Source organism: Paenibacillus sp. G2S3 (assembly GCF_030123105.1).
GTDB lineage: Bacteria > Bacillota > Bacilli > Paenibacillales > Paenibacillaceae > Paenibacillus_AQ.
The window spans coordinates 1,730,142-1,787,812 of the sequence record NZ_CP126095.1; the positions used below are offsets into that span (position 1 = coordinate 1,730,142).

At 43.9% G+C, this 57,671-nt stretch carries 40 protein-coding genes and 3 pseudogenes (2 of these 43 cut by a window edge); 36 read left to right on the top strand and 7 right to left on the bottom strand.

Annotated features, from left to right (window positions below; all coding sequences use genetic code 11):
• On the bottom strand, positions 1 to 913 hold the 5' portion of the coding sequence (locus tag QNH28_RS07610) for an amidase (protein WP_283910840.1). 584 nt of this gene lie to the left of the window's left edge; the window shows 913 of its 1,497 coding nt (coding positions 1-913); its start codon is at positions 911 to 913; its stop codon lies off the left edge, out of view.
• Between the two features lie 216 nt (positions 914 to 1,129).
• On the opposite strand from QNH28_RS07610, the gene QNH28_RS07615 reads away from it, so the two are divergent.
• A complete protein-coding gene (locus tag QNH28_RS07615; RefSeq protein WP_283910841.1) occupies positions 1,130 to 1,597 on the top strand; it encodes a MarR family winged helix-turn-helix transcriptional regulator in 468 nt (155 codons plus the stop codon).
• 73 nt (positions 1,598 to 1,670) lie between these two features.
• On the opposite strand, the gene QNH28_RS07620 is transcribed toward QNH28_RS07615, so the two are convergent.
• A complete protein-coding gene (locus QNH28_RS07620; protein WP_283912080.1) occupies positions 1,671 to 3,302 on the bottom strand; it encodes an MDR family MFS transporter in 1,632 nt (543 codons plus the stop codon).
• A 217-nt stretch (positions 3,303 to 3,519) separates the two neighbouring features.
• Here QNH28_RS07620 and QNH28_RS07625 point away from each other — a divergent pair, with 217 nt between their 5' ends.
• The 7 genes from QNH28_RS07625 (at position 3,520) to QNH28_RS07655 (ending at position 12,382) form a co-directional block, all read left to right on the top strand.
• Entirely contained in the window at positions 3,520 to 4,041 is a 522-nt protein-coding gene (locus tag QNH28_RS07625; protein WP_283910842.1) for a MarR family winged helix-turn-helix transcriptional regulator, read from the top strand.
• A 183-nt stretch (positions 4,042 to 4,224) separates the two neighbouring features.
• Positions 4,225 to 4,956: a metallophosphoesterase family protein gene (locus tag QNH28_RS07630; protein WP_349655060.1), complete on the top strand. Its 732-nt coding sequence runs from the start codon at positions 4,225 to 4,227 to the stop codon at positions 4,954 to 4,956.
• Between the two features lie 193 nt (positions 4,957 to 5,149).
• A complete protein-coding gene (locus QNH28_RS07635) occupies positions 5,150 to 6,187 on the top strand; it encodes a helix-turn-helix domain-containing protein (protein WP_283910844.1) in 1,038 nt (345 codons plus the stop codon).
• A 3-nt stretch (positions 6,188 to 6,190) separates the two neighbouring features.
• Positions 6,191 to 7,453, top strand: a complete 1,263-nt coding sequence (locus QNH28_RS07640) for an FAD-dependent oxidoreductase (protein ID WP_283910845.1) — start codon at positions 6,191 to 6,193, stop codon at positions 7,451 to 7,453.
• Between the two features lie 440 nt (positions 7,454 to 7,893).
• On the top strand, positions 7,894 to 8,811 hold the full coding sequence (locus QNH28_RS07645; protein ID WP_042186069.1) for a DUF5692 family protein: 918 nt from the start codon (positions 7,894 to 7,896) through the stop codon (positions 8,809 to 8,811).
• A 1,484-nt stretch (positions 8,812 to 10,295) separates the two neighbouring features.
• Positions 10,296 to 10,643 (top strand): DUF3221 domain-containing protein, encoded by a 348-nt coding sequence (locus tag QNH28_RS07650; RefSeq protein ID WP_283910846.1) that lies wholly within the window; start codon positions 10,296 to 10,298, stop codon positions 10,641 to 10,643.
• 353 nt (positions 10,644 to 10,996) lie between these two features.
• The gene (locus QNH28_RS07655) at positions 10,997 to 12,382 is read left to right on the top strand and encodes an MATE family efflux transporter (protein WP_283910847.1); all 1,386 of its coding nucleotides are present in this window, start codon (positions 10,997 to 10,999) and stop codon (positions 12,380 to 12,382) included.
• Positions 12,383 to 12,566: 184 nt separating this feature from the next.
• Here the strand turns inward: QNH28_RS07655 and QNH28_RS07660 are convergent, their stop codons facing one another.
• Positions 12,567 to 13,508: a CPBP family intramembrane glutamic endopeptidase gene (locus QNH28_RS07660; RefSeq protein WP_283910848.1), complete on the bottom strand. Its 942-nt coding sequence runs from the start codon at positions 13,506 to 13,508 to the stop codon at positions 12,567 to 12,569.
• A 564-nt stretch (positions 13,509 to 14,072) separates the two neighbouring features.
• On the opposite strand from QNH28_RS07660, the gene alaS reads away from it, so the two are divergent.
• The 13 genes from alaS (at position 14,073) to QNH28_RS07725 (ending at position 29,585) form a co-directional block, all read left to right on the top strand.
• Positions 14,073 to 16,706, top strand: coding sequence for an alanine--tRNA ligase (alaS, locus tag QNH28_RS07665; RefSeq protein WP_283910849.1), 2,634 nt, complete (start codon positions 14,073 to 14,075; stop codon positions 16,704 to 16,706).
• A gap of 315 nt (positions 16,707 to 17,021) precedes the next feature.
• Positions 17,022 to 17,297 carry an IreB family regulatory phosphoprotein gene (locus QNH28_RS07670; protein WP_042125473.1) on the top strand — a complete coding sequence of 92 codons (276 nt, stop codon included), beginning with the start codon at positions 17,022 to 17,024 and terminating at the stop codon, positions 17,295 to 17,297.
• Positions 17,294 to 17,713, top strand: a complete 420-nt coding sequence (gene ruvX / locus QNH28_RS07675; RefSeq protein ID WP_042125475.1) for a Holliday junction resolvase RuvX — start codon at positions 17,294 to 17,296, stop codon at positions 17,711 to 17,713. Before QNH28_RS07670 ends, ruvX begins: the two co-directional genes overlap by 4 nt.
• A 13-nt stretch (positions 17,714 to 17,726) precedes the next feature.
• Complete coding sequence (locus QNH28_RS07680) at positions 17,727 to 18,035, top strand: DUF1292 domain-containing protein (protein WP_038569507.1); 309 nt, start codon at positions 17,727 to 17,729, stop codon at positions 18,033 to 18,035.
• On the top strand, positions 18,028 to 18,336 hold the full coding sequence (locus QNH28_RS07685; protein WP_283910850.1) for a DUF1292 domain-containing protein: 309 nt from the start codon (positions 18,028 to 18,030) through the stop codon (positions 18,334 to 18,336). Before QNH28_RS07680 ends, QNH28_RS07685 begins: the two co-directional genes overlap by 8 nt.
• A gap of 175 nt (positions 18,337 to 18,511) precedes the next feature.
• The gene (gene mltG / locus QNH28_RS07690) at positions 18,512 to 19,558 is read left to right on the top strand and encodes an endolytic transglycosylase MltG (protein WP_283910851.1); all 1,047 of its coding nucleotides are present in this window, start codon (positions 18,512 to 18,514) and stop codon (positions 19,556 to 19,558) included.
• 56 nt (positions 19,559 to 19,614) lie between these two features.
• Complete coding sequence (locus QNH28_RS07695; protein ID WP_283910852.1) at positions 19,615 to 20,547, top strand: peptidase U32 family protein; 933 nt, start codon at positions 19,615 to 19,617, stop codon at positions 20,545 to 20,547.
• 96 nt (positions 20,548 to 20,643) lie between these two features.
• Positions 20,644 to 21,975: a peptidase U32 family protein gene (locus QNH28_RS07700; RefSeq protein WP_283910853.1), complete on the top strand. Its 1,332-nt coding sequence runs from the start codon at positions 20,644 to 20,646 to the stop codon at positions 21,973 to 21,975.
• A 318-nt stretch (positions 21,976 to 22,293) separates the two neighbouring features.
• Positions 22,294 to 24,471 carry a methyl-accepting chemotaxis protein gene (locus QNH28_RS07705; RefSeq protein ID WP_283910854.1) on the top strand — a complete coding sequence of 726 codons (2,178 nt, stop codon included), beginning with the start codon at positions 22,294 to 22,296 and terminating at the stop codon, positions 24,469 to 24,471.
• A 163-nt stretch (positions 24,472 to 24,634) separates the two neighbouring features.
• Positions 24,635 to 26,515: a cache domain-containing sensor histidine kinase gene (locus QNH28_RS07710; protein WP_283910855.1), complete on the top strand. Its 1,881-nt coding sequence runs from the start codon at positions 24,635 to 24,637 to the stop codon at positions 26,513 to 26,515.
• 22 nt (positions 26,516 to 26,537) lie between these two features.
• Positions 26,538 to 27,845: an ABC transporter substrate-binding protein gene (locus QNH28_RS07715; protein WP_283910856.1), complete on the top strand. Its 1,308-nt coding sequence runs from the start codon at positions 26,538 to 26,540 to the stop codon at positions 27,843 to 27,845.
• 45 nt (positions 27,846 to 27,890) lie between these two features.
• Positions 27,891 to 28,955, top strand: coding sequence for a LacI family DNA-binding transcriptional regulator (locus QNH28_RS07720; protein WP_283910857.1), 1,065 nt, complete (start codon positions 27,891 to 27,893; stop codon positions 28,953 to 28,955).
• 60 nt (positions 28,956 to 29,015) lie between these two features.
• Positions 29,016 to 29,585, top strand: coding sequence for a GNAT family N-acetyltransferase (locus tag QNH28_RS07725; protein WP_283910858.1), 570 nt, complete (start codon positions 29,016 to 29,018; stop codon positions 29,583 to 29,585).
• A gap of 53 nt (positions 29,586 to 29,638) precedes the next feature.
• On the opposite strand, the gene QNH28_RS07730 is transcribed toward QNH28_RS07725, so the two are convergent.
• The 4 genes from QNH28_RS07730 to QNH28_RS07745 all read right to left on the bottom strand — a co-directional run bounded on the left by QNH28_RS07730 (position 29,639) and on the right by QNH28_RS07745 (position 34,382).
• Positions 29,639 to 30,541: a manganese catalase family protein gene (locus QNH28_RS07730; RefSeq protein ID WP_283910859.1), complete on the bottom strand. Its 903-nt coding sequence runs from the start codon at positions 30,539 to 30,541 to the stop codon at positions 29,639 to 29,641.
• 481 nt (positions 30,542 to 31,022) lie between these two features.
• Positions 31,023 to 32,195, bottom strand: coding sequence for a glycoside hydrolase family 130 protein (locus tag QNH28_RS07735; RefSeq protein WP_283910860.1), 1,173 nt, complete (start codon positions 32,193 to 32,195; stop codon positions 31,023 to 31,025).
• Positions 32,195 to 33,409 (bottom strand): AGE family epimerase/isomerase, encoded by a 1,215-nt coding sequence (locus QNH28_RS07740; RefSeq protein WP_283910861.1) that lies wholly within the window; start codon positions 33,407 to 33,409, stop codon positions 32,195 to 32,197. Before QNH28_RS07740 ends, QNH28_RS07735 begins: the two co-directional genes overlap by 1 nt.
• A 22-nt stretch (positions 33,410 to 33,431) precedes the next feature.
• Positions 33,432 to 34,382: a glycoside hydrolase family 113 gene (locus tag QNH28_RS07745; RefSeq protein ID WP_283910862.1), complete on the bottom strand. Its 951-nt coding sequence runs from the start codon at positions 34,380 to 34,382 to the stop codon at positions 33,432 to 33,434.
• A gap of 296 nt (positions 34,383 to 34,678) precedes the next feature.
• On the opposite strand from QNH28_RS07745, the gene QNH28_RS07750 reads away from it, so the two are divergent.
• From QNH28_RS07750 to QNH28_RS07820, 15 genes and pseudogenes are all read left to right on the top strand, one after another.
• Positions 34,679 to 35,458, top strand: coding sequence for a response regulator transcription factor (locus QNH28_RS07750; RefSeq protein WP_283910863.1), 780 nt, complete (start codon positions 34,679 to 34,681; stop codon positions 35,456 to 35,458).
• Between the two features lie 319 nt (positions 35,459 to 35,777).
• Positions 35,778 to 37,148: an ABC transporter substrate-binding protein gene (locus QNH28_RS07755; protein WP_283910864.1), complete on the top strand. Its 1,371-nt coding sequence runs from the start codon at positions 35,778 to 35,780 to the stop codon at positions 37,146 to 37,148.
• A 129-nt stretch (positions 37,149 to 37,277) separates the two neighbouring features.
• Positions 37,278 to 38,159, top strand: coding sequence for a carbohydrate ABC transporter permease (locus QNH28_RS07760; protein ID WP_283910865.1), 882 nt, complete (start codon positions 37,278 to 37,280; stop codon positions 38,157 to 38,159).
• Between the two features lie 3 nt (positions 38,160 to 38,162).
• Complete coding sequence (locus tag QNH28_RS07765) at positions 38,163 to 38,996, top strand: carbohydrate ABC transporter permease (RefSeq protein ID WP_283910866.1); 834 nt, start codon at positions 38,163 to 38,165, stop codon at positions 38,994 to 38,996.
• A 76-nt stretch (positions 38,997 to 39,072) separates the two neighbouring features.
• Complete coding sequence (locus QNH28_RS07770) at positions 39,073 to 40,104, top strand: glycoside hydrolase family 130 protein (RefSeq protein ID WP_283910867.1); 1,032 nt, start codon at positions 39,073 to 39,075, stop codon at positions 40,102 to 40,104.
• Positions 40,105 to 40,721: 617 nt separating this feature from the next.
• On the top strand, positions 40,722 to 41,684 hold the full coding sequence (locus QNH28_RS07775) for an acetylxylan esterase (protein WP_283910868.1): 963 nt from the start codon (positions 40,722 to 40,724) through the stop codon (positions 41,682 to 41,684).
• A gap of 48 nt (positions 41,685 to 41,732) precedes the next feature.
• Positions 41,733 to 43,805, top strand: coding sequence for a methyl-accepting chemotaxis protein (locus QNH28_RS07780; protein WP_283910869.1), 2,073 nt, complete (start codon positions 41,733 to 41,735; stop codon positions 43,803 to 43,805).
• A 281-nt stretch (positions 43,806 to 44,086) separates the two neighbouring features.
• Positions 44,087 to 44,674 (top strand): annotated as a pseudogene (locus tag QNH28_RS07785) (S-layer homology domain-containing protein); the annotation flags it as partial.
• Between the two features lie 627 nt (positions 44,675 to 45,301).
• Positions 45,302 to 47,506, top strand: a pseudogene (locus QNH28_RS07790) (glycoside hydrolase family 3 protein); the annotation flags it as partial.
• Between the two features lie 69 nt (positions 47,507 to 47,575).
• Positions 47,576 to 50,284, top strand: a pseudogene (locus tag QNH28_RS07795) (glycoside hydrolase family 3 N-terminal domain-containing protein); the annotation flags it as partial.
• Positions 50,285 to 50,519: 235 nt separating this feature from the next.
• On the top strand, positions 50,520 to 51,476 hold the full coding sequence (locus tag QNH28_RS07800) for a sugar-binding protein (RefSeq protein WP_283910870.1): 957 nt from the start codon (positions 50,520 to 50,522) through the stop codon (positions 51,474 to 51,476).
• Entirely contained in the window at positions 51,473 to 52,933 is a 1,461-nt protein-coding gene (locus QNH28_RS07805; RefSeq protein WP_283910871.1) for a sensor histidine kinase, read from the top strand. The genes QNH28_RS07800 and QNH28_RS07805 overlap by 4 nt, the downstream gene beginning before the upstream one ends.
• Entirely contained in the window at positions 52,926 to 54,485 is a 1,560-nt protein-coding gene (locus tag QNH28_RS07810) for a response regulator (RefSeq protein ID WP_283910872.1), read from the top strand. Before QNH28_RS07805 ends, QNH28_RS07810 begins: the two co-directional genes overlap by 8 nt.
• A gap of 47 nt (positions 54,486 to 54,532) precedes the next feature.
• Positions 54,533 to 55,825: an ABC transporter substrate-binding protein gene (locus QNH28_RS07815; RefSeq protein WP_283910873.1), complete on the top strand. Its 1,293-nt coding sequence runs from the start codon at positions 54,533 to 54,535 to the stop codon at positions 55,823 to 55,825.
• A 514-nt stretch (positions 55,826 to 56,339) separates the two neighbouring features.
• Positions 56,340 to 57,671 carry the 5' portion of a peptidoglycan D,D-transpeptidase FtsI family protein gene (locus tag QNH28_RS07820; RefSeq protein WP_283910874.1) on the top strand. The gene runs 477 nt beyond the window's last position, so 1,332 of the gene's 1,809 nt are visible here — the first part of the coding sequence; it begins with the start codon at positions 56,340 to 56,342; the stop codon falls past the right edge of the window.

A 57,671-nucleotide genomic window follows, 5' to 3' on the forward strand; every position in this document is an offset into this window, starting at 1 on the left:
CATTTACTGGACTCAGCTTTTCTTCAACTTCATACCCTTCGGCTTCGAGCCACTTTACAGTCTTGAGCACAGCAATTACTGCTTCATTCGTTACAGGAGTGCCTACTGGGGATGCTGTTGTGAACGCTATGCGTAGTTTTCGCTGTGTTGGCTTGAATAGATCATCCAGATATACGCCCGGATATAGAGGTGTTTGAAAAGCAGCCTCTGGCTGCACGACCTGTAGTAGATCTAGCATAGCAGCACTATCGCGTACGGATCTTGTTAAGGCAAAATCAATAGAAGCACCTTGCCATTGACGGCCTACACCTGGTCCTACTGGAGTGCGTCCACGGGTTGGCTTCAGCCCGAACAAGCCGGTGAATGAGGCAGGGATGCGGATTGAGCCGCCGCCATCACTAGCTCCCGCTGCCGGAACAATACCAGAAGCTACCGCCGCTGCGGCGCCACCACTCGAACCACCAGGGGAAAATTCGGGATTCCACGGATTACGTGCTGGGCCGTGAAGGACGTTCTCGGTAATATTTTTGAGACCGAATTCTGGTGTATTCGTATGTCCAATTGGAATGAATCCGCCGTTTCTGATTCGTGCTACGTAGTTCGAGTCGCGTTTAGCAATATTGTCTTTCATTAGCAAGGCACCCGAAGTAAGAGGTTCTCCAGCGATAGCTTGGGAGATATCCTTCAGCAGGAAAGGGACGCCAGCAAACGGGCGAGAGCTATCATGAACTGGCATTTCTTCCGCTTCCTTAAGAGCTGCTTCTCTACGAGTGCGTACGACTGCATTAAGGACTGGATTGATTTCATCGAGCCGAGCGAAGGCGGCTTCGACGAGCTCGCAAGGGGAGACTTCACGTGCTTTGACAAGCGAAGCAAGCCCTAGAGCGTCATATGTAGAATAAGAAAAGGACATGATAGATAACCTCTTTCGAATAGGCATGAATTGCCTGTATTTTAGATATAACAATGTATTAGTTATCGTCAGTAAAGGACGGACAAGCCCTTTCTTCTGATCTCATTATACATCTCACTAGTAATGATTTGAAAATGGATCCCTGACATCTATCAATTCTTTTTTATGCCCGATTAGGCTATACTTAGTGTTAAATGGATCTTATGGGGTGTACTGATGAACGAAGATAAATATCAGAATGTGGATGGACTAATGGAAGCCTTCCAGCAATTTGCCAGGATGAACTGGCGTAAAACTACGGTCTGGGGATTGAAGCCAAGTGAGGTTCGTATGTTGGTTTCTTTAAAGCTCGGCAATGAACGGGAAGGGAAGAAGGGCCAGACCGTATCAGATATCAGCAAGTTTCTTAAAGTCACTTCTCCTACGGTTACACAAATGGTCAATAGTCTGATTGCACAGGGATATGTAGTACGTTCTGCCGATGCACAGGATCGCCGAATCAGTGAGATCACGCTTACGGAAAAAGGAGAGCATTTGGCCGAAATGGCCGTGACGAAATCCCGAAATACCTTTAAAGGCATGATTGATTATATGGGCAGAGAAAAGACAGATTCCTTAATGGAGCTGTTAAACGAAGTCTACGATTATTTCGAAGAATTGAACGATCAACCAACCGAATCCTAATCCTTCACATAAAAAAGAGATGCCGCACAGCCTGAGCTGTTTACGGACATCTCTATTGTATATTTATTTGTGATTAATGTGCAGCAGGTACAGACTTTTCAAGCTTTTTGCTTTCGCTTTTTCCCTCTGCAGTTACCTCTGTTTTTTTCTCACCACTTCGTAACGGAATCTCTTTAAGGAAAAGGACAAGCAATGCTGCAATGACTAACAGTGCCGTGCCGCTTAAGAATACAACCGTCAGGGAATCGCTCAGTGCATTTCGCAGCATCTCAATCAATTGATTGAAGAGCGGCTGGATTTGCTCTGGCAGCGTTGCGTGCAGCTCCTTCAGCTTAGGCTGATCTAGCAGCATTTGCGGGTTCGTAAATGCGGAAAACTGTTTTGCCGATTCAGCATCAAGTTTGGATAAATCCGGACCCTTGCCTGAGGACATGGCTGCCTCTAATTTTTTCGTCAATGTGGAGTTCATGATGGTACCCATAATAGCAATACCAATGGTTCCACCTAAATTACGGAACAAAGTATTTGTAGCAGTCGCAACCCCTAGCATGGAAGGAGCTACCGCATTTTGTACGGTTAGAGTAAATACAGGCATCGATAGTCCTAAGCCAATACCGAAGACAATCATGCTGACTACCGCCATAGCGATGTTGCTCATAAAGGCCATTAAGATCATGGCTGCAACCATAAATGGCATACCAATCAGGGCATAACGTTTGTATTTACCTGATTTGGAGATCCATCTTCCCACAAGCGTACTAAGTACAATCATTGCCAGTGACATTGGCATATTAATGAATCCCGAGTTGGTTGGGGAGACACCTTCTACACCTTGGACAAAGAATGGCAGATAGATCATTGCGCCCATCATACCGGCATTCATCAGGAATCCGACAACCATGGAGATGGTTACGATGGAATTTTTAAATAAGGATAATGGCAATACTGGGCTTTTAGCTTTTCGTTCAATCAGAATTAAAATAATTACACCGAGAATAGACGCCCCGAACAAGCTGAGAATCTCTGGGGAACCCCATTCATATTTTGTACCCGCCCATGAAAAGCCGAGCAAGAGTGCAACAATGGTAAGGGAAAGGAAAATAGAGCCTAAGTAGTCAATGGATTCTGAAGTGGAGCGTGCAGTTTTAGGGAACATTCTCCAAATCATAAAGAATGCCACGATACCGAAAGGCAAGAAGATCCAGAAGATCCATTTCCAAGCCATGTGATCCACCATGAAGCCGCCAAGGGTAGGACCAATTACGCTAGAGAATCCAAAGATGGCCATCATAATTCCAGTCCACTTGGCTCTTTCTCTAGGAGCGAACAAATCACCTACTGCGGTTACGGTAGCCGACATTAGAATCCCGCCGCCTAGACCTTGAATCCCGCGATAAGTGATCATTTGAAAAATATTGGTCGACAATCCGGACAGAAAAGCGCCTATAATGAAAATAACGATCCCCGCTAAGAGGAAGGGCTTTCTTCCGTAGATATCGGATAACTTACCGACAAGTACGGTAGCGATTGTAGAGGTGAGCATATAGATGGTGATTACCCAAGTATAATGTTCAATGCCTCCTAACATCGCAATAATTCGGGGCATTGCAGTACCCACAATGGTCTGGTTGATTGCTGCGAAAAACATAGCCGCCATTAAAGCAATCATAATTGTAACTTTTTTCTTTTGCGAAAGATGCTCCAGAGCTGTTCCTCTCCTTTAAGTTCTATATATTGTAGTTTGGGATTTCATGTCTTAATAATTAGGTAGCCAAACTATCATTTATGTATAATACACAAATTCATCATTTAGCACAACTGTTTAATTATTTAATTTTTATGGAAACAGAATGTGATTTGGACTTGATTTTTTGGAAATAGGTAAGTAATCTAATTAGATTGAGTTAAATTGGAGGTGCCCTATGGATACTCAAAATAGTCAAGAGCAGAAGCTAATCATTGCCTTTGAAAATATTAAACGTTTGACCTCTCGTCCGTCCTCGAAGGAAGCCATTTCTTATAGAGAATTTATGATGATGTATGTCATAAACAATTTAATGAAGCGAAAGAAGCTTTCAGACGAAGTAGAAGAGCAGCAGGGTGTCATGATTTCTAGATTAAGTGACCTGCTCCAAATTAGCAGACCTACTGCGACACAAATGGTTAACAGTTTGGAAGAGAAGGGTTATGTGGTGCGAACAACGTCCGATACCGATCGGCGGGTTGTATATATTGGTCTGACGAATAAAGGGGAGCAGATTTATGACTCCCAGATGGCTACTTTTTCAGGTATTCTAAGTGAAGTTACGGAAAAGGTAGGTAAGAAGGAGATCGACCAATTGATTTTTCTGTGTGATCGTTTTCAAGAAGCGGTGCATGAAGTCAGAAGCCGCCAGTTTTTTAATCCATCCGATGAAGATCCGCTCGTTTTGGATTCCGTATAGCGAACATAACCAAAAGATATTTCGGTGCCTTAGGCCGGAACGTCTTTTTTTAATTATAAGAAAGTATAAGTTTCACGATATACTTTATCCTTATAATTCTCGCATAAGCGCTCACCGTCCTTTAAAGGACGCCGAAGGCATTTTAGCTTGCAGCATCCAGAGTAAGGAGGAATTACAATCAGAATATTAGCGATTAGCGACATTCACGGAAGCTATTCCGAATTCAACGCATTGTTAAAAAAGGTGAACTATCGTCCATCCGAGGACAAGCTCATTCTGATGGGAGATTATGTGGATAGAGGTCTCAATAGTAAAGGAATTGTGGATCAAGTTATGGCCCTAAAGCGGGAATGGGACGTCACAGTTCTAAAAGGCAATCATGATAAAATGGCCTATGACGCGCTCACCAGCGAGGATGATAAACTGGATACGCATTGGCTTAACAACGGTGGTTTGTATACGTTGATGAGCTATTGTGAGGCGGATTCTGATTTTTTTAAAGCGGATTTTGGCTGGCATGATTATATGTTGCTGAAGGAAGAAATTAGACAGAAATACAAACATCATTTGGACTTTCTAAGTTCATTGCCACTTTATCATGAGACGGAAGACCATATCTTTGTCCACGCGGGCATTAATCCATTAATAGAGGATTGGAAGCAGCAGGAGCCGTATGATTTTATCTGGATCAGAGAGCCATTTTATACGAATCCTGTAGTTAGCACTGACAAAACGGTTATTTTCGGTCATACCTCGACGATGGATCTACATGATTCGGAAGACATCTGGTTTAGTCCGCAGGGAGATAAGATTGGCGTGGATGGTGGATGCGCCTATGGTCAACGTCTGAACTGCTTGGAGATTTCCGGCGGGGAATACATCACGCATTTTGTTCGGAATGGGGAGAAGCCTTAAGCTGTCTCTCTTTTTTTAAAATATTAGAAAGTATAAGTTTTTCACCTATCCTTTATGTCTAATATTTCTCGCTTAAACGCTTAACGTCCTTATAAGGACGCTGAAGGCGTTTATGCTTGTTTATGAAAATGTAGAATAACACTGCATTAAACACCAACTATGTATAAAATAAAGAGAGTAGGGGGTGTAATAGGTGAATGCAAATAACAAATATCATATCCTCATGCAAGGGACTATCAGCAACAATGTGAGCGCAACCTGTAAGGAGTTTGGCATATCCCGGACGATCTATTATCAGTGGTGTAAAGCTTACCAAGAGCAGGGGATGGATGGACTGGCAGCGAAGGAACGAAAGCCGGTAATGCCTAATAAAGTGGATAAGCGAACGGAAAGATTGATCTTACAATACGTTGCCAAATTCCCTGAAGATGGGCCCAAGCGAATCTTTTATGAACTGCAGGATGAGGGTGTGCAAATAGGGGAGTCAGGTATTTATAATGTGCTGCGTCGAAATGGACTTAGTACGAGAGTGGAACGCGAGGCTTACGCCAAAGAAATTAAAGCAAAGAAGAGGGAAGGCGCACAAGCGGCAAACACCAGAGGGTGTAAAGAGAAACCGAAACCTCTGGACTATAAGATGAAAAATCCGGAAAATGCTCACCCCGGGTATATGTGCCAACAGAGTATTAGCTATATGGGAGTGTTCCCAAGGGTAGGAAAGGTGTATCAATACGTGGTCTACGATGCCTATTCCAGATTAGGCTTAGTCAAGCTATATAATCGGAAGTCCGCCATTCATTTTATCGATTTTATGGATTTGAAGGTCATCCCATTGATGAAGACCTTAGAGTTCCAAATTGATAATCTGGTTACGAACAAGAGTCGTGAATTTACTACGAACTGGGACAGAGGTAAACATAAATACAGCGATTTTTTACATAAGAACAACATTAATCAAGTAGCCATTACTGCAGATCAGACAGAAGTATTTCAGCCCTTACAGCAATTTGTAGCGGTGTTGACGAAAGAATTTTATCAACAGGCTTGGTTGGATGATACGATTGAATCCTTTGAAATTTTAGAAAAGCGCTTACATAAATATTTGAGGATCTATAACTTCAGCAGGGTAATCACAGACGGACCTAATCAAGGTAAAATACCATCGGATGTCGCACTTGAGTATACGGGTCAGCGTGAGACCTTGCCATTATGGTTATTTACAAGGAGATAACAGATGATGACTAATATGAAGCATGAAGACAGGATAGGGATCATCGGTGCAGGGATTTCTGGGGTTACAGCTGCTTACCAACTAGCGAAAAAAGGATATACCCATATCACTCTCCTTGAGAAGTCAGACCGGGTAGGTGGCAAGTGTCATTCAATTGAATATAAAGGGAAAACCTATGAAATGGGGACCCTAATTGGCTTGCCAACTTATAAACATACGATAGAACTCATGAGAGAGTTTGATCTTATGGATAAGGGGCCACTCTTGGAACGGGGATTTTTTGATACAAACGGGCGAAAAACTTCTCAGATTCCTATGGACCAGATTCAGGTGTTTACGCAGGAATTCAAACGGTTGCCGGATATTTTGAAGCATTATAAGTCACTACAAGAACCGGGTTTTCTCCACTTGCCGCCAGATCTATGTCAGCCTTTTTCAGAATGGTGTACGGAGAATGAGCTATCTGTTATTGGGCAGGTGTATATGCATTACTTCAATACCTTTGGTTTTGGGAGTATTCAGGATGTGCCGGCAGCTTATGTGTTGAAATTTCTTACTTATGATAATTTATTATCCTTTATTGAGATCACTCACATGATAACCTGGCCTAAGGGAGTCACTGAACTCATTAGAAGAATGGCCGACCAAGTAGAGGATCTGCGTCTGACTTGTGAAGTGCTACATATGGAGCCGGAGGGAAATGGTCAAGTTCGGGTGGAAACAAACCAGGATATCTTTTATTTTGACAAGGTTATTTACACAGCATCCTTAGAGCATCTGGGTGACATGGTTCACTTATCTTCGGTAGACAGCACATTACTAGAATGTATAACCTATGAACGTTTTCGGGTATATGCCTATAGAGTAAAGGGGTTACCGGAGCTTTCTGGATATATCCCCAGCAATATGAATCCTGAACGTAAGGGACATATGATGGCATGGTACTACAGGTGGGCAGATATGGGAACTACAGACCTAGTTACGGTTTATGTAGCGGAGAATAATGAAATGACAGATCTAGAGATGCGGGAAAAGGTAGAAAATAAACTTCGCGAGCTTGGCGGCGAGAACATCCGTCTGTACATGATGAAGCGCTGGAAGCAGTTCCCCCATGTGGATTCTAATGCGATCCGTGAAGGCTTCTATGAACGGCTTGATCAGATGCAGGGAAGAGATAAGATCTATTATGGTGGAGAAATCATGAATTTTCCTACACTTGAGAATTGTATCGTATATTCGAAATACTTAGTTGAAAGATTTTTTTAAAAATGCGTGAGTAATAAGCCTTGTCCACAAAGAAATTTGTCGGCAAGGTTTTTTTACATTGCAGAAAGCATATATTTGGGACCCCCCGCAAAGTGCCTGAGTAAGCATCGAAGTAAAGCTCCACTTTGTGGGGATATTTTACTTTCGAGTTAGGTTTACAGTGTGTAGTTCTCTAGACATAGTTTCCAATAGATTCCCCTACTTGGTGTAGGTCCTTGGATGAATTCCAGTCCTATTGCTGTGTAAACTCAACTCGAAACGAAACTACGAAAACCCTGATATATCAACGTTTTGAGCGGTTTGATCGTTCGATGTGAGGTGGGATATATTGGACTCAAGACATCACTTACATACAAAATATGCGAATGCTTACGAAGCTAGTTTTGCACGAAGACAATCAGTGATGTTTATGCTCACAAAACTTTTAGGAGGAATGCATTATGTTTTTATTCGAATCGATTCCCTGGTACTCTGCTCTAATGTGGTTAGTGGTACTTGCAGGATTAATGATTTTTAACGAAATAGCTCGAAGAAGCAAGTGGTTCTCAATCATTCTGTTTATCGTTGTCCCTATTGTTCTTACCATAGCGGTGTGGCCGAATACTGCGGGTGAAGGCTCCAGTACTGGAACATGGTTTCACTGGGTAAAAGTATATTCTGCATTGGCAGGATGTATAGGGTTCATGGCTATCCGTTATGTTAAAGGCTGGGACAAAAATAAATATATATTAATGTTCCCTGCTATTATCCTTGCCGTTAACATTCTTGAAGCAGTTATCCGTGATTTTCAAGTGTACAGTTTGCAGGGTATGGTGGATGGCGTAATGATGGTTGGTGGTCCTTGGAATATTATGAACGGGATCGCAGGTATTCTGAACATTATTACGATTTCTGGTTGGATGGGTATTGTTATTAGTAAAGATAAGAGTAAGGATATGTTGTGGCCGGACCAGCTTTGGTTCTGGATCATTGCTTATGACATTTGGAACTTTGCCTATGTATATAACGCAGTTTCTGACCATTCCTTCTATGCAGGCGCAGCCCTCTTAATTTCTTGTACCATTCCAGCATTCTTCTTCAAAAAAGGAGCATGGTTACAGCACCGGGCACAAACCTTGGCGATTTGGATGATGTTTACGATGTCGTTCCCAGCGTTTGTTGGCGATTCAAAGTTCTCCGTACAATCTTCTCACAGCGAAACGGCACTTTGGGTTGTGAGTGCATTATCTTTAGCAGCTAATATTGCAGTGTTTGTCTATCACTTCTATAAAATTACCAAACACAAACGCAATCCGCTTAAAGTGGAAGTGTATACAGATTTAGCGGCTTACAAGACGATTGCCGAGAGTGCAAAATAATAGAAGGCTTAATAGCTTCTTTAAGAATCCGCGCCTAGCGCGGGTTTTTTTATCGAGATTGCGGAGAAATGTGAAACGAATTTATGGGATGGGCCTTGGGATGTATAACAGGCCGAGCGGACCTTATATCCTTCGAAATGCATGTTTTAGTCGAGCTTACAGACAAATGTATGCGAAAAACCGAATACAATGTGCCGACGGTAACGTAAGCGAGCCAAATGTATGCGAAAAACCGAATACAATATGCCGACGGTAACGTAAACGAGCCAAATGTATGCGAAAAACCGAATACAATGTGCCGACGGTAACGTAAGCGAGCCAAATGTATTCGAAAAACCAAATACAATGTGCCGCCAGTAACGTAAACGAGCCAAATGTATGCGAAAAACCGAATACAATGTGCCGACGGTAACGTAAACGAGCCAAATGTATGCGAAAAACCGAATACAATGTGCCGACGGTAACGTAAGCGAGCCAAATGTATGCGAAAAACCGAATACAATGTGCCGACGGTAACGTAAGCGAGCCGAATGTATGTGAAAAATCGAATACAATGTGCCAACGGTAACGTAAGCGAGCCAAATGTATGCGAAAAACCGAATACAATGTGCCGCCAGTAACGTAACCGAGCCGAATGTATGTGAAAAACCGAATACAATGTGCCGCCAGTAACGTAACCGAGCCGAATGTATGTGAAAAACCGAATACAATGTGCCGCCAGTAACGTAAACGAGCCAAATGTATGTGAAAAACCGAATACAATGTGCCGCCAGTAACGTAAACGAGCCAAATGTATGCGAAAAAGCGAATACAATGTGCCAAAGGTAACGTAAGCGAGCCAAATGTATGCGAAAAATCGAATACAATGTGCCAAAGGTAACGTAAGCGAGCCAAATGTATGCGAAAAACCGAATACAATGTGCCGCCAGTAACGTAAACGAGCCAAATGTATGCGAAAAACCGAATACAATGTGCCGACGCTAACGTAAGCGAGCCAGCGCCGTTATCCGCCCCAAGTCACTCGGGAATGGGCTTGTTGTGCAATACGGTCCGTCCCTCGGAACCTCATTATGAAGGTGTATTTGGATACGATTATGGAATTACGGATGTACTCAGCTTGTAACTCTACCACCAAGGAAGCCGTCAGGCGTTTTTCTTGTGTAAATGCAAAGATCGATCATGATATAAATCAGCAAAGTATATTATTTTTTGATACGAAGAGGGCTAAAGCCATAAATTTCTGCAAATCTGCAGTAATGCTTGCTTATAAGAAGCTTTCGAGCCACAAGTAAGAATATTCCTATTCCTACACATTCGCATTTGCAGTTTTTAGATGTAGTGAAGAGGATATCTAAACAAAATGCTGTATTATTGCAGTGGTTTTAAGTGTTATTAAGATATAATTTAGATGAAATATCATACAATAGGTGCGACATCGTTCGAAGCCTTGTCAATCGAAGTTCCAACCTTGAAGGAGAGAGTCTGTGAATCTAAAAGTGAATCTTTTGTTGAAATGGATTTTAAGTTTATGGATTGTGTGTTTGTTGTTGCTCACTGCTTGTAGTTCAGAAGGAGAGAAGTTTATAGGTACAATCCATACAATTGATGCTGATAACAAAAGAATCCTCGTGATCTCACAGCTGCAAAAAGAAGATATACATGAAGATTACAAGAAGCTAATAGAGTCTGGGGAGTATAGTCAGACTATTTGGGTAAGTAAAGTAAATCCTAAAAAGTATAAGATAGGCGAAGAAATAGAAGTCTTATATGTAGGAAGTGATGATTCATTTCCTGCACAAGTTACTGCCAAGAAGATCGATAAATTGAAATGAGACTGAATTAATGGCTCAATCTATTCTCTAATGAAGATCCAAATCCGCAGATTTCTGCCTTTGTCTATTACTTCTATAAAATCATCAAGCATAACGCAATCCGCTTAAAGATTTTTGCCAATACTTTTGATGAACGAATGATTCTATGGTCTGAAGCTACATAATTCTGATGAAGTTTATGTTCTCCAAATATGTGAAGGACAGTTGCTGTTTTTTGACTCCTGATTAAAGACTTAAAAGTGTATCTATAGTAAACTGAATGTAAAGTGCCCACGGCTCAATGGGTATAATTTGTAGAAAAGCTCTTCGGATGAAGAGTTTTTTCCATTTTACAGAAAAGAATGTGATATGTTATGCAGCTTCGCGCTAGTCTACAGACGAAAAGATTGCTGGAGAAATATCTCTCTGGGGAGGGGATGGATTATCGGCAAATTATAGCTTTATTTATTCCAATTCTGATTGACCAGGCTTTCATTATTGGACTTAATCTGGTAAATACCGCAATGATCAGCTCGTCCGGGATGGCGGCGGTCAGTGCAGTGAATATGGTGGATTCGCTGAATATTTTTCTGATCAATGTGTTCGTGGCGGTTGCAACCGGGGGGACAGTGGTTGTCGCGCAGTATAAAGGGAGCGGAAACGACCGGATGGTGTCCCAGGCTACGGCGGCTTCCGTCGCCTCGGTGTCGCTGATCGCTTTGGGAATTGGTCTGCTGCTGATGGGCTTACATACTCCTATATTGAACCTTTTGTTCGGAACCGCCTCACCCGAAGTGCTAGACAATGCCCGCATCTACCTGATCGGTAGCAGCATCTCATATCTGGGCATCGCGGTGGTTCAGGCGGTATGCGGGGCTCTGCGAGGAGTGGGTAAGACACGAGCTTCTTTGATGCTGTCGCTCATCATGAACCTGCTGTATGTTATCCTGAACGTGGTCTTCATTAACCTGTTGCACATGGGTGTGCTGGGGATGACGCTTGCGATTAATATCGCGCGGTATGCAGGTATGGCTTGTGCCCTGGTGTATCTGTTCAAGGTGGATACGGCCCTGCGGGTGCGTATTCGTGACCTATTTAGAATCCCTCTGACCATGCTGCGGAGAATCATGTTCATCGGCGTCCCGTTCGCGGCGGAGCAGATGTTCTTCAACGGGGGTAAACTGCTCACCCAGGTGTTTATTGTCAGCCTAGGCACTTATGCCATTGCGACCAATGCCATTGCCGGCTCGCTGGCTCTGGTGTTTCAAATTCCAGCCAGCGCGCTGTCGCTAACTATTGTAACGGTGGTCGGCCAATGTATCGGGCGAGGGAATGTCTCTGAAGCCAGAAAGTTCATCAAGTCCTTTCTCTGGATCGGGTCTGGCTCTTTGGCGTTGATCGCCTTGATTCTGATGCCGCTATTCCACCCGCTGGTATCAATCTTTTCCCCACCTCCCGAGATCATTGACGATCTGTTTGTGGTGCTGCTGGTGAATTCCATTGCCCAAGTTCCGCTGTGGGCCGTCAGCTTTATTTTGCCGTCCGCGCTGCGGGCAGCGGGAGATTCCCGCTTCACCTCAATTACCTCGATGCTGACGATGTGGCTGTTTCGGGTGATTTTTGGATACATCCTTGGGATCGTACTGGGCTACGGCGTCATGGGTGTCTGGCTGGCAATGAACTGCGAGTGGGCCGTTCGCGGGAGCATTTTTCTGTGGCGCTTCAAGGGCGAAAAGTGGTTTGCGCACAAGCTGATTTAGAATTGTTGATAAGGTTACGTACTGCTTATGCCTGCTGACGGAAACGTAGCTCTTTTATATTAAAAACGTAAAAATACAGCACAGGGCAGCGATTCTCATATTTACTTGAGAATCGCTGCCCTACGTTTTGGTTATCGACTGCTTGCATTAGCTGATTATGATTACGACTGGGTCAGTCACGACTCTAGAAAATTCTCCGAATCCATCTATTCAGCTTGGCGAAACCCTGCGACCTCTCTTCCGAAGTATGGGGGTAGGGTTTTGCTAGTGAAGACTCAAATCCATCGATTTCTGCTCGGGATTCCTTCTTTTTGAAACAAATTAAAAGACAAGTCAGTAACAACACGCAGATTAAAGTTGCTGTATTAGTAAAACTACTATTCCAAAACATAATCTGAACATTCATTAAGGAATGGACGCCAATCACGAAAAATAGATTCTTGGTTAAGACATAGAGTAATGAGAATATGACCCCTAGAATTACTAGTACGATAAAATCATAAACAAAATCCATTCCGACTAATCCTGATAAGATCCGATTTGGGATATGTATAGCGGCAAAGATAGATTGTGAGATAAGCATTGCATAACCAATGCGTGAAGTATTGTTATAGACTTTTTTTAATAAGAGATAGATTTGAACTAGCAGAAAGCCCCGAAACAAAACTTCTTCCAGTAAAGCATTTCCGAAAATCTGACCCAGGAATTCACCAAAGACGACGTTCGGATTCGTAAAGATATCATTATTGAATGTTAAACTTGAGTGAGTCAGTAATGTCATACCTAAATCAACAATGTTTATAGCGAGCCAAAATAATAAAGTACCGAAAAGTCCTGCTAATAATTTATTTTTTGTTAACCCCAAATCCTTAGGTGATAATTTAGCTATTATACATAAGAAAATAACCACTTCTAACACAAGACCGAACAGGTTTGCAGCTAACATTTCGTTGATCCATCCGTTTGTGCTTTTGGCAATAACGCTTAGTGTTCCATTTGCAAAAAGGACAAGGTTAACCGTTAGAGTGAAGAGAATATGAATAAAAATAAGACTGACGATAAAGCGTATTGATGTAGGCTTAACACTAACAATGGTTAGCTCTTCAGTTACTTTATTGCGCAGCATGATTTGTAATCCTCCTTAGGTTTTACCCGAGCATTGCGTATTCTAGAGTGTTATTTATAATACATAATTTTCCAAATACTATCTGAGATTTACTATATTTTTTAAGTGCCCGAGTTCACCATTAGAAAAATCATATATACACTTTATCTTCACACTTCTCCAGATTGACAGATGCAGGGGCACTGGCTATACTTGAAATGTTAAAATGCAAATCGGATAAAACGTTGATGAAAATGAAGTACGCCGGAGGATGGCTTGATCAGAGAACAGGTTCCTTTACGAAAGCATTTCGTAATGGCTGTGAGAACCTTGAAGACAGGCCGGTGGAAAGCTAATTTCGGAGTGTGAGATCACAAACTCACCGGGGGCACCCGTTATCAGCCGCGACAAGGCGATCGCCCTTTAACTTTCCCGTAAATCGGGTCATGGCGATAACCAGGGTGGTACCGCGATATTAATCGTCCCTGAATTATTCAGGGGCGTTTTTTTGTTTTTATTTTTTAGAAAATTTGTACAATCTGGCGCATGAGCCGAATTAAAAAGATGAGACGGGAGCTGTAAACAATGAAAGCAAGTGAAATTCGTTCCAAATGGCTTAAGTTTTTTGAAAGTAAAGGTCACAAGATTGAACCTAGTGCATCCCTAGTACCGCATAACGATCCCTCGCTGTTATGGATCAACGCTGGTATGGCACCATTGAAAGCATACTTCGATGGCCGTGAGATTCCTGAGAACCCGCGCTTGACGAACTCGCAGAAATGTATTCGTACCAATGATATCGAGAATGTAGGGAAGACACGCCGTCACCATACGTTCTTCGAAATGTTAGGTAACTTCTCTATCGGCGATTATTTCAAAGAAGAAGCTATCACATGGGCTTGGGAATTCTTGACTGGCAAGGAATGGATCGGCTTCGATCCAGAACGTATCTCCGTAACTGTGTATGCTGAGGATGAAGAGGCATTCAAGCTGTGGAATGAAAAAGTAGGCTTGCCAGCAGAACGCATCATTAAGCTAGGTGACGAAAACTTCTGGGATATCGGCGAAGGCCCTTGTGGTCCTTGTTCGGAAATCTTTTATGACCGCGGCGAAGCTTACGGCAGCGACATGAGCGATCCTGAAATGTATCCAGGTGGAGAAAACGAACGCTGGCTTGAAGTGTGGAACCTTGTGTTCTCACAATTCAACCATAACAAGGATGGCAGCTATACGCCGCTTCCGAACAAGAACATTGATACCGGTGCTGGACTGGAGCGTTTTGCATCCATTCTTCAAGATGTAGATTCCAACTTCGATACCGACTTGTTCCAACCGATTATTCAAAAAACAGCTGAGCTTGCTGGTGTGACTTATAAAGATAATGTTGAGCAGGATATCGCGCTTAAAGTTATCGCTGACCATGTGCGTACGGTTACTTTTGCTGTAGGTGATGGAGTACTTCCTTCTAATGAAGGCCGCGGTTATATTATCCGCCGTTTGCTACGCCGTGCCGTTCGTTACGGAAAGACCTTGGGTCTGGATCGTCCATTCCTGCATGAGTTGACGGAAACCGTTGGTGAGATTATGGGTGTGTATTATCCATCTGTTGTCGAAAATCGTGAATATATCGCAAAGATCATCCGTACCGAAGAAGAACGTTTCCACGAGACATTGTCTGACGGATTGGCTATCTTGGGCGAGATCAGTGCTAAAGCAAAAGCAGACGGACACAGCACGATTGCTGGAGCTGATGCATTTAAGCTATATGACACTTATGGATTCCCATTTGACCTGACTGAAGATTTCGCAGCAGAGCAAGGATTAACTGTAGACCGTGAAGGTTTTGATGTCGCTATGCAAGAACAGCGTGATCGTGCGAGAGCTGCACGTCATGACGGTGGCAGCATGAAGATTCAAGGTGGCGCATTAGCGGATCTGACGGTTAAAAGTGAATTTGTTGGATATAATGACTCGGTAACAGAGTCGAAAATTATGGCTATTGTTGTGGGTGACGCATTGGTCGATACCGCTGGCGAAGGCGTAGAGTGCCAAGTGATTCTTGAGGCAACTCCGTTCTACGCTGAAAGTGGTGGACAAGTGAGTGACACGGGTGTACTTACTGGTGGTTCTGTTACAGCTAAGGTAAAAGGGTTGTTCAAGGCTCCACATGGTCAACATGTACATTTGGTAACTGTGGAAGCTGGAGAATTGAAAGTAGGCGAATCGGTTCGCGCTGAAGTGGATCGTGCACAGCGTGAAGATATCGTGAAGAACCATACAGCTACACATCTACTGCACAAAGCACTTAAAGAGGTTCTTGGCGGTCATGTGAATCAAGCAGGATCTCTAGTGGAAGGCGCACGTTTACGGTTTGACTTCTCCCATTTCGGAGCGATTACACCGGAAGAACTAAGCGACATCGAGCATCGCGTAAATGCACAAATCTGGCGTGGACTTGATGTAGTCATTGAGAACAAGCCAATTGATGAAGCTAAAGCGATGGGTGCCATGGCACTATTTGGTGAAAAATACGGCAATATTGTCCGTGTCGTTCAAGTCGGCGATTACAGCCTTGAGCTTTGTGGTGGATGCCATGTATCCAACACGTCTCAGATCGGAATTTTCAAGCTGCTTAGCGAAAGTGGTATTGGTTCCGGAGTGCGCCGTATCGAAGCAGTGACTGGACGTTACGCTTATCAGTTCACTGAGAGCCAATTGGATCTGCTCAAGCAATCTGCGGGTCTACTGAAGTCTTCTTTGAACGACGTTCCAAAACGGATTGAAGCATTGCATAACCAAGTGCGTGAGCTTTCGCGTGAGAATGAATCCTTGCAATCTAAGTTGAGCGCAACATTTGCCGCTGAACTAACAAGCAGTGTGAAGACGGTTGGTGCAGGTACACAGCTTCTTGCTGTTGCTGTTCAAGCAGGGAATATGGACGCTCTGCGTTCTACTGCAGATGAATTGAAATCCAAGCTCCCGGATGCTGTACTTGTTCTGGGTGCAGCGATGGACGACAAGGTGAACTTTGTTGTAGCTGTACCACAGGATCTGGTGAAGAAGGGCTTCCACGCTGGTAAGATTGTCAAAGAAGTCGCAGCAGTATGCGGTGGCGGCGGTGGCGGACGTCCAGATATGGCACAAGCTGGTGGTAAAGATGCTTCCAAGCTTGACGAGGCACTGGCTAAAGCAGAAGAGTTTGTGGCTTCCCTAGCATAAATAAAAATAACGAAACTATTTCTTAATTTAAACGTATTACGAAAAAACATAGCGGTACTGAGAGTTTGACATCAGTACCGCTACTCTTTATTAACAGGTGGTTAGATTTTCATGAATTATTGTGCTTGACAATAGCTTAAAAGCCAAAAATATCATTATTTTTGTAGAGGAAATGCCAAAAAAAACGTGATTCCACGCGCAGGATTTCCTCGTTGGGCTATGAATATGTTATGATAAAGGAAGCAAGTGAGCTGCACAGTAGCAACTTTGCGAAGCCGCCCTTATAGGCGATTTTGCAGAAGGAAGGTGTCACAAATGGACTCCATGGACAAAACGGTCAAATTCAATGTGAAGGGCGACGAAAAGGAAGCTTCTCCCCAGGAAATATTGCTCGCTGTATACGATGCACTGGTGGAGAAAGAGTATCATCCGATCAATCAGATCGTAGGGTATCTACTTTCCGGAGACCCGGCTTACATTCCGCGTCATAACAATGCGAGAAGTTTGGTCCGGAGAAAAGAACGTGATGAGCTGATTGAAGAGCTGGTTAGATTCTACCTCGTCAATCACAAGGTGGATAATCCCAGATGAAGAAGAAGTTAGGACTTGATTACGGCGACCGTAGAATCGGTGTAGCCACAAGCGATGTTTTTGGATGGACGGCACAAGCTCTTGAAACGATTGAGCGCCGCGGTACTGGTAATGAGTTCGAACGTATTCGTGAACTTGTTACGGAGCACGAAATTGGAGAGATTGTAGTTGGTCTACCGAAGAATATGAACGGCTCAGTAGGACCCCGGGGCGAAATCTGCATAGAGTTTGCTGACAAGCTGCGGGAGCAATTTGCAATGCCCGTACACCTTTGGGATGAGCGTCTGACGACGGTATCCGCAGAGCGGGTGCTGATTGAAGGGGACGTCAGCCGGAAGAAACGCAAAGGGATTGTGGACAAAATGGCTGCAGCCCTGATTTTGCAAAATTTTTTGGATGCTAACAGTAAAAGGTGAGGGGTGCGAGGATATGACAAACGAACAGATTGGCCAAGAGGAAGAACCGGAAATTATCTATATTCCCGATGAGGAAGGTAATGAAGAGGAATTCGAGGTCATTATGAAGTTTGAGGTTGATGGCTCGGACGCTAAGTACATGATGGTGGTTCCGCTTGATTCCGAGGACGAGGAAACCGATGAGGTTTACGCGTTCCGTTATGTGGAAGAAGGCGATGATCTTCAATTGTTCATGATCGATAATGACGAGGAGTGGGCGATTGTCGAAGAGACTTTCAACACACTGGTTGACGAGTTGGACGGAGGATCTGAGAATGACTGATGTATCCGCTGATCAAGCGGTTTGGACTTCGCGGCTTAAGGAAGCCTATGGAGAAACAGTAGAACTGGAAGATGAGCAGGGCAAGTCTTCCATTTACGATATTATCGCCGAATTTGAAGTCGGTGGTATTGGCTATGCAGTGCTGAAAGGCGCTGGTAAAGACGTGGATTATGAAATCCTGCGTATCGTTGTCTCTCCTAACGGACTTCCGGAACTAGAGAACATCGTGGACGATGAAGAGTGGGAAGACATCTCTGAGCTATATGATGAGATGACTTTTCCAGTGGATGACGCAGAATAAACCTTAAACATGTACGTTACATTTATGATGAGTACGGAAGAGGGCGGAGAATTCCGCGCTCTTTTTGCTTGGAATACGAACAATACGATATAACAAGTAACATGATCATGAAATATGTATTGAAAATTAAGTATTACACTTTTATACTTTATAGTCGGAAAGTGAGGAACCAGACTTGAAATCCGCAATCCGTACTTTGCTTATCGTTATTCTTTTGCTGGTAGCAGCAGGGGGCGGGGGCGCTTGGTACATTTGGAATGGGATGCAGCCGGAGCCTGCAGGACCTGCCGTAACCTTTACGGTAGAGAAAGGCATGGGCAGCGCCGAAATTGCTGATCTGCTCGAACAAAATGGCATTATTCGCAACAGTCTTTTTTTTAAGGGATATTTGAAATGGACCAAAGAAGGTTCCAGCTTCAAAGCTGGTACTTATGTTGCTAGTCCAGGAGACACCTATGACGAGCTCATCGAGAGGTTAAATGCTGGTGATGTTGTTAAGGAAGAGACCATAACTTTTACAATTCCCGAAGGATATACTGCTGAGCAGATTTCCAAGAAGCTTGCTGAAGCGTGGAATCAGGATGCTGCTATTTTTCTCGAAATAATGGATACCGGTGCGGGCTTGAAGGGAATTGATGTTCTAGGTATCCCACAGGATAAGAACCTTCGACATCGTCTTGAAGGGTATTTATTCCCTGAAACGTATGAACTAGCCAAGGATAGTACGCCGCAGGAAGTTGTAGAAGCATTATTGGATCAGTTCCAGAAGAAGCTGGATACGATCCCAAATTGGAAGCAAAAGCTTGAAGCACGTGGAATGACGCTTCATGAGCTGTTGACAGTGGCCTCGTTAGTAGAGCGTGAAGTCGTGGTAGATAGTGAACGCCCGCTAGTTGCTGGCGTTATTTATAACCGCTTAAAGAAAGAGCAGAAGCTGGAGATTGATGCTACAGTTCAATATTTGCTCGACAAACAGAAGGAAAGACTGTTATATAAAGATTTGGAAGTTGACAGTCCTTATAATACGTATAGAAATATTGGGCTTCCTCCGGGACCGATTAGTAATCCAGGGCTGGCTTCTATTCAGGCGGCACTCGAACCTGAGGCTTCTGAATACTACTTCTATGTGACCAAGAAAGATGGCACACAGGGCCACTTGTTCGCTAAGACCTACAAGGAACATTTAGCCAATATCGAAAAAAGCAAGCAAGAATCAAAATAAAATATTAAAATGAAGAGTGGTGCGGTTGAAACAACTGTACAAGTAGGAGGTACAACATGACTAACAAACCGGAATTGCTGGCGACAGCAGCATCCTTAGAGGAAGCTGCTGCTTTGCTGGATGCCGGAGCCGATGCATTGCTGATCGGGGATGACCGTTTCGGCATGCGTCTTGCCGGACATTTCTCTCTGGAGGATACAGCTGCTGTTGTAGAAATGGCACATGCGCGTGGCTGCAAAGTATATGCTGGACTAGGGGGGCTTATGTCCAATCGTCTGCTGGATGAGCTTCCTGCGTATGTTAAGGCTATAGGTGAACTTGGTGTTGATGGTGTTGAATTCGGTGATCCTGCTGTGTTAACCACAGTGAAGAAGGAAGCGCCGGGCATGAATCTGCATTGGAATGCGGAAATGACCTCTACCAATTACGCAACCGCAAATTATTGGGGGCGTAAAGGCGCTACTCGCGTCGTTCTTGCTCGTGAGCTGAATATGGATGAAATGACGGACATGGTTCCGCTTTTAGAGGTAGAGGCACAGGTTCAGGTTCACGGCATGACCAATATATATCATTCCAAGCGTAAGCTTGTAGAAAGCTATATGTCACATCAAGGACGTCCAAGTGAGGGCGGCAGTCTTGGCAAGGAACGTGGTCTATTTTTGATCGAGGCAGAACGAGATGACCAAAAGTTCCCGATCTATGAAGACGAGAACGGTACACATATTATGAGTTCGGAAGATATTTGTATTTTGGAGGATCTTCATATCCTCATGGCTGCAGGCGTACAAAGTTTTAAGATTGAAGGCTTGTTGAAATCAACAGCGTATAATGTGGCGGTTGTTAAGACTTATCGCAAAGCTATTGATCTCTATGTAGCTGATCCAGAAGGTTATTCTTTCCAAGAGGATTGGATGGAAGCTATCAGAACGTTGCAGGATCCAGAACGGGAGCTAAGCTTCGGATTTTTCTATAAAGAGCAAGTATATTAAGTTTAATTTAATGAGAGTTTTTAGTTCCTCGCAAAGACTAGATGCAGTAATCATACGCAGACATCACTTTGTGGGGCGATGGAGGGGAGAACAGGAATGGGAACCATGACTAAGCCGCAACACAAGGGCAAACGTTACCGTCTGGACCAGCCGGAGCTCCTAGCTCCGGCTGGTAATTTGGAGAAATTGAAATTCGCAGTACATTATGGTGCGGATGCTGTTTATATCGGAGGGCAGAAATACGGCTTGCGTTCAGGAGCAGACAATTTCAGCTTTGAGGAAATGCGTGAAGGTGTTGAATTCGCCAAGAAATACGGCGCTAAGGTATTTGTTGCAACGAACATTTATGCTCACAATGAAGATGTCGCAGGGATTGAAGAATATCTGCGTAACTTATATGAAGTTGGCATTGCTGCCATTATCGTAGCTGACCCGGTCATTGTTGATACAGCGCGCCGTTTAGTACCTGGATTAGAGGTGCATTTGAGCACACAGCAGTCTACACTGAACTGGCAAGCGGTATCCTTCTGGAAAGAAGAGGGTCTGCCACGTGTAGTACTCGGACGTGAGACAAGCCTGGAAGAGATCGCTGAGATTAAGAAGCATGTCGACATTGAAATCGAGAGCTTTATCCATGGTGCGATGTGCTCCTCGTACTCCGGTCGATGCGTATTATCCAATCACTTTACAGACCGTGACTCCAACCGCGGAGGCTGCTGTCAGTCTTGCCGCTGGAAATATGATTTGTTCGAGGATGCGCGTCCTGAAGGCACTTGGGTATCTGAAGAAGATCAAGCTGAAGCGCAATCTCCGGCACCATTGCTTCCGGGTGTAACTCAGATTCCACTGCATCAGCAAGGAGATAATCAATTCTCCATGGGATCTAAGGATCTATGCATGCTGGAAAGTATCCCTGAACTCATTGAAGTGGGCATCGATAGCTTCAAGATCGAGGGACGGATGAAGTCGATTCACTATGTAGCTACTGTAGTTAACGCTTATCGTAAAGCCATTGATGCTTACATGGCTGATCCAGAAGGATACGAGTTGAAGCAAGAGTGGCTGGATGAGCTGAACAAGGCGGCGAATCGCCCGCTTAACACAGGGTTCTTCTATGATACTCCGGATCATGAAGATCATATCTATGAGCCTGAAGAAAAAGCGGCTCCTTATGATTTTGCCGGACTTGTACTAGAATACGATGCTGAGAGTGGAATGGCACTCATTCAGCAACGTAATCACTTTAAGCCAGGTCAGGAAGTTGAATTCTTTGGACCGAATGATACATTCTTTAAACAAACTGTAGCTGAATTATGGGACGAAGCAGGTAATCCGCTTGACGCAGCCCGTCATCCACTGCAACGTGTCCGTATGAAGGTAGACCAGCCAGTTGCATACTTTGATATGATGCGTAAGAGAAAATCTTAATAAGATACAGGGATGTTCTTAGCTATAAGAGCATCCCTGTTTTTCTTTTGACAAAGCTAACAATAAGTTATATATATTAGTAACTAACAAATAAATCCAAGAAGGAGGGTAGAATGAAGGGATTTTTTTTGCCTCAAAATACATAGGTTAAAAGTTATAAAAAAAGTATAGTAAAGCTAAGAAAAAAGACCTAATAAACCGATATATAATATAGTTAGCGCTTTCATATGTCCTCTAATATTAGCGGGTAGATGATCAAGATGGGGATCCTGATCAAGATAGTATTAGTGAAAAGCATAAAGAGAGAAGGTTAGAGAGATGAAGAAGAACAATAAAAAATCCGTAAATGTACAGAACAATGAAGCAGGCACAGGAAAGACATCCAAGCTAGATACTAAGAGTATGATGTTGGGTTGGGGAAGCCAAATCAAGAGAGTTAATCCTATCCAATCCGTCGGAGTGAAGTTATTTCTAATATTCCTGTGCTCCACTGTAATGGTAGTCATGTCACTTGGACTTATATCCTATTCCAAGGCGAAAACAACGATAAAGAATAACGTATCCGAAGCCTATCGTCAGACTATTATTCAGACTGCGGAGAAGCTGGATATTACCTTAAAACAGTATGAGAACTTGGCATTACAGCTTTATTTTGATGCGCAGATGCAAACGGACCTGAAGGCTTTGTCTACTGCACAAACAGCTTACGAGAAATTTGAAGCAACAAGTGCAATAAGTAAGAAGTTGTCCAGCCAGACGACAACAGATTCTAATATTATCAGTGTCTCTTTGATTCCAGAGTCTCCTGAGCAGGATATCGTTACAAGTGGTAGTGCTGGCATTACTCTTGACGGAATACGTGAACAAGAATGGTACAAGAAGATTGTAGCCGACACTAAAGAATATAATTCATATTATTCGGACGGTGACAAAGGCGGCGCTAAGAATATTTGGTTCTCCACTTCTATTCAAGGGAATGCAGAAAAGGATATTGCTATGGTTAGATCCCTCAAAAATTTGGGATCAGAAAAAGGATACATAATCATGCTTGTGTTGAAAAACTCACTGCTGGAGGAATCTTTTGCAAGTGTGAAGCTGGGAGATGGCTCCCGCATTCAACTAGTATCTCCTGAAGGTACAGTTGTGGCTTCTTCTAATCCAACAGACGACGGAAAGCCGTCGGAGTTTTCTTTTATCAAAGAGAGTAAGAAAAATAACAATAGTTTAGAAGCTAATGATCCAAACGGAAAAGAAATTCTGGCGGTCTTTAATCCGATGATACGGGCAGATTGGAAGCTCTCTGGTGTAGTTCCTACAGACGAGCTAGTGAAGGAAGCCCGTCCCATTCTGTTGACGACGTTTATTACAGCTGCTGGTGCAGCGCTGCTTGCGATATTGATCGGGATTTGGATGGTTCGTATGATTGCTCGCCCTCTGGCACGATTGAAGAATCTTATGGTTCAAGGTGCAAGTGGAGATTTAAGTGTGCGTACTGAATATGTGTCTAAGGATGAAATTGGCCAGCTATCAGCTTCCTTTAACTTAATGATGGAGCGTATTACTGAGCTCGTATCACAAACTAGAGAAACCGCTCGAGATGTTCTGGAGACCGCTGGTGAGCTTGGAGAAGCTTCACGCAAGACAGCTATCTCGGCGAAGGAAATCGCAGCTGCCACGGAAGAAATCGCTGGAGGAGCAGGCAGTCTAGCACTTGAAGCTGAACGTGGTAATGAGCTTACAGACGTGATCGCTACACAAATGCAGACCGTGATAAGTGCCAATAGTGAAATGGATGAGGCAGCACGTGGGGTAGGAGAAGCTAGTGCTCAAGGTGCCAAGCAATTAACGGATCTATTGGATCAGACAAGCCGTACTGGGGAGAAGACAAGTGCACTTGTCGAACGTGTTAACCATTTGAAAGAAACGGTATTCTCAGTGATTAAGGTGCTGGATGTAATGAAGAGTATCACCCAGCAGACGAATATTTTGTCATTAAATGCGACAATAGAAGCCGCGCGTGCAGGTGAAGCAGGCAAGGGCTTTATGGTGGTAGCAGGTGAAGTGCGACAGCTCGCCGACCAATCGAAGCAGTCTATTGCCCTTGTTGCCGGAATAACCGACAAGATCATAATGGAAATGAACGAAACGGAAGCTGTACTATCTGAAGTGGCACCTCTCTTCAAAGAGCAAATAAGCTCGGTGAAGAGCACGAGTGATATCTTTGTATCCGTAAAAGGACAGATGGATGAGTTCATCACTAGTCTGGAATCGGTGACAACAGCGATCAGCAGTTTGAACCATTCACAGGTTGTATTGTCCGAAGCAATGGGTAACGTAAGTGCTGTAGCCGAGCAATCTTCAGCAACTTCTGAAGAAGTGGCTTCGCTCAGTAATGAACAGCAAAGTGTAAGTGATCAACTTGTTTCTCTGTCAGGCAAGCTGGAAAGTGCTTCAGGACAGTTAAAGGACAAACTGTCATTATTCACTATAAAATAAGAGGGTTCCTCAATAATCCTTTTAGAGTTAGCATAACCAAACCGCTCCTTCGTTATGAAGAAGCGGTTTTGTTATTGTGTAAAGAAGAACTTCCCCGTATAATAATTTTGTTAGGTAATTAATAATAACAAGTTAGGTAAAAAGAATTAAGGAGAAGGACCATATGAAAGGTAAACGTATCTTTGGCTGGTGGTCCGTTATCGGGGACATGAGCATGGAACGCAAGCTGCTCCTCGTCTTTTTGATTATTATTACCCTTCCGCTCACCTTCATTAGTGTGTTTACTTATAAAAGTTATTCAGAATCTATTCAGGGCAACACCATTGCTTATTCTGAGAAGCTAATCGATCAAATGATGGATGGGGTAGATGATTATATTGAAGATATGAAGCGTATTTCATCTATGCCAGCCTATGTGGATGATATTAAACAAAATTTAATTCGTTCAAACCGCTACTATGAGCAGAAAGAGATCATGGGTGGCAAAGAAGGTAGTGCCGCATTGTCGCCTGGAGATTTTGATCTGCTGCTGTCCATTCAGCGGGGAATAGAGGGCAATATTTCATTTATTAACAATATTAAGCGGGGCGCCAACACGGTTTATATTTTTGACGCGCATGGGAATGGTTATTATTCTACCAAGGATGGTGGAGTACGGCTTGACCTCGATCAAAGTTATAAGTACTGGAGTCAGCAGACAAAGGATTCTAGCGGAGAGGCACTATTGTTTGGTACCCAGTCGTTTACGAGTAATTTGCAGAGCACTCGCTATGTTTTTACCGTTGTTCGCAAAATCGTGGATGGTTTGTTGAATCCGATTGGACTGATCGCGGTAGAAGCGAATATTAGCAATCTGGAGAATCGAGTTACAGAGCTGGATAAAGTAACACATGGCAAATCTCTAATCGTTGATGAAAATGGGATGGTCGTGTACAACAGCGAGAAGAAGCTTCTTGCCACAGATATTTCTAATTCAGACTTGTTCAAAAGGGTCGGTGGGATATCCGGAAGTTTCTATGACATGGTTAATGGAAAAGAATATTTGAATATATACTCAAGCTCTAACAAGACCAATTGGAAGGCCATTATCTCCATTCCTGTGGATGTACTGATGCGGGATGTGAAGGTGACCCGGAATGCAACGCTCGCTGCAACATTAAGTATCATTGTGTTGGCGTTAATTATCTCCATTATTCTTTCCTTTGCACTCACTAAATCACTTTCTCAGATGATTCACCTGATGAAAAAGGTTCAGGGCGGCGATTTAGATGTGATGTTTAGGGTTAGACGACGTGACGAGATTGGTCTGCTCGGGCATCAGTTCAATCGTATGTTGGCTCGGATCAGGCAATTAATTCAGGATATTTACCGAATCGAAGAACAGAAGAAGGAAGCGGAGCTTCATGCTTTGCAGAGTCAGATTAATCCTCATTTTATCTATAATACGCTGGAGTCGATCCGAATGACGGCTGAGCTTAACGATGATATTGAAGCTGCGGATATGATCTCAATTTTGGGTAAACTGCTACGGTATAGTACAAGTGATTTAAGCGGTAAAACGACCATGAAGCAAGAACTTGGATATGTGAGCAATTATGTTGAACTGCTGAACTGTCGTTACCCTAATCGTTTCGTCCTTGAGATCGACGTGCCGAAGGCGTTGGATAATTATTCTATTATCAAGCTGGTCTTCCAGCCGATTATAGAGAATGCTGCCTATCATGGCTTGGATGATAACAAACCGCAAATGCATCTGAGCATCCGTTGCGAGATGACAGACCAAATGCTCTTGTTCCACATTAAGGACGACGGCTGTGGAATGGATGAGATCACTTTGGAGAGATTGAATGAGGGGCTGCAGAAAGAAAGTCCTCCTAAGAAAAATATCAATGGGGGCATAGGAATGAAAAATATACAGCAGCGAGTGCGCCTTCATTATGGAGCAGCATATGGAATTGAGGTATATAGTCAGCTTGGACAAGGGACGGATGTTATTTTGTCGCTACCATTGCTGGAACCGGAATTGATTAGATTACCTGACTGAAATAAGAAGGGGCTGTCCGTTGATGGGGATGAGATTACACTGGACTACGCGTACCATACTGCTGCTGCTCTTTTTGTTATCGATTAGTGGCTGTGAGAACAACACCAAGCAAACAGAATCTTCAGTGCCTCCAGTTGGAAGCGAGGTGAAGTCTGACTTATCCGGCACCATAGTCATGATGACCAATCGAGTAGATCTGATTGAGAACGGAACCTTTCAAGGGTACGCAGACCAATTCAAGGAAAAGTACCCCGAAGCGAATGTTGAATTTGAAGGTTTATCTAATTACGCAACGGATATTCTGGTAAGGCTGTCCACCAAGGACGCTGGAGATGTACTTTTGCTTCCTGTGAATCTTCCATCAAAGGAACTGGATTATTTTTTCGAACCGTTGGATGAAGAAACGTCGGCTAGTGAGCGCTTCACCTCTTTTGCTACTTATGATGGTAAGCGTTATGGGCTATCCACGGGAACTACCACGGTAGGGATTGTCTATAATAAAAGGTCTTTCGAAAAAGCAGGAATTACCGCTGTTCCGCAGACACTGGATCAATTCTATGAAGCTTGCGCTAAATTAAAAGAGGCTGGAATTATTCCACTGTATATGAATTATGGAGCCGTCTGGCCACTGCGTGAATGGGGAAATAGTCTGGTCAATTATATGACAGGCAACCCTGAGTATCTAAATAATATGGTAAATGAGGATAGCCCATGGCAGCTCGATAATGAGTGGGGGAAATCCATTTCCATTGCTCGAACCTTAATTGCTAAAGGTTATGTAGAGAATGAACTCTTCTCGAACAATTGGGAGATCTCTAAGACTAGACTCGCTAAAGGTCAAGCTGGCATGTATTTACTTGGGAATTGGGCGGTTGGTCAAGTGCTTGATGTGGGGGCTTCACCAGATGATATCGGATTCTTCCCATTTCCTTATGATAATAGCAGTACTCACTATGCACCGATCAATCCAGACTGGTTCGTGGGTGTTAGCAAATACAGTAAGAATAAAGAGCTTGCTGTGGCTTGGTTGAATTTTTTTGTAAAAGAGACTTCGTATCCAGATAATTGGGGATTCCTTCCTGCTGATGGTAGTCTGAACCCTTTTATGCCGCAGTATCGTGAATTTTTATCTTATGAACCTAAGCTGGTGTATGGCACGGTACAAACTGATGCGTTCATTGATCTGGCGAATAGAGCCAAGCTATCCTTTTGGTCCGGAGATTATATTCAGGAGTTACTTGCTGCGCCTGATCTACAAAAGTCTTTTGACGAATTAAATGAAAAATGGACGGAAGCACGGGCAGGTACACTGGCAACTTCTCAGCCTTAACGTTAGTTCAACATTAATTTTATTACAATCTCTGGAGGGTTTAATATGGCTAAAAAGGTCACCATGCAAAAAATAGCTGATCATCTCGGTGTATCTAAATTTGTTGTCTCCAAGTCACTATCGGGTAAAGCTGGCGTTAATGAGACGACCAGAGAACGAGTGATTCAAGCGGCTTCGCAGTTAGGCTATTTTACGCAAAAGAATGCCTTTGTCCAAGGTATAAAGCGAACTCCTCCGGTAGGGGGCAGTGATCGCAATAAGCAATCTGTGCTTGTATTAATGCCGAATATCCGCTCACAGACTCAGGATTCCTTGTATTGGGGAAAGATTGTGGACGGTATTGCCCTTGCGCTGGATCAAGAAGGACTAGGGATGGTGATTATCTCTGAGAACCGTGCGGATAATTTCGTCAATATCTTGAACCCAAGCGGGATTCTTGGTTTGGTAGGTGTGGGCGAAATCTCCACTTCATTACTACTTGAGGTACATCGCATCGGTCTGCCGATGGTGCTGATTGACCATGAAGATCCATTAATTCCGAGTGATACTGTATTCGCTAACAATGTGGATTCCATGGCCCGGCTTACTAATCATTTGATGGGGACAGGACATACACAAATGCATTTTATCGGGAATATTGGATTTTCACGGAGTTTCCGGGATCGGTGGATTGGCTTCCGGAGTGCACTGGAGGAGAGTGGGATAAGACTGCCTTTGGGAGATGATGCGAATCTCTTTTTGGAAGGGGTGGAGGAAGATGTATTCCAAGAGGACTTTAAAAATTGGGTGCTGAAGCGGAAAAAAGCTAAGACACTTCCAACCGCCTTGGTTTGCGCCAATGACAAAACAGCACTCTCTGTTTGTGATATTCTGAAGGCAGAAGGTCTTAATATCCCAGGGGATATCTCGGTTACAGGTTTTGATAATATTGAGGATGCTTTAAGAGGTGTTCCACCGCTTACTACTGTGCATGTCCCTAAAGAAGCGATGGGCCGGGCGGCAGTGGAGAAGCTGCTAAGTCGGATTGGGCACCCCTCGGCGCCACTTGAGAAGATCCTGATCGCAGCAGACATCGTGCATCGTGATTCTGTGGATATACCGAGAGACTAGAAATTAGCTGGTTAAAAATAATTGAAAGCTATGGGATTTTGGATAGGGGGAAATACAGTTATGATAGAACCTGTTGCAATACCAGTGATTGAAGGTAAGAATATTACTCTGCGCAGTGTAGAAGAGTCCGATCTGGAGGCCTATTACAACTTTTTACTTGATGATGAGATGGGGCGTCTAACGGGATCGCAAGGAGAATTCTCTCGTGAGCAAACTGCAGCTTGGATTCGTAAGATTAGTGTTCCAGCCGAGGATCGTGTGGATCTTATGATAATAGTAAAAGTAACGGATGAGCTTATTGGAGAAGTGGTGCTGAACGAAATAGATCCAGACAACCGTAGCGCAAACATTCGAATTGGGATTCGTAGTCATGAATATAGAGGTAAAGGTTATGGTACTGAAGCTATGACTCAAATGCTGCGATATGGCTTTGAAGCCTTGAAGCTGCATCGTATCCATCTTGGTGTATATACGTTTAATCCAAGAGCCATTCATGTCTATGAGAAGCTCGGTTTCAAGCGCGATGGGGTGGAGCGGGATGCTCTTTATGTAGATGGAGAATTTCATAATATGATTTTGATGTCTATGCTGGAGGATGAATACCGGGCTTTGTACAATTTTAAAAAATGAACCTATGGTGAGGAAGACTCTACGTAAATTCCTCACCAGATTCACTTTGAATATTATTCTGTAATATTTCCAGCCATTTTGAGGCGTTTGGCAATTTCTTTGAAGTCTTCGGGGGAGATGCCTGGAGCGAACTCCTCTTCGACTGCAGGAGCTACGGGGATCGGGAAGCCTTTAGGTGATCCTTGAATGACTTCCAGCGGGAGATTATCCTCTGGATGGGTTCCCTTCCAAATCTGATCGATGGCGCCGAAGTCACTGTCACTCCAGGTGTACAGCTTTGTATGCACACCTTTCTCCTCATATTTCTTCGCTTCACTAAATGATTTGTTATTTAACGAAGGAACCGGCACGAGCTTCGTTACATTAACACCTGTCGCGATTTCGATGGCTTTGGCATAAGCGACCACATGGACACCACCGCGCACTAAAAGAAATCCGACTACAGCGCGTGCAGCTGGATGGTCTGTCATTTCGTAGACTTTCATTTTATGTGTTCTGGCTCCACATTCGAGGAAGAAGTTATGTAGCAGATCTTCCACTAGGTTGCCGCTATTAAATACATTTGCTCCGGTCCATGGATTTCCCGTTGAATCAAAAGGCATTGCCCCTTGAGCCCCCGCCAGAAAGTGATAGGATAAACGCGCATCTTTTACAGACCCTAGAGGGGTGGAATCTGGCTTTTTATAACTTGTTGACCCTCGAAGGCATTTATTGATGGCATGCGAGACTAGCTCCACGTGGCCTAGCTCTTCCGCCGTTATACTCATCACCAAATCATAAAAGGGTTTCAGTTTGTCTTTTGAACGGAAATTAAAGGATTGATAGAGGTAATTGTTAAGGGTCGACATTTCTCCAAACTTTCCGCCAAGCAGTTCTTGTACAGCGGCAGCAGCATTGGGATCTGGCTTCTCAACTTCAGGGATCTCGATCATGATCTCATCCATACGTTTGAACATTTATGTCTCAGCCTCCTTGGAGTTAGGGGATTACTGAGCTATTTTGAGCTTAATCTATAGGAATTAATCATTAATGGGTTAAAAAGTATGGATATTTATCAACAATTAGAGAGTATCCCTTAATGTCACTTACAAGCCGAAAAAGAAATCAGTAAAAACTGTCAGATAGGCATAGTAATGTGCTATGGGACACAGCTGACCTTAAACGCAGCATTATCTGATTTTTGGAATGCTAACGGACTCCAGAGCAGCTATCGACCTGGAAAACGCTCTAAATGAGCCTCTTTTCGGTAAATAGCGTCACTGGAGTCCGAAATCTTACTTTAAAGGCTAAAAACATATGAATAACTTCATCTGAGTCCGAAAGACACGTTAGATAATGGATGAATGGTTGAAGCGGACACAGAATGATCAAAAAACGCAGAGCAGCGACCCTCTATTAAGGAGAATCGCTGCTCTGTTGATTTTTAAGGTTTTCAATTTACAACACTAAATTACGATCAATGAGGGCGATACGTTGCTGTACACATGCATAAGATCGAAGGGGATCTTCTGGTGTGTTCAGTACATAATCTAACATTTGGTCAACGGTAGTTGTAGCTACATGGATGCGAGTATCGGAAGAAGCGTAGTAAATAAAGATTTCACCGTTATCACGTGCAATCACACCATTACAGAACACGACGTTGGAGACATCGCCGACACGTTCTTCACCGTCTGGTGCGATGAAATGACCGCCTGGTGAATGCGTAACTTTGTTTGGCTCCTCCAGATCAGATAAAAAAGTGTAAAGCACGTATCTGAGTCCAGCAGCTGTGTTGCGTACACCATGAGCAATATGCAACCAGCCCTTTGCAGTTTTGATTGGAGCTGGACCTTGGCCATTCTTAACTTCCTTGATGGTGTGGTAATGACGCTCATCTATGATAGTCTCACTCGTAATCACGGCATCCTCAATTGTATCCGAGAGTCCCCAGCCAATACCGCCACCAGAGCCTGCATCAATAAAGCCATCCTGTGGGCGAGTGTAGAAGGCGTATTTTCCATCCACAAATTCAGGGTGGAGCACGACATTACGCTGCTGAGCAGAACCTGTCTTAAGATCGGCCAGACGTTCCCAGGTTTTCAGATCCTTTGTGCGAACAATACCACATTGTGCTACTGCACTGGAAAGGTCACCGTGTGGAGCGTCTGGATCTTTGCGTTCTGTGCAAAAGAGGCCATAGATCCAGCCATCTTCATGGCTTACGAGACGCATATCGTAGACATTGATATCAGGAACTTCTGTCTCGGGCAGCACAACTGGATGATCCCAGAAACGGAAGCCATCCACACCATTGTCACTTTCCGCGACAGCAAAAAAAGATTTGCGGTCATTGCCTTCAACACGGGCAACAAGATAGAACTTACCGTTAAGTTCTATGGCACCAGGGTTGAAAACGCCGTTGACGCCGATTCTTTCCGCAAAGTAAGGATTAGTTTCAGGGTTGAAGTCGTAACGCCAGATTAGAGGAGCGTGTTCAGCGGTTAGCAGTGGATAAGCATAACGGTCATAAATACCGTTTCCATAAGGAAGCTTTTCATTGTTACGAGTGATCAGCGCTTCATAACGTTCTGTTAATTGTTGTTTGCGTTCATGAAATAACGATGACATTATACAGTCTCCTTTATAGTCGATCTCAGTCGTGCGATCATTTCGAAGCAGGCTCTGCTGTTATGATAAGGGCATTTCCAGGCACTAACCTTGGTTGCATGAGGCAGGGGCAGATGGTTCTTATCCACACCCCAGTACCATTCACCTAATTTGTGATCCACCATATATTTATCAATAAAAGTCCAGGAGGCTTGGGCAGCCTCATTAAATTTACTGTCACCGGTCAGCTGATAGGCATTGTAGAAGCCAACAACCGCCTCCGCTTGCGGCCACCAATCTTTATCTTTGCTCAGCAGCCCGCTTGGATCAGCTTCATTCCATATCCCGCCATCCGTATCTATACCTTCCGCAAGAACAGCTTCTGCCATGGAGATGGCTACTGTATGCACACGATGGAGTAGTTCTTCATGTCCAAGCGTTTCTGCGGCTTCCACTAGCAGCCAACTACCTTCGATATCATGTCCGTAGGAGATGATATCTGACTTCACCTTCCAAGCCTCATCTAAGAAAAGATGAAAATGCTTGCCTTCGTTATCAATGATATGGTCCAGCATCGTTTCGATTAGCTCAGCCAGCGTGCTCGCCAGCTCCTCTGATTTCCATACTCGATAAAGTCCGGTATACGCTTCCAACACGTGTAGATGGGTGTTCATTGATTTTTTCTCATTCATGTCCTTGCTGCTAAGGCTGAGGTTATCCGTGATTTGCCATTCCCGAGATAAAGCTTCAACATAACCTTTGTAAGTAGAATCATAGCCATATTTTTCAACAAGCCGGAATATTTGAATTGCCTCATCTAACACCTCAGGCCGTCCGGTCGCATGGTAGAACTCCGCAAGTGCGTAGATCGCAAAAGCTTGGCCATAGATTTGTTTTTTCTCCTGTGAGGGTTTGCCCTCAGCATCCACCATCCAGTACAATCCGCCATATTCTTTATCGAGGAAATGATCCATTAGATAGACATAGGCGCGTTCTGCCATGGTCAGATATTCTGTCTTGCCGTAGAGTCGGTAAGCGCTCGCAAAGGACCAAAGAATGCGGGCATTAAGAACAAGACTTTTCTCCGCGTTAGGCGCAATGTTCAGTTGATTGTCGATTTCACCAACAAAACCGCCATTAATTTCGTCCTTTGTTTGTTTCATCCAAAAACTGAGAATATTACCCTGCAGCTCATCCTCAAGCTGAGACAGCCATGATTCTGGTGAATTAATCATTGCTAAGCAGTCACTCCTCACATTACTTATTTATTTTCAAGGTGAAATATTCGTTAATGATCCCAGCGGCTTCTTTACCATACATACAATAATCATCATTCTGTTCTGCTTCATGAATTGGATAAAGATGAGCAGGCCAATCCCAGAGCATAAAGCCCTGAACCCAATCTCTGCGCTCACAGCCTTGAAACATTGCCTGATAGAATTTGCTTTGTTCCTCTTGGCTTGGTTCACCTTTTAAGGTCCAATCATTAGGAATCGCTGCGCTCCCGCTCCGGCTTGGGCAACCCGCTTCCATGAAAAAGAAAGGCATATTCTGCGCTCTCACCACACGCTCAATCCGCTCGAGCTGAGCTTCCCAATCGTTAGCTGGATAATATCCACTTGAAGAAATCACATCAAGCGCGTCCCACCAGGTCACGTTATCCTCCTGATACTTATCGCAATTATAAGTAAGAATCCCTGAGTAAACCTTTCGAACCTCGGCAATAAGCGTGCGCCATTCGGTTTCGCGTCTATCCGTTTGTACAAGCTCGCAGCCGATACAGAACATCTCACAGCCTGTTTCTTCAGCAATGGCAGCATAATGCAGAATAAATTTAGTATAAGAGCTGAACCATTCAGACCATTTAGGCTCGCAAGGAACATCCTTATCGAAAAAGTTAATGTGAGCACGCCAAGTTCCGTCAGCGCAATTAACGATCGGCTTCAAGCATACCTTTAGCTGCAGTGATTTCGCTTTACTGATGGCCCATTTCACTTCTTCGTCGCTAACGGTTGGAGCATCCCCATAGGGTATTTCTGTAGAATGAGCAGTGGCTTGAAGCGCGCTTAGAGCAATGGCCGTCCAGTTCGCTCCGGTGACGGAGGACATGAGTTCCATCGAACGTTCCGCTTCTTCCGTTTTCCATGAACCACGTGTACCCGAGAAGCCCCAGGTTACGCCTGCAATGTATTCATTGTTAAATAGCATCAAGAATCCCACCTTACATTGAAAATAGAAAAATTAGTGAATTTGATTTTTGTTATAAAGTTATTATTAATTTGTTAGTTTTTAATAACAACTTAATTTAGTTATATACTTTTTCGAAGATGATTTCAAGGACAATTTATAGCTGCAGCTGGGAAATTTGAATAACTTTCGTTATAGTAAATACAAGACTATATAAGAGCGCAATCGTACATTGTTGTAATACATAGGAAGAATGCTATTCGTGATGATAGCGAATTCATAATAACTGGCGGATACAACTGGAGGGAAATACTCAAATGATAAATGTTATGATTGCGGACGACGAGGAAGTCATTCGCAGGGGGCTTGAAAAAATCACATCCAGGATGGAGCTAGACGTAAATGTAATTGGATCCTACGGTAACGGGTTGGAAGCCTGGGAGCATTTTGAAAAGTTATCCCGAGATGACATTGACCTGCTTATTACAGATATCAAAATGCCTAGAATGGATGGCTTTACGCTGATTGAACAGGTTAGAGGACATATGGAGGATATGCCTATTGCTGTCCTTAGCGGTTTTAGTGAATTTGAATATGCCCGCCGAGCAATACGTCATGGGGTAATGGATTATTTGCTAAAACCCATTGATAAAACTCAGTTATATGAACTTCTTAAGAGAGTAGAGGATGTTAAGAAAAAGAACGTGACAGAGCAGGAGGAGTTATTCTCTCAAGCGACAGAGGGTGGAGAACATTATGTTGTTGAGCAGACTAAAAGCATACTGGAGAAAGAGTATGATCAGAACTTCGAGCTTGAGCGTTTGGCGGAGACTGTCGGTATGAATGCGAGCTACCTCAGCCGTTTGTTCAAAATAAAGACGGGACAGACGATCACAGACTATCTGATTCGAATTCGTATTTCTAAAGCGAAGGAATTGCTGATGGAGCATCCCGACCTGAAAAATTATGAAATTGCCGAGAAGGTAGGTTATAGCGATCCGGTCTATTTTAATAAATTGTTCAAGAAAATGTGTGGTATGACACCTAAGGATTATAAAAGCGGCTGTAAATTCTCCAAAATCGAACGTGAGTTTTAAACATATATAGGAAGCTATTATTCAGGAGAGCGATTAGCTCTCTTTTTTTGTAGTTATTTTCGATAAATTATATAACAAAATAAATATAACAAAAACAAATATAACAAATACAAGACCAGAAAAAGCAATTCAAACCATCGTTTTGCGTTAAAAATAGATCTATAATGAGTTTGTAAGCGATATCATCACCTGTTTTCAAGAGTATTTCAGTGATTTTGGTATTGGTGATTACTCTATTGAATTATTAGTGGTGATAAAAGTTATTATTTTTGTTATTTAACTAAACTAGAATCGAATTGAAGAGAGGGGTCGTAAAAGCATGAAAAAAGGCAAAACAATGATGGGCTTAATGGCACTAACACTTGTGGCGGGATTGTTTAGCGGTTGTTCCTCAAACAACAACACTACCAATGAAGGCACTAAGAACACAGGAAGCAATGGATCCTCAACAGAGGCGAGTGCAGCTCCATCTGATGATGCAGCAGCCAAGGACATTAAAGGGGATATCACGGTTATTACACAAAGAACGGATATTGTTGATACCGTATTCAAAGAGTATGCGGCTAAATTCAATGAGAAATATCCTGATGTAAAAGTAAACTTTGAAGCGCTTGCTACTTACGAAGATCAAATTAAAATTCGCATGAGCACTAGTGACTATGGCGATGTTCTATTGTTACCTACAAGCATAGCTATTAAAGATATTCCCGATTTCTTTGAGCCACTGGGTAAACTCGAAGATATGCAAAAACAATATACAGGTGTGGAAGAACGTGCAGTGGACGGAATGGCCTACGGAATTCCAATGACCATCAACTTTAACGGTGTGATTTACAATAAACAGGTCTTCAAAGATGCTGGCATTACAGAGGTTCCAAGAACCCCTGAACAATTCTTGACTGCTCTGCAATCGATTAAAGACAAAACAAAAGCAGTGCCTCTGTACACAAACTACGCAGCTGGCTGGACATTGACACAATGGGAAGCGGATCTAGCTACAGTAGCTGGTGACCGTGATTATGTGAACATTGGTCAAGTTGCTAGTGATGATAACTATGTTCCAGGTCAACCTCACTATGAGCTGTACAAAATTCTGTACGATGCAGCACAAAAAGGTTTGATTGAAGAAGATCCAACGACTACAGATTGGGAATCTTCCAAAGCTGATCTGGCTAACGGAAAAATCGGTACCATGGTTCTTGGATCTTGGGCAATTGGACAAATCAAAGGTCTAGCTACGAATCCTGACGATGTTGGCTTTATGCCATTCCCTACGAATGCAGATAAAATCCTTGTACCGCTTGCGGGTGACTACAATCTGGGTGTCAGCGTTCATAGTAAAAACAAAGAGGCTGCTAGAGCTTGGGTAGATTGGTTCATCAACGAATCTGGCTACCCAACGACTGAAGGTGGCGGTATGAGCCCAGCTATCGGTGCTGAGCTTCCAGAAATTCTGAAACAATATGAAGGCACTGAAGTAACCTTTGATACACTTGCAGCTGCTAAAGCCGGCGAAGAAGGCTGGTCTGATGAAATCGACAAACAAGCTGAAATCGGTGCTTGGCAGCCAGACTTTAAGAAACGGATTATTGAAGCAGCAATTGGCAACAGAAAAGAATCCTATGATGACATCATGAAGGACCTGAACGACAAGTGGAAAGCCGCTCGCGCTAAAGTCACAGCACAGTAACAACTATAAGCTTTCTTAAATGCTATAGGCGGTGGTGAATGTGGGAGGGGATATGCTAACTGGCATTTCCCCCTTCACGTTTAAACGAGTCATAAATAAATGAGGATGCTTTTTCTGGAGGTGTATCGGGTGTTCAAGTTTTCAAATTTGAGCTACAAAAATCAACGGATTGCCATCATATGCTTGTTCTCATTAGTGCCGATCGTATTACTACTCACGTTTGCTTATTATCCAGTAATCAGTATGTTTCGATACAGCTTTACCAGCTGGAATGGCCTAAGTAAAAATATGGAGTACGTTGGATTGGAGAACTACAAGACCATTTTTACGAAACCTGAGTATTTTTCCGTATTTAAGGTCAGCTTGTATTATTTCTTCACTACCTTTATTCAGATGGCACTTGCTTTGTATTTTGCAACCATTCTGAGCTTTAGTGTTCGTATGAAAAATTTATTCAAAGGGATTTTGTTCTTCCCAACCTTACTAAACGGTGTAGCAATCGGCTTTATCTTTTTATTCTTTTTCAAACCTGATGGAACGCTTGATACGATTCTTAATCTGCTCGGACTTAGTGGTTTACAGCAGAAGTGGCTGCTCAATCCGAATTTGATTAACTTCTCGCTTGCAGGTGCGTCACTGTGGAGATACATGGGGATGAACTTCCTGATCTTCCTTGGGGCTATTTCCTCTATCGGGTCGGATATTTATGAAGCCGCTGAGATTGATGGAGCTAACAGATGGCATCAGTTTATGCATATTATTTTGCCAAGTATTAAACGTATTCTGCAGTTGAACTTGATCCTTGCGGTCAGTGGCGCTATTGGTGTATTTGAAATTCCATACGTCATGACAGGCGGATCTAACGGAAGTAGTACCTTTGTTATTCAGACGGTCGATGTAGCGTTCAAATATAGCAAAGTTGGATTAGCGTCAGCGATGGCCGTAGTTTTGCTGGGTATCGTTATATTAGTTACTATATTGCAGCGCGTTCTGATCAAGGAGGAGAAATAAACTATGCACTCTGTAAAATATACCACTGCTAGTATATTCAAATATCTCACCTTGATTTTGGGAGCCCTCGCAGCTTTGATACCTATCGTGGTCGTATTTTTCGCTTCATTAAAGACAGGGCCAGAATACGCATCAACCGGACCGTTAACGCTGCCAGAGAATTGGCTGAATTTCTCCAACTACACGAAGGCTTTTGTTGATGGAAAAATGCTTCTAGGATTTAAAAACACTGTCATTATCGTTGTGATCTCTATCCTGGGTGCAACGCTGACGGGTTCGATGATGGCTTATATTTTATCCCGTTTCAAATTTAAAGGCAGTAAAGTCCTAATCAGTATGTTTCTGATTGCTACTCTCATTCCGGGTGTTACTACGCAAGTGGCAACTTTCCAAATCATCAATCACTTGGGCTTATTTAATACCAGATGGGCGCCAATCGTGATGTACCTCGGTACGGATATTATCGCTGTTTATATTTTTATGCAGTTCTTGGATTCGATCTCCGAGTCACTGGATGAATCCGCGATGCTGGACGGGGCTTCGTATTGGACGATTTTTTGGAGAATTATTTTACCACTGCTGAAGCCGGCGATTGTAACAGTAATAATTGTGAAGGGCGTAAATATTTATAACGATTTTTACACTCCTTTCCTTTATATGCCGAAGACAGATCTGCAAACGATCTCCACGGCACTCTTTAAGTTTAAAGGTCCATACGGATCACAGTGGGAAGTAATATGTGCGGCGATTATGATCGCAATTATTCCGACATTGGTAGTGTTTACCGCGTTGCAAAAGTATATCTACAATGGATTTTCGCAAGGTTCCGTGAAGTAAGCTTAGTAGTAGATTTCATAGCAGCACTAGATAAAATAGCATACTGAAAAGTTGCATACATTTGGAGGGAATACTAATGAGTGAAGTGAAATTGGTTGGAGCGAGTGCGATTAACATCCCGAACATGCCTTGGCAGGATAAGCCTGCTGGCTATGAGAATCCGATTTGGAGACATAATGATAACCCGGTTATCAAAAGAAATCCTGCGAAAGGTGTAGCCCGTATTTTTAATAGTGCGGTTACTGCGTTTGAAGGTAGTTTTATTGGAGTATTTCGTGTAGAAGATAACACAACTCGTCCGCATTTACGTATGGGACATAGTATTGACGGTCTAGATTGGAAAATTGATGATGAGCCGATCCGATTTATGGATGAAGAAGGTAACCCTTATCAGCCGCGTTATGCTTACGATCCACGTCTGGTTAAGGTCGAAGATACATTTTATATTATCTGGTGTACAGATTTCTACGGCGCAGCTATCGGTGTGGCCAAAACCCAGGATTTCAAAACATTTATCAGCTTGGAAAATCCCTTCCTGCCCTTCAACCGGAACGGCGTATTGTTCCCTAGAAAAATCAACAATAACTTCGTGATGTTGTCCCGTCCAAGTGACAGCGGCCATACACCATTCGGTGATGTGTTCCTTAGTGAAAGCCCTGACTTTGTATATTGGGGTAAACACCGCCATGTAATGACCAAGGGTGGTCAAGGCTGGTGGCAAAGTGTCAAAATTGGCGGCGGACCTGCACCAATAGAAACTTCTGATGGCTGGTTGATGTTCTACCATGGCGTTACTGGAACCTGCAACGGTCTTGTGTATAGCATGGGCGCGGTTATTTTGGATATTAACGAGCCTTCGAAAGTGAAATATCGCTCGAAAAACTTTGTGTTAACCCCAGAAGAATGGTATGAGGAAAGAGGCTTTGTGAATAACGTTCTGTTCCCATGTGCCACTCTACATGATGCAGAAACCGGTCGTATCGCCATCTATTATGGCGCTGCTGATACTTATGTGGGTGTTGCTTATACAACGGTTGATGAGATCGTCAATTATGTCATCGACACTCATGAAGAGGTTGGCGACGATGCGGGTTTAGGCAAAATTTAATAGGGTGAACAACCTTAGAGGAACAAGCTTTAGGTGAGTGGAGTTAGTTAGAAGCTTGGCGGCTGAGCAGCGTTCGAAAAAAGTGTGCGGCGTGTAGTGTGCTGTATTTTGTGTGCTGGGTTCTGCACGTTGCGTGCCTTGTGTTCTGTTTTCTGTGGTTTGGGCTTTTCATTGCATTCTCTGCAATAGAAACTCTCGATTTCGTCTGAAAATTAGAATCTATTGCACTCTCTGCAATGGATTCCCGCAAAAATCACTTTTATGCTCGGTTTCGCTCGAACTGATTGCACAAAGTGCAATAGATCACCGACTGACGCTCATATGGAGAGATTCTATTGCACAAAGTGCACTTAAACTAACCTGTTTGGTGGTTTTTAGTGTAAATAGATGCACATTGTACACTTATTTCAGGCGAGATGGCTCGGAATCGCCATTGTGAGCAATTTTAGTTGTATAGAGTGCAATTAAATGAACAACACAACATATTTAGTTGTAATAGTTGCACAAAGTGCAACTATCGAGCTCTTGTTATTAGTAGAAAACCAACGGAAAATCCGACACAGCGGGTTTTCCGTTTCCATTATTTTTAATTAAAAAACCTTAAGGAGGACCTTAATATGGGAAACGACATGACATTGTCACAATTAAAAAAATATAACGGAAGCAGCCCAAAGCCAGTCGACTTTGACGCATTTTGGGAGCGGGCTTTGCGTGATCTGGACGCCCAGTCACTAGATTATGAACTAGAGCCTGCGGAGTTCGTCAGCGAGCTGGCGGAATGTTTTCACCTGTATTTTACCGGGGTTGGCGGAGCAAGAATTCATTGCAAATACGTAAGACCGAAGAGAGGAGCACATATAAAAGGCTCTGGTGTAGTGATGTTCCACGGATATTCCTGTGACAGCGGGGATTGGATGGAGAAGGTGACTTATGCGGCCCATGGGATTAGCGTTCTTGCGATGGATTGTCGGGGACAGGGTGGACTTTCCGAGGATAATCTTACAGTAAAAGGCACAACCATTCGTGGACACATCATTCGCGGCATTGACGATCCTAATCCGGAGAACCTTTACTATCGTAATGTGTTTCTGGATACAGCGCAGACTGCTCGAATACTGATGTCTATGGAAGAGGTCGATCCAGCACGTGTAGGTGCTTTTGGTTTATCTCAAGGTGGAGCGCTTACTGTAGCTTGTGCAGCATTAGAGCCGCGTGTGAGCATGGCCGTTCCTGTGTATCCGTTTCTTTCAGATTATAGACGGGCTTGGGAGCTTGATATCACTACGTCAGCTTATGAGGAAATTAACTATTATTTCCGCTTTTTTGATCCCCATCATTTACGTGAGGACGAGATTTTTAATAGACTGGGTTACATCGATATTCAGAATTTCGCGGAGCGAATTCAAGCCAAAATGTTGTGGGTTACAGGGTTATCCGATGTGATTTGTCCACCTTCAACGCAGTTTGCCGCATACAACAAAGTACTAGCGCCCAAAGAGCTTATGGTTTATTATGAGTACGGTCATGAGTATTTGCCATATCTTTCCGATCGGGTGTTACAAATGTTCATGACCTTGTAAACTATAAGCCAGTAGGCATAACAGACGACAACGGTGGTGAATGATTAGATGAAAGTACAAGTGAAAAAAGAAAAAAGACGATTCCAGCTGCATCCATCCAAATCCATTGGGGTGCGGCTTTTTCTCATCTTCTTTGTTTCGACGATGGTGCTCGTGCTCTCTCTCGGCTATACTTCCTATTCCGTAGCTGAGCATACGATCGAGACGAATGCGCTGTCAGCCAATCAACAGACAGTCGTTCAAACCGCTGAGAAGTTTGATGTGGAATTGTTACGTTATGAGGATGGTCTAGGAAGAATCTTGTACGACAATGAAATTCAAAATGCACTCAAACAAGGGAATAATCCCACTACAAGTAATGAGGAACGTAAGGTACTATCTAACCAGATTAGTGCGCAGCTAAATGATTGGCTCACGGCATCAAACGGTGTGGAGGCCGTATACCTTATTCCGATGAATGAAGGTTTTCCAATTTCTTCGGCGGGGACAAAAGATAGCGCTTTTATTGAGAGTTTCAGAGAATCCTCATGGTTTAAGCAGCTAGAGGAGAAGCCACAGAGTGTATGGATTCCACGTGAATTACAGGGCCAGGAAGGAAATACGTCAGGTGTTTTCCATTTGGCCAAATCGATTGCCGGTGATTCTAAAAGCAAGGGATACATAGTTATTAACGATATTAGAATTAGCGAACTAGAAAATCAGCTTCGTAAAGTGGATCTTGGAACAAGCTCCTATATGCAATTGCTGACGAATAAGGATGAATTGATTGCCTCCTCCCAGCAAGTGGGGACAGATACATATCTGAATCTGGGAGGGACGCTTCTGGGGGGGCTGCAGAATACAGCAGGCTCATTGCCAACAAAGGATGAGAAGGGTAAATCTATATTAGCTGTATACGGAACACTAGAAACCTCGGGATGGAGATTACTTGGTGTTGTACCGGCTGAGAACTTGACGAAAGACGCGCTGCGTATTCTCAAGACTACTTATATTATTGTTGCTGTAGCAGCTGTTATCGCCATTTTAATAGGGTATTGGATGTTCAGAATGGTATCTCGTCCGCTGACCAGACTTAAGAATTTGATGTCAGAGGGAGCCGAAGGGAATCTAGGGGTGCGTACGAATATCACCTCACGTGATGAGATCGGTCAGTTATCCAGTTCTTTTAACATGATGATGGAACGAATAACAGAGCTGGTTATTCATACGAATGAAACCGCTCGGAAGGTACTGGAAACCGCCGATGAGCTTAGCGGTGTTTCGCGCAAGACAGCTGATGCAGCTATGGATATTGCCGCGGCCACGGAAGAAATTGCGGGTGGTGCTGGCAGTCTAGCCTTGGAAGCTGATCGTGGCAATGAGTTGACAGGGCAAATTTCGGTACAGATGGATTTAGTCAATTCAGCCACTCACGAAATGGATCACACCGCACACAGCATCGGCGAACTCAGTGAGGAAGGCTTCAATAGATTAAAAGAACTGCTTAATGAGACAAATAGGACGGGCCTGAAGACGAATCAGCTTATGCTGAAGGTTAACGAGCTGACAGAAACGGCATCTTCCGTTATGAAGGTTCTTAATGTCATGCAAAATATTACACAGCAGACGAATATCTTGTCACTGAATGCCACCATTGAAGCAGCAAGAGCAGGCGAGGCTGGACGCGGATTCATGGTGGTAGCCGATGAAATACGCCAGCTTGCAGATCAATCGAAAGAATCTATTGCTGTTGTGGCTGAAATAACAGATACCGTTATGAGAGATATGAACGAGACGGTTGTGGTTCTCTCAGAAGTTGCACCACTCTTTAATCAGCAAATGACCTCGGTGCAGAGCACTAGCGATATTTTCGTATCTGTGCAGGATCAGATGCAGCATTTTATCGCCCGTTTGAATGCTGTAACTATGTCAATGGACAGCTTGAGCCAATCACAAAAGGTTCTGTCCGATTCGATGAGCAACGTTAGCTCTATAGCTGAGGAATCATCAGCTGCATCTCAAGAGGTTGCCTCTCTTAGTGGAGAGCAACAAAGTGTAAGTGATCATTTGGTAGAGCTTTCTTTGAAGCTGGAGGATGCATCCTTACAGTTAAAGGAGAAATTATCGAAGTTCAGCGTGTAGGGTAGGCGTATCTGAATACTAAACTAAAAGAACCGCTTATTCCATTGGGAGAAGCGGTTCTTTGTTTTGAGCGGCATTTAGCCAGTATAAAATAATCCAGATGCATCTGAAGATAGTCTAGATAAGCCATCTCAAACCTCAAGCTATAATATGTCTATCAAATAGGGGGTGAAGAAAGGCGATCTTTTTGTTAATCGGTATTGTTAGCGTTTACATAATTTACTGAGGAGGATGGCAAGTTGACCAAATATAAAGACAGTTCAAGCCCTAAAGTTAAGAAAATGCCAATAGCCAGAAAGCTGGCCAGTAGCTTAGCAGTCGCTGCGTTGTTATTCTCATCTGTGAATCCTGCTGCATTTGCAGCTGAGACTACAAATGTTCAAACGGTTGCGGGTTTTAAGGACGTAAACGGACATTGGGCGCAATCACCAATAGGAAAATGGGCGTCAAGCGGAATTATAAATGGCTATACGGATGGAACCTTCCTACCAAATGGAAAGGTAACTAGAGCAGAATTTGTGGCAGTGCTCAACCGATTATTCGGTTTTTCACAGCAAGCAAGCAGTAGCTTTAACGATGTGCCGAGCGGAAAATGGTATGCAGCTGATGTGTTGATCGCACGTCAAGCCGGTTACTTTGAAGGTTTTGCAGGTAATCTTGCGAAACCAGATAACTACCTAACGAGACAGGATGCTGCAACCATGCTCTCTCGTGTGTTTGAATTGAATCAGGCGAGCACGAGTCCCCTATCGTTTTCGGATGCTGCTTCTATAAGTGGGTATGCAGCCTCAGCGGTTGGCAGCCTTACTCAAAAAGGGGCCATCAACGGGTATACGGATGGTACATTCAAACCAACGGGGTCCATAACACGTGCTGAGGTCATCAAGATTATTGATGGTATGGCGAAAGGATACTACAATGCTGCGGGTACTTATGCTGCCACAACGATCGCGGGTTCTGCGCTAATTACGGCTTCAGGAGCAACGCTATCTGGTAGCAAAGTGAGTGGGGATTTGTATTTAACCGCAGGTATTGGTAACGGAGAGGCTACACTTGATCAAGTAACCGTATCTGGAACCACGTTTGTAAGCGGCGGAGGAATAGACAGTATTCACTTGAAGAGTAGCACTTTGTCGGGTGTAACCATTAATAAGCAAGGCGGAAAGGTTCGAGTTGTAGCCGAAGGGTCCACTGCAATCCAATCTATGGATATCTTAGTTCCTACCGTTATTGTGATCAATGATGGGGCGAAGATCGGTACGATCACTATCCGACCAGGAGCACAAGGTACAACCATAACCGGTGGGAAAAATGTGACTAGCATCATCGTACAAACTTCAGGTGTGATCATCGATGGTAAAGAGGTAGGCCAAGGTACAATTACTAATGATGGTAAAGATACTGCGGCTAAGCCAACCAGCAGCCCTACTACTGGCGGCGGAGGTTCCGGGTCAGGCTCAAATAATGGAGGCAGTAGCACGAAATGGAGCCAAAACATTGTCGGTACGATTGGTACGGTGACCAATCCTGGTGGAGAAACCTTAGGATACTCAACACAATCAGGGGTAGCTCTGTTGACCGTGGACGGACTGGCATTCAAAGATTTGAATAAAAACGGCAAGCTCGACAAATATGAGGATTGGCGTCTTAGCACAGAAGTAAGAGCTACGGATCTTGCTTCGCAAATGTCTGTGGAGCAAATTGCCGGACTTATGCTGTACAGTGGTCATCAATCCATACCAGCAGCCTCAGCTTCGGGATTCCGTGGGGGAACTTATGGTGGAAAACCTCTTGCTGAAAGCGGTGCATTGGCATCCGATCTTACAGACCAACAGAAAGTATTCCTGACCGAAGATAACTTGCGGCATGTATTGATCACTACGGTTGAGAGCCCTGAGGTAGCTGCCCGCTGGAATAACAATGCCCAAGCGTTAGTGGAGAAGATTGGACTTGGTATTCCAGCCAATAACAGCTCGGACCCTCGTCATAGCACTGTAGCTAACGCAGAATATAACGAAGGTTCAGGTGGAACGATCTCGATGTGGCCGCAGGCACTAGGGCTTGCTGCCTCCTTCGATGCGAACCTGACGAAGCAGTTCGCAGAAATTGCTTCCAAAGAGTACAGAGCACTTGGCATCGCAACAGCCTTATCCCCTCAGGTGGATATGTCTTCGGAACCGCGCTGGACTCGTTTCAGCGGTACATTTGGTGAGGACTCTAAATTGTCTGCTGACATGGCAAGAGCTTATGTGGATGGATTTCAGACTACACCGGGCAGCAGCGATGGATGGGGCAACGAGAGTGTGAATGCTATGGTCAAACATTGGCCAGGTGGGGGTTCAGGTGAAAGCGGCCGAGATGCGCACTACGGGTACGGAAAGTATGCCGTTTATCCGGGAAATAACTTCGATGAGCATCTGATCCCTTTTACAAAAGGAGCATTTGATCTGGAAGGGCCGACTGGAAAGGCCGCTGCAGTTATGCCTTACTATACAATCTCGTTTAATCAGGATAAGGCGAATGGGGAGAATGTAGGGAACTCTTATAGTCCTTATGTAATCACCGATCTTTTACGGAACACGTATCATTACGACGGGGTAATCACAACAGACTGGGGAATCACAGGAGATGAAGGTCCTGTTGAGCTATTTGGTAATCGCCCTTGGGGTGTAGAAGAAAATTACACGGTTGCGGAACGTCACTATCGAATCATCATGGCTGGCGTTGACCAATTCGGTGGAAACAACGACTCCAAACCTATCATTGCAGCATATCAAATAGGAATTGAGAAACAAGGTGAGAAGGCGATACGGACTCGATTTGAAGAGTCAGCAGTACGACTACTTACTAATATTTTTAACGCAGGGTTATTTGAGAATCCATATCTTGTTGTAGAAGAAACAAAAGCTACTGTGGGTAACAAGGAGTTCATGACAGCTGGTTATATGGCTCAGTTAAAGTCAGTCATTATGCTGAAAAACAAAGATAACAATGTACTTCCACTTAAAAAAGATGAGAAAGTTTATGTTCCAAAAACTTACGATGCAGCTACCAAATCGTATTCGTATCCTATCAACATTGATCAGCTGAAGAAATACTTCAATGTGACGGATGATCCGGCTCAAGCTGACAGCGCGATTGTCTTTATCAAGAATCCGCAAACTGGCGCCGGCTACAGCAAAGCTGACGTAGATGCCGGAGGTAATGGGTATATCCCGATCAGCCTGCAGTATCGTCCATATACAGCGGAGTATGCACGTGAAACGAGTTTGGCTGGTGATGCAAGAGATGTATTGAACCGTTCTTACAAAGGAAAGAAGACTACGGCATCCAATGAGTCTGATTTGGATCTGGTGCTTGATACCAAAAAAGCAATGGGAGATAAACCAGTAGTCGTTTCCCTAACGATGTCTAATCCAACGATTGTTGCTGAATTCGAAGATCGTGCGGATGCGATTATTGCGAACTTTGGCATTCAGAATCAAGCGATCTTCGATATTCTGGTAGGTGCATATGAACCATCGGCCCTTCTACCTATGCAAATGCCTAAAGACATGAAGACGGTGGAAGAGCAGTATGAGGATGTATCCCATGATATGAAAGTTCATTTAGATTCCGAAGGGAATGCTTATGATTTTGCATTCGGGATGAACTGGAGCGGCGTAATTAACGATGCCCGGACAGCGAAGTACAAAAAAGCTGTTGATCCTGGAACTGACCCTGAAGAAGGACTTATTGCTGCTCCGACAGCCTCTATCCCTTCAGGAACTTATTATGGAACTCAGACGGTAATGTTGACCGCTCCGAGTGGCGCAACCATCTTCTATACTACCGATGGATCCACACCTGCAACATCGGTAATGAACACGACTAAGCAGTACAATTCACGGTCTGGAATCAGTATCACTGCCTCCTCTACAATAAAGGCATTAACAGTTAAAGACGGCAAGACAAGTAAAGTTGCTGAGTTCAATTATATAATTGGAGCGGCACTGCCTATTGCTTTTCCAGAGCCTGGTGTATATAAAAGTGGCCCTCAAGTTACGCTCACCTCAACATCCGGCGCTACCATTTATTACACACTTGATGGCAGTACACCAACTGAAAACAGCACCGTATATCAAGGGCCCATTACGATTGTAGGTGCCGATAAAGAGACGGCTACAATTAAAGCCTTGGCGGTTAAAGCTGGTATCCCATCCAGTCCTGTAGCCGAAATGAAGTATACTATCGACGCAAGTTTGGTTGTACTGACAGACGAAGCATCTATTGATGATGTTATTGGTGAAATGACGCTTAAGGAAAAAGCTTCACTGGTTGTCGGTGCTGGTTCAGGCACGAAGGTAGCTGGAGCTGCAGGAGGTTCATATGAGTTACCGCGTCTAGGGATTCCCAAGTTAATTATGGCAGATGGACCAGCGGGAGTCCGAATCAACACGAAACAGGGTGACGCTACAACATTTGCTACAGGGTTCCCGATCGCCACTTCCATTGCCGCGACTTGGAATGAAGCCTTGGCTAACCAAGTAGGTAATGCGATGGGGAATGAGCTACTGGAGTATGGAGTGGATCTGTACCTGGCTCCAGCGCTGAACATTCACCGCAATCCGCTGGGGGGTAGAAACTTCGAGTATTATTCCGAAGATCCGCTCATCTCAGGAAAAATGACTGCTGCGATTACGAATGGGGTTCAGGCGAATGGAGTCGGAACAACAATTAAGCATTTTGCCGCGAATAATCAGGAAACGAACCGGATGTCTATCGACACAGTCGTTTCAGAGAGAGCACTGCGCGAAATCTACTTGAAAGGGTTCGAAATCGCAGTGGAAGAATCGCAGCCATGGTCTGTTATGAGCTCTTATAACAAAATCAATGGAACGTTTGCCTCCGAAAATAAAGATTTACTGAGCACAATTCTCCGCGATGAGTGGGGGTTCCAAGGCTTTGTAATGACGGACTGGGGCGGGGGCTCGAACCGGGCACAAAATATGATTGCAGGCAACGACCTCATCATGCCAGGTAATGCGACAGCCATTGCAGCAATTACTAAAGCTGTGAACGATGGCGATCTGAGTGAAGAACAATTGGATGTTAACGTAAAAAGAATTTTGAAAGTCGTAGTGAAATCACCATCCTTTAAAGGAATCGGACATAGCAACCAGCCTGATCTTGCTGCAAACGCAGTGACCTCTCGTCAAGCTGCAACAGAAGGTATGGTGCTGATGGAGAACAAAGCGGCGGCGTTGCCTATCGCAGCAAGTACGAATATTGCCCTCTTCGGAAATGCTCAGATTGAAACCGTCAAGGGAGGAACTGGCAGCGGGGATGTCAATGTCGAACATACAGTATCCATTGTTGAAGGGTTAAGTGACGGAGGCTACACCGTGTATGAACCTTTAAATGTCAGCTATCAAGAATATATTACTGAGCTAAGAAAGAAGCCAGAATACGGTCCAGTGAGCAGCTTTGGCGGCTTGGCCTATCCACCGCTTCCTGAAAAGGTATTATCAGCGGATGAAATTAATTCAGCAGAAGCTTCTTCCGAGATGGGCATTATTGTAATCAGCAGAATATCTGGTGAAGGTGCAGACCGGAAAAATGCTGAGGGTGACTTTTTGTTGACAGCGACAGAACTGGATATGATTGATAAGGTATCAACTGCTTACCATGAGCAGGGTAAGAAGGTCTCCGTGATTCTGAATATCGGCGGTCCGATTGAAATGATCTCTTGGAAAGATAAAGTGGACGCTATTCTCTTGGCTTGGCAGCCAGGACAGGAAGCAGGCCATGCGATTGCCGACGTATTATCCGGAGCTGTGAACCCATCGGGCAAGCTGCCAATGACTTTTCCTACAAGCTATGGTGTAGTTCCTTCGGGTAATAACTTTCCAGGGAATAGTACAGAAGTGAAGTACGAAGAAGATATTTATGTGGGTTATCGTTACTATGATACATTTGGCAAAAGCAGTGCGGTTGCCTATCCATTCGGATATGGCCTCTCCTATACAACCTTTGGCTACCGCGATCTTAATATCAGTTCTGATATTTTTGATTCTGCAGCAGGAAGTGTGACTGTAACTGTGGATGTATATAACAACGGTCCAGTTGCAGGTAAAGAGGTAGTTCAGCTATATCTAAGCGCTCCGGGTGCCAATAAACCAGTTCAGGAATTGAAGGCTTTCCAAAAGACAGCGTTATTGAATGCAGGAGAGCATCAGACCCTTACGTTCACACTAAATAGTATGGATCTAGCTTCCTTTGATGAGAGCAGTCATGCTTGGGTAGCAGATTCAGGCACTTATGCGGTTCGAATCGGTTCCTCTTCCGCAGGAGAGAAACTGAATACGTACTTCCAATTGGAATCGCCAATGACAGTGAAGACCACCAACAGTGTGCTGATTCCAGTTAAACCGCTAAATCTTTTGGTTCATCCGGTAATTGCCGATTACTCGCAAGAGGCTTTAACTGTTGAACCATAGTCGTTTCCCTTCGTAAGCAGGGAATTACACAGCTGCCTCAAGCTATAAGTAGCTTGGGGCAGCTTCTTTGTAGTTTAAGGCTGCCGAACTTTCGGGATCGTTTGAAAATAGAGAATTGACTATATTTACTATAGTATCTATTATTATTTTAATGTAAGCGCATTCTTAATAGCATAAACAATGCTGGAGGGGGAAGAACACCATAAACATACTTCGCCGACCTTTTTATATTTTCATGCTGCTCTTACTGTCCATTTCCCTATGTTTTACTGGCGTGTTTACTGGAAAAGTGTTGTATTACGATCATTTACTAGCCGAACGAAAGCCTGCGCAAAAGCCACTACTACATCTGGTTTTGATTTCAGAAGAATTGGATAACCCTTATTGGCGTGAAATTGAGAAGGGTGCTCAGAGAGCCGCAGCAGAGGAAGGCATTGCGCTGGAATATCTCGGACCTGTCCAAGCGGATAAGAGAGAGCAAATTCGAATCATAGATAAAGCTATTGCATCAAAGGTAGATGGGATATTGACACAAGGACTTAACGATAAGGAATTTAATCCGATCATTGCTGAGGCTGTTAAACAAGGAATTCCGGTCATTACTATTGATTCGGACGCACCTTCCAGCGGACGGATTGCCTATGTGGGCACTGATAACTACGCAGCCGGTTATTTAGCCGGAACCACACTTGTTCAGCAATCCAAGGGCGCAGGTCAAGTTGGGATTGTGACCGGAAGCTTTACCTCTACGAATCAACAGCAACGAGTTAAAGGTTTTATGGATGCGATCGATGGAGAGTCTGGGATCTCTGTCGTACAAATTGAAGAATCGAACATTAATCGGATTCAGTCAGAAGTCAGTGCTTTTAAAATCATGAATCAGCATCCGGAGGTAGACACTTTTCTGGGTACAAGTTCTCTGGATGGATTGGGTATTGCCCAAATGCTGACAGGAAAAGATCAGTCGGCGCGGATCATTGCTTTTGATGATTTGCCGGAAACGCTTGAATTTATTGAAGAGGGTATCATAGATGCCTCTATAGTGCAGCAACCTTATATGATGGGACGAAAAAGTGTAGAACTCATGCTGGATTATCTAGCAGGCAAAAAGATTGTTACCATATTTAATACGGATGCCAATGTGGTTCGCAAAGAGGAAATATCCCGTGGAAAGGGGGACTTCGGACCATGATTCGTATTAAAAGCAAGCTGATGATCTTTTTTAGTGCTTTTATAGTATTACTAAGCAGTGTGTTCGTCTTTCTTTACATAGATAATATCAATATGGCAAGGACATACGATCAAGTTCTGCACCGTTTTTTTCTGCTTAATGAGCTATATCAGGATGCCACTGATGTTAATGATGCTATGAACCGGTATGTGCTCCGGAATCGGAGCGGTGATGAGACACTGAAGCAGTATGAAACTGCCATTATGAAGCTTAATAACAAACAGGATTTACTAGTAGATATTCTACAAAATGATCATAACCAACTGCTCGTTGATAACTATAACAATATGATAGACAGCTACATGACTGAAAGCCGGCAAAGCCTCATAGCTTTTGATCTAGGCAATCAGGATGCCTACTACGCACACTTGAAACAGTCGGGTGAGATTACTCGATATATTCAAGAGACCACCTTGACGATTATTAACAGCGAACTGACAGATTACCGGAATGTGTTTGAGCTGATTAGTCGAAAGAATGAGAACTTTAGATATCTTGGTGTTTTTGTTTTTAGCTCGGTAGCCATTTTGTGTATGATTTTTGCATATTGGTTCTCTAATGGAATTACTAAGCCTATACAGCAGCTGACGGCTGCGGCTAATCGGATTTCTCGCGGGAATTTCGAAGGGGAGGTTACGGTGAATACGCGTGACGAAATGCGCTTTCTCGCAACAACCTTTAATAATATGCGCTCTAACATCCGCGATCTCGTGGTTGAAATCAAACAGAAATCGGAACTCGATCAATTGGTTAAGAAAATGGAGCTGAAAAGTCTGCAAAATCAGATCAATCCACATTTCCTATTTAATACACTGAACATGGTCTCTAAAATGGCTTATGTCGAGAGCGCAGAACGAACAAGCGAGTTGGTGGACTCTGTTTCGACCCTGCTGCGTTACAATCTGAAGAAGATGAATTATATTGTGCAGCTGCGTGATGAGGTGAATATTGTTAAAGAGTATCTGTTTATTCAGAGGATGCGTTTTGATGATAGAGTTACGTTTACGGATGACATTGAGGAGAGAGCCTTGGATTGCTTATTACCACCACTGACTTTGCAACCCTTTGTTGAGAACGCTTTCACGCATGGTGTGGAATCCTATGAACAGGGTGGGAAACTACATTTGGCTATTTACGAGAGTGGTAATGATGTCATCGTAGAGGTACAGGATAATGGCGTTGGAATAGACCCGGAAACGATTGCCCGCTTGAGCGGAGATATTCCTTTTTCCGAACAAACACCCATGGCTGATTCGAACTCCAATGGAATTGCTATACGAAATGTGCAACGAAGGCTGCAGCTTTTCTATCAAAGGAACGATGTAATGGAGATTAAGTCCGAGCAGGGAATGGGAACGACCATTAAACTGAGGCTAACGCGTGTGAATAATGGCAAGGAGGAGATCTTGCATGCTTAAGCTCTTGATTGTGGATGATGAACGTATTGAACGTAGTGCACTCCGGATGATCATCGAGCGGTTTCTACCGGAGGTTCGGGTAGTTGGTGAAGCAGAAAATGGTAGGGTAGCTGTAGAGCTCGCGGAACAACTACAGCCTGATGTCATCACGATGGATATTAAAATGCCTGGGATTGATGGTACGGAAGCCGTTTCCTTGATCCATAGTCGGTTTCCAGCTATTCGTTTTATTATGATGTCTGCTTTCGATACCTTTGAATATGCCCGTAAAGTAATGCGTAACGGTGTGAGGGAATATTTGCTCAAGCCATATCGGAAGGATCAGATTGTGGAGGTCATTCGCAAGATGTCCCATGAGATTGTACGAGAAAGAGAGGATGAACAAAGAACTAAAGAGCTAGAGTCCAAATTTAAAGAGACGTTATCGCTGGTAGAGTCCGAATGGGTTAGTGCTATTTTGATGGACCGTATACAGGAAGTGCAGGTTAGAGATTGGAGCCATACCCTTGGTGTGCCAGAATCTTCAGGATTCGCTATCGTATTTGTAATGTCAACGAAAGAGAAGGCATGGACTGTTCAGGAACGAAGGGAAATATATTCTTGGCTTAGGCATCAGTGTAAGATCAGTTGCTTTTCTCTCGTAGGTCCGATGACAGGAGCTCGTATCCCGGTGTTCATGTTTCCGGATGCGAAATCCCGTTTGCCAGTACAGCATATTCATAATGCTAAGACTTTTGCGTCTAATCTAGCTAATCTTGCTTCCCGGCGTTTCCGTTCATTACAGCTAACTGTTGGAATCGGAGGTTTAGCAGCTTCTACTGATCAGTTGATAGGTTCTTATCACGAAGCGCTCTTATCCGCAAGTGCTCTTAATGAGGGGGAAAACTCACAAGTACAAGATGAACGATTTTCAAATCCTGGTATGCGAGAGGCAGAACGAAGATTGCTTCGTTCATTGGGTAGTGGTCAGTTCCAAGAGATAGAGGAAGATATCGAATTTTGGGTAGCGGAACTTCGCCTTTTCTGTAGTGATAAGATCCAGGATATAAAGAGCGGACTATACCGATTATTTACTTTGGCTGATGAGACGCTAAGGGAGAGCGGGCTTGAGCCTTTGCCGCAGCATATCTTCGGAGAGGTGGAACAGGTAGAGCTGCTGGTAGAGCAAGCCCATTCAAGACTTGTCCTTCAGGCCCGAATGTTGAAACATTGGTACGATAATAATTCCGCTAGCGCGATTCGCCGGGCTCAGGCATTTATTTCCGACCACTATAGGCGGGATCTTTCGCTTGAGGAGACGGCTGAACATGTCGGGCTGAACCCAAACTATTTTAGCAAAATATTTAGTGATCGCTGCGGCATAACTTTTATTGATTATTTAACTGGTGTGCGTATCAAAAAAGCCAAAGAGCTGCTAGCCGATCCTGCGCAAGTGCTGAAAGAGATCAGTATGAGAATTGGATATCGTGATCCTAACTATTTCAGCAGAGTATTCAAAAAGACAACAGGAATGTCACCGACGGAATTTCGGCAATCCCTAGGCAGACTATAAACAGAAAGTAAATGAATACAGCGGAACCATAGGAAGGAAGAATCTCAATGAAAAGGTCGCTGATTAGTCTGGTATCCAACACGCTCATTGTCAGCTTGCTTTTATCCTCATGTATGAACTTAAGAGAAAAAGATTTGTCTGCATTTTTTCCAGATGAGGAGGCCATGCGATCTAGCGAACCGGTTAACAACATTCAGGATGCATTAACGAGAAGTGAGCTGGAGTCGGATCATCCGCAGCTGGAAATCTTTAGCTGGTGGACAGGGGCAGGGGAAGAAGCAGGATTAAAAGCTTTGATCAAGGTATTTAAAGAAAAGTATCCCGGCATTTATGTCTTTAATGCTGCCGTTGAAGGCGGTGCAGGGGGGAATGCCAAAGAAGTGCTGGAACGGCGAATGAAGGAGGGGGAACCGCCGGATACCTTTCAGGGAAGGAATATGCTCTGGGCAGCGGAAGGGCGGGTAGAGCCGCTAAATGATCTATATGAAGAAGAAGGATGGTATACAGTATTTCCTCCAGAGATCATCGATATGCTTAGTCTTGGGGATGACATTTATTATGTTCCACTTAACATTCACCGTCAAAATGTACTTTGGTACAACAAATCCATCTTCGCTGATAACAACCTTGAGGTTCCATCGACGTTCGATGAGTTTTTTAAGGTGGCTGATCTATTACAAAAAAAGGGTATCACACCGCTGGCTTTTGGAGACAAGGAGCCGTGGATGGTTAGCGCTCTTTACACGAATGTCATGCTCGGAACACTGGGGGCCGAGGATTATAAAAAGCTAAGTAAAGGAGAAATCAATACTGACGATCCTCATGTAAAAGAAGGGATGGAGCGGTTCGCCAAGATGTTGACCTATGTGAATGCTGATCATGCTGAACGAAACTGGCAGGAAGCGGCTAAGCTCGTTGCTGAGGGAAAAGCGGCAATGAACATTATGGGGGATTGGGTGAACGGCTTTTTCACACATGATCTGAAGCTGAAGGACGGTGTGCAGTTTGGCTGGAACGCTTCACCGGGTACAGAAGGGATATTTAGATTCCAATTGGATGCTTTTGGATTGTCTCGCGGTGCTGAGGATCGAGAGTCTGTTCGTGATTGGTTAAGAGTGCTGGGATCTGCCGAAGGTCAGAATGCTTTTAATCCGCTTAAAGGTTCGATTCCAGCTAGGCAGGACGTTTCGATTTCGATTTATGACAGCTATAGCCAACAGGCCATGGAGGCATTCCGAAACAGTGCAAAGACAAAGGAGTTAGTGTTTGATAATAGGCTGCCCACTTCTTTAGAAGCTGAAGCTTTTAAGAAGACAAAGGAACTACATTCTAATCCATAAACTATCCTTATATTTCCCGCCGCCATTTCCGCTCATAAAATAACAACTACACGAATCAATTCCTCATGTATAACGGACTCAGATGCAGCTATTTGCGCATTTTGATGCTTTTGGGGCGAGCTGCAGACTCGAGAGACGTTAATCATCATATTCAGGGAGGATATTGTGTATTTTCAGTCCGATAACGTCCCTGGAGTCCGTTGGTATTCCAGAACAATGCAATTGTTGGAAATAGGGGTTCTGGAGTCCGAACGCATACACCGTTATTTCTGCATTTGCAGATCAGCTTTCAACGGAAAGCTGTTTTTTAAATAAATCTAAGAAAGTATAAGTTTCACACTATACTATATCCTTATATTTCTCGCAAAAACGCTTACCGTCCTTATAAGGACGGTAAGCGTTTTTGTTTGGAAAATAAATTATTGATTGTGATGTTGCAATGATCATTTTATGGCGATTCTAATGGATGTAGGTGGGACATAATAGGTGTGGAGTCTAATCAGGAGGGAAGACATTGCGTAATAACAATCAGCGGCGTGTATTCAGCGGTCTTCTTATTTTATCTGCAGCTGTAGCCGTGTTGGTCGTTAGGCTGGCGTGGGTTCAACTGTTTATGAAGGAACAGACGGTTCCTGGAACGAAATATACATTGGCTAAAATGGCTGAAATTCAAAGTGAACGGGAGACTGTGCTCGACAGCGGGCGGGGTCGGCTGTATGACCGGAAGAATGAGCCGCTTGCCGGGGAAACCATTTTGACGGCGGCATTTTTTCCACAAGAGGAGAAGGCTAAGAAGTCTGTGACAAAGGTTGTTTACGAAGAAGATAAACCCATGCACCGACTGGCGGCGATTCTGGGTGTCAGCTATGAACAGTTGTTGAAAAAGCGCACTTCGCTTAAAGAACCTTTGCTTTGGCCATCTTTAGTGGGAAAAGGACCTCTCGCGTTGTCCCAGGCACAAGCAGAAGAAGTGAGTGCGCTGGGGATCGACGGAGTAAGCGTACTTCCTTTTGCTCGCAGATATGATGGGAATTCTTCAGGTCGACAATGGCTAGGCTATTTATCGGAAGCCGCCACGCATGCTGGAGTTAAAGCTTCTCCTACGGGTCTTAGAATACCTATGACGGGAACGGATGGTTTAGAAAAGACGTTAGAGCCATTGCTTCAAGGTGTGGGTCATACTGAAGCTTATGTTCAAGTGGATGCGCGTGGAAATCGCCTTCCAGGCAGCCCCATTCAAGTAAAAGCTCCAGGCAATCCTTATTTTCCTTTGTCTTTATATACAACGATCAATAAGGAGCTTCAGGAGGGAATTGAGGAGCTAGTGCTCAAATCCGGAATGAAGGAAGGAGCCATCGTGGTGTTAGACACCGGGACGGGAGATATTGAAGCTATGGTATCTTTACCCTTCTATAACCCAGAGAAGATATCTCCTCAAGGAGGGGAGTGGAATAATCGGGCGCTCCAGGCAGCCGTTCCTGGATCGATCTTCAAAATCGTTACAGCTGCCGCGGCGTTAGAAGCGGGTGTAACCTCTGCTAACGAGCTTTTTTATTGTACAGGACAATATGAGAAATATGGATTGTCTTGTCTGACAGGAAAAGGACACGGTCCCCTTACGCTGGCGCAAGGATTCGCCGTGTCCTGTAATACTGTATTTGCTGCTCTGGCAGAGCGCTTGAGCGGTGTTCAGCTTCAATCAACTGCACTCGCGCTAGGACTCGGAAGAGATATTAGCTGGCAGGCCGAGAAGACGCTTGGATTTCCACTGCTAAAACCACTATCCGGAGAGCAAAAGGGAACCATCTTCACTACCTTACTTCCGGATGACAAGGGAGCCAGAGTA

What these genes read in the sequence shown, in the direction of transcription:
- QNH28_RS07745 (WP_283910862.1), bottom strand. Translation starts at nt 34,382, where the DNA reads ATGCTATTTAACAATGAATACATTGCAGGCGTAACCTGGGGCTTCTCG.
- QNH28_RS07655 (WP_283910847.1), top strand. Translation starts at nt 10,997, where the DNA reads ATGCAGCTTCGCGCTAGTCTACAGACGAAAAGATTGCTGGAGAAATAT.
- QNH28_RS07715 (WP_283910856.1), top strand. Translation starts at nt 26,538, where the DNA reads ATGGGGATGAGATTACACTGGACTACGCGTACCATACTGCTGCTGCTC.
- QNH28_RS07725 (WP_283910858.1), top strand. Translation starts at nt 29,016, where the DNA reads ATGATAGAACCTGTTGCAATACCAGTGATTGAAGGTAAGAATATTACT.
- QNH28_RS07680 (WP_038569507.1), top strand. Translation starts at nt 17,727, where the DNA reads ATGACAAACGAACAGATTGGCCAAGAGGAAGAACCGGAAATTATCTAT.
- ruvX (WP_042125475.1), top strand. Translation starts at nt 17,294, where the DNA reads ATGAAGAAGAAGTTAGGACTTGATTACGGCGACCGTAGAATCGGTGTA.
- QNH28_RS07740 (WP_283910861.1), bottom strand. Translation starts at nt 33,409, where the DNA reads ATGATTAATTCACCAGAATCATGGCTGTCTCAGCTTGAGGATGAGCTG.
- QNH28_RS07770 (WP_283910867.1), top strand. Translation starts at nt 39,073, where the DNA reads ATGAGTGAAGTGAAATTGGTTGGAGCGAGTGCGATTAACATCCCGAAC.
- QNH28_RS07805 (WP_283910871.1), top strand. Translation starts at nt 51,473, where the DNA reads ATGATTCGTATTAAAAGCAAGCTGATGATCTTTTTTAGTGCTTTTATA.
- QNH28_RS07750 (WP_283910863.1), top strand. Translation starts at nt 34,679, where the DNA reads ATGATAAATGTTATGATTGCGGACGACGAGGAAGTCATTCGCAGGGGG.
- QNH28_RS07780 (WP_283910869.1), top strand. Translation starts at nt 41,733, where the DNA reads ATGAAAGTACAAGTGAAAAAAGAAAAAAGACGATTCCAGCTGCATCCA.
- QNH28_RS07810 (WP_283910872.1), top strand. Translation starts at nt 52,926, where the DNA reads ATGCTTAAGCTCTTGATTGTGGATGATGAACGTATTGAACGTAGTGCA.
- QNH28_RS07660 (WP_283910848.1), bottom strand. Translation starts at nt 13,508, where the DNA reads ATGCTGCGCAATAAAGTAACTGAAGAGCTAACCATTGTTAGTGTTAAG.
- QNH28_RS07625 (WP_283910842.1), top strand. Translation starts at nt 3,520, where the DNA reads ATGGATACTCAAAATAGTCAAGAGCAGAAGCTAATCATTGCCTTTGAA.
- QNH28_RS07615 (WP_283910841.1), top strand. Translation starts at nt 1,130, where the DNA reads ATGAACGAAGATAAATATCAGAATGTGGATGGACTAATGGAAGCCTTC.
- QNH28_RS07755 (WP_283910864.1), top strand. Translation starts at nt 35,778, where the DNA reads ATGAAAAAAGGCAAAACAATGATGGGCTTAATGGCACTAACACTTGTG.
- QNH28_RS07700 (WP_283910853.1), top strand. Translation starts at nt 20,644, where the DNA reads ATGGGAACCATGACTAAGCCGCAACACAAGGGCAAACGTTACCGTCTG.
- QNH28_RS07735 (WP_283910860.1), bottom strand. Translation starts at nt 32,195, where the DNA reads ATGTCATCGTTATTTCATGAACGCAAACAACAATTAACAGAACGTTAT.
- QNH28_RS07730 (WP_283910859.1), bottom strand. Translation starts at nt 30,541, where the DNA reads ATGTTCAAACGTATGGATGAGATCATGATCGAGATCCCTGAAGTTGAG.
- QNH28_RS07685 (WP_283910850.1), top strand. Translation starts at nt 18,028, where the DNA reads ATGACTGATGTATCCGCTGATCAAGCGGTTTGGACTTCGCGGCTTAAG.
- QNH28_RS07720 (WP_283910857.1), top strand. Translation starts at nt 27,891, where the DNA reads ATGGCTAAAAAGGTCACCATGCAAAAAATAGCTGATCATCTCGGTGTA.
- QNH28_RS07640 (WP_283910845.1), top strand. Translation starts at nt 6,191, where the DNA reads ATGATGACTAATATGAAGCATGAAGACAGGATAGGGATCATCGGTGCA.
- QNH28_RS07695 (WP_283910852.1), top strand. Translation starts at nt 19,615, where the DNA reads ATGACTAACAAACCGGAATTGCTGGCGACAGCAGCATCCTTAGAGGAA.
- QNH28_RS07800 (WP_283910870.1), top strand. Translation starts at nt 50,520, where the DNA reads ATGCTGCTCTTACTGTCCATTTCCCTATGTTTTACTGGCGTGTTTACT.
- QNH28_RS07765 (WP_283910866.1), top strand. Translation starts at nt 38,163, where the DNA reads ATGCACTCTGTAAAATATACCACTGCTAGTATATTCAAATATCTCACC.
- QNH28_RS07710 (WP_283910855.1), top strand. Translation starts at nt 24,635, where the DNA reads ATGAAAGGTAAACGTATCTTTGGCTGGTGGTCCGTTATCGGGGACATG.
- QNH28_RS07645 (WP_042186069.1), top strand. Translation starts at nt 7,894, where the DNA reads ATGTTTTTATTCGAATCGATTCCCTGGTACTCTGCTCTAATGTGGTTA.
- QNH28_RS07705 (WP_283910854.1), top strand. Translation starts at nt 22,294, where the DNA reads ATGAAGAAGAACAATAAAAAATCCGTAAATGTACAGAACAATGAAGCA.
- alaS (WP_283910849.1), top strand. Translation starts at nt 14,073, where the DNA reads ATGAAAGCAAGTGAAATTCGTTCCAAATGGCTTAAGTTTTTTGAAAGT.
- QNH28_RS07670 (WP_042125473.1), top strand. Translation starts at nt 17,022, where the DNA reads ATGGACTCCATGGACAAAACGGTCAAATTCAATGTGAAGGGCGACGAA.
- QNH28_RS07815 (WP_283910873.1), top strand. Translation starts at nt 54,533, where the DNA reads ATGAAAAGGTCGCTGATTAGTCTGGTATCCAACACGCTCATTGTCAGC.
- QNH28_RS07775 (WP_283910868.1), top strand. Translation starts at nt 40,722, where the DNA reads ATGGGAAACGACATGACATTGTCACAATTAAAAAAATATAACGGAAGC.